This window comes from Bradyrhizobium sp. SZCCHNRI20481 (assembly GCF_032485055.1).
Lineage (GTDB): Bacteria > Pseudomonadota > Alphaproteobacteria > Rhizobiales > Xanthobacteraceae > Bradyrhizobium.
This window is the reverse complement of sequence record NZ_JAUEUE010000002.1, coordinates 1-56,164: the sequence shown is the minus strand read 5'-3', so window position 1 is coordinate 56,164 and position 56,164 is coordinate 1. Positions and strand designations below refer to the sequence as shown.

At 65.0% G+C, this 56,164-nt stretch carries 51 protein-coding genes and 2 tRNA genes (1 of these 53 cut by a window edge); 24 read left to right on the top strand and 29 right to left on the bottom strand.

Annotated features, from left to right (window positions below):
• Positions 1–191, top strand: partial view of a metallophosphoesterase gene (locus QX132_RS02765; RefSeq protein WP_316160023.1) — the final stretch only. It extends 637 nt beyond the left edge of the window; the window shows 191 of its 828 coding nt (coding positions 638–828); its start codon lies beyond the left edge, outside the window; its stop codon occupies positions 189–191.
• On the opposite strand, the gene QX132_RS02760 is transcribed toward QX132_RS02765, so the two are convergent.
• The 7 genes from QX132_RS02760 to QX132_RS02730 form a co-directional block, all read right to left on the bottom strand.
• Entirely contained in the window at positions 130–615 is a 486-nt protein-coding gene (locus QX132_RS02760; RefSeq protein ID WP_315780256.1) for a cyclic nucleotide-binding domain-containing protein, read from the bottom strand. The genes QX132_RS02765 and QX132_RS02760 overlap by 62 nt on opposite strands.
• 337 nt (positions 616–952) lie before the next feature.
• Positions 953–1,029 (bottom strand) — tRNA-Val (locus tag QX132_RS02755).
• A 185-nt stretch (positions 1,030–1,214) separates the two neighbouring features.
• The gene (gene lon, locus QX132_RS02750; protein ID WP_315738279.1) at positions 1,215–3,638 is read right to left on the bottom strand and encodes an endopeptidase La; all 2,424 of its coding nucleotides are present in this window, start codon (positions 3,636–3,638) and stop codon (positions 1,215–1,217) included.
• 328 nt (positions 3,639–3,966) lie between these two features.
• Entirely contained in the window at positions 3,967–5,241 is a 1,275-nt protein-coding gene (clpX, locus tag QX132_RS02745; RefSeq protein ID WP_012044595.1) for an ATP-dependent Clp protease ATP-binding subunit ClpX, read from the bottom strand.
• A gap of 443 nt (positions 5,242–5,684) precedes the next feature.
• Entirely contained in the window at positions 5,685–6,317 is a 633-nt protein-coding gene (locus tag QX132_RS02740; protein WP_315738280.1) for an ATP-dependent Clp protease proteolytic subunit, read from the bottom strand.
• A gap of 298 nt (positions 6,318–6,615) precedes the next feature.
• Positions 6,616–7,974 (bottom strand): trigger factor, encoded by a 1,359-nt coding sequence (tig, locus tag QX132_RS02735; RefSeq protein WP_315759189.1) that lies wholly within the window; start codon positions 7,972–7,974, stop codon positions 6,616–6,618.
• A gap of 171 nt (positions 7,975–8,145) precedes the next feature.
• Positions 8,146–8,230: transfer RNA gene (locus tag QX132_RS02730), tRNA-Leu, on the bottom strand.
• Between the two features lie 174 nt (positions 8,231–8,404).
• On the opposite strand from QX132_RS02730, the gene QX132_RS02725 reads away from it, so the two are divergent.
• Both QX132_RS02725 and QX132_RS02720 read left to right on the top strand, forming a co-directional pair.
• Positions 8,405–9,709 (top strand): multicopper oxidase domain-containing protein, encoded by a 1,305-nt coding sequence (locus QX132_RS02725; RefSeq protein ID WP_316160235.1) that lies wholly within the window; start codon positions 8,405–8,407, stop codon positions 9,707–9,709.
• Positions 9,710–9,736: 27 nt separating this feature from the next.
• Complete coding sequence (locus QX132_RS02720) at positions 9,737–10,819, top strand: enolase C-terminal domain-like protein (RefSeq protein WP_316160022.1); 1,083 nt, start codon at positions 9,737–9,739, stop codon at positions 10,817–10,819.
• Between the two features lie 144 nt (positions 10,820–10,963).
• Here QX132_RS02720 and QX132_RS02715 read toward each other — a convergent pair whose 3' ends face one another.
• Positions 10,964–12,463 (bottom strand): NAD(P)H-hydrate dehydratase, encoded by a 1,500-nt coding sequence (locus QX132_RS02715; RefSeq protein ID WP_316160021.1) that lies wholly within the window; start codon positions 12,461–12,463, stop codon positions 10,964–10,966.
• A gap of 539 nt (positions 12,464–13,002) precedes the next feature.
• Between QX132_RS02715 and QX132_RS02710 the strand changes: the two genes are divergently transcribed.
• From QX132_RS02710 to QX132_RS02695, 4 genes are all read left to right on the top strand, one after another.
• The gene (locus QX132_RS02710; protein ID WP_009027873.1) at positions 13,003–13,341 is read left to right on the top strand and encodes a P-II family nitrogen regulator; all 339 of its coding nucleotides are present in this window, start codon (positions 13,003–13,005) and stop codon (positions 13,339–13,341) included.
• A 222-nt stretch (positions 13,342–13,563) separates the two neighbouring features.
• The gene (gene glnA / locus QX132_RS02705; protein WP_015666498.1) at positions 13,564–14,973 is read left to right on the top strand and encodes a type I glutamate--ammonia ligase; all 1,410 of its coding nucleotides are present in this window, start codon (positions 13,564–13,566) and stop codon (positions 14,971–14,973) included.
• Positions 14,974–15,192: 219 nt separating this feature from the next.
• A complete protein-coding gene (locus QX132_RS02700; protein ID WP_315738287.1) occupies positions 15,193–15,585 on the top strand; it encodes a hypothetical protein in 393 nt (130 codons plus the stop codon).
• A gap of 596 nt (positions 15,586–16,181) precedes the next feature.
• A complete protein-coding gene (locus tag QX132_RS02695) occupies positions 16,182–16,682 on the top strand; it encodes a hypothetical protein (RefSeq protein WP_316160019.1) in 501 nt (166 codons plus the stop codon).
• Positions 16,683–16,799: 117 nt separating this feature from the next.
• On the opposite strand, the gene QX132_RS02690 is transcribed toward QX132_RS02695, so the two are convergent.
• From QX132_RS02690 to QX132_RS02680, 3 genes are all read right to left on the bottom strand, one after another.
• Positions 16,800–17,399 (bottom strand): hypothetical protein, encoded by a 600-nt coding sequence (locus QX132_RS02690; RefSeq protein WP_316160233.1) that lies wholly within the window; start codon positions 17,397–17,399, stop codon positions 16,800–16,802.
• Positions 17,400–17,433: 34 nt separating this feature from the next.
• A complete protein-coding gene (locus QX132_RS02685) occupies positions 17,434–18,042 on the bottom strand; it encodes a hypothetical protein (protein ID WP_315770865.1) in 609 nt (202 codons plus the stop codon).
• A gap of 83 nt (positions 18,043–18,125) precedes the next feature.
• Entirely contained in the window at positions 18,126–18,896 is a 771-nt protein-coding gene (locus QX132_RS02680) for a gamma-glutamyl-gamma-aminobutyrate hydrolase family protein (RefSeq protein WP_315770866.1), read from the bottom strand.
• Positions 18,897–19,140: 244 nt separating this feature from the next.
• Here QX132_RS02680 and QX132_RS02675 point away from each other — a divergent pair, with 244 nt between their 5' ends.
• A complete protein-coding gene (locus QX132_RS02675; RefSeq protein WP_316160018.1) occupies positions 19,141–20,289 on the top strand; it encodes an AI-2E family transporter in 1,149 nt (382 codons plus the stop codon).
• 18 nt (positions 20,290–20,307) lie between these two features.
• Here the strand turns inward: QX132_RS02675 and QX132_RS02670 are convergent, their stop codons facing one another.
• The 4 genes from QX132_RS02670 to QX132_RS02655 all read right to left on the bottom strand — a co-directional run bounded on the left by QX132_RS02670 (position 20,308) and on the right by QX132_RS02655 (position 23,811).
• Positions 20,308–21,477 (bottom strand): M20 aminoacylase family protein, encoded by a 1,170-nt coding sequence (locus QX132_RS02670; RefSeq protein ID WP_316160017.1) that lies wholly within the window; start codon positions 21,475–21,477, stop codon positions 20,308–20,310.
• 161 nt (positions 21,478–21,638) lie between these two features.
• Complete coding sequence (locus QX132_RS02665) at positions 21,639–22,187, bottom strand: phosphohydrolase (protein ID WP_315775084.1); 549 nt, start codon at positions 22,185–22,187, stop codon at positions 21,639–21,641.
• Between the two features lie 35 nt (positions 22,188–22,222).
• Complete coding sequence (locus QX132_RS02660; RefSeq protein WP_315711517.1) at positions 22,223–22,525, bottom strand: antibiotic biosynthesis monooxygenase family protein; 303 nt, start codon at positions 22,523–22,525, stop codon at positions 22,223–22,225.
• A 68-nt stretch (positions 22,526–22,593) separates the two neighbouring features.
• The gene (locus QX132_RS02655) at positions 22,594–23,811 is read right to left on the bottom strand and encodes a GGDEF domain-containing protein (RefSeq protein ID WP_315738293.1); all 1,218 of its coding nucleotides are present in this window, start codon (positions 23,809–23,811) and stop codon (positions 22,594–22,596) included.
• Between the two features lie 390 nt (positions 23,812–24,201).
• Here QX132_RS02655 and QX132_RS02650 point away from each other — a divergent pair, with 390 nt between their 5' ends.
• On the top strand, positions 24,202–26,301 hold the full coding sequence (locus QX132_RS02650; protein WP_315798465.1) for a LamG-like jellyroll fold domain-containing protein: 2,100 nt from the start codon (positions 24,202–24,204) through the stop codon (positions 26,299–26,301).
• Between the two features lie 95 nt (positions 26,302–26,396).
• On the opposite strand, the gene rpsI is transcribed toward QX132_RS02650, so the two are convergent.
• From rpsI to QX132_RS02635, 3 genes are all read right to left on the bottom strand, one after another.
• Positions 26,397–26,879, bottom strand: coding sequence for a 30S ribosomal protein S9 (gene rpsI / locus QX132_RS02645; protein ID WP_172109671.1), 483 nt, complete (start codon positions 26,877–26,879; stop codon positions 26,397–26,399).
• A 1-nt stretch (position 26,880) separates the two neighbouring features.
• Positions 26,881–27,345, bottom strand: a complete 465-nt coding sequence (gene rplM / locus QX132_RS02640) for a 50S ribosomal protein L13 (protein WP_315711511.1) — start codon at positions 27,343–27,345, stop codon at positions 26,881–26,883.
• Between the two features lie 158 nt (positions 27,346–27,503).
• A complete protein-coding gene (locus tag QX132_RS02635) occupies positions 27,504–27,932 on the bottom strand; it encodes a PaaI family thioesterase (RefSeq protein WP_316160016.1) in 429 nt (142 codons plus the stop codon).
• An 84-nt stretch (positions 27,933–28,016) separates the two neighbouring features.
• On the opposite strand from QX132_RS02635, the gene QX132_RS02630 reads away from it, so the two are divergent.
• From QX132_RS02630 to QX132_RS02620, 3 genes are all read left to right on the top strand, one after another.
• A complete protein-coding gene (locus QX132_RS02630; RefSeq protein WP_316160014.1) occupies positions 28,017–28,838 on the top strand; it encodes an enoyl-CoA hydratase in 822 nt (273 codons plus the stop codon).
• Between the two features lie 315 nt (positions 28,839–29,153).
• Positions 29,154–29,738, top strand: a complete 585-nt coding sequence (locus QX132_RS02625; RefSeq protein ID WP_315780275.1) for a CoA-binding protein — start codon at positions 29,154–29,156, stop codon at positions 29,736–29,738.
• A 226-nt stretch (positions 29,739–29,964) separates the two neighbouring features.
• Entirely contained in the window at positions 29,965–31,248 is a 1,284-nt protein-coding gene (locus QX132_RS02620; protein WP_315780277.1) for an O-acetylhomoserine aminocarboxypropyltransferase, read from the top strand.
• 329 nt (positions 31,249–31,577) lie between these two features.
• Here the strand turns inward: QX132_RS02620 and QX132_RS02615 are convergent, their stop codons facing one another.
• Entirely contained in the window at positions 31,578–31,772 is a 195-nt protein-coding gene (locus QX132_RS02615; RefSeq protein WP_315798468.1) for a hypothetical protein, read from the bottom strand.
• A gap of 318 nt (positions 31,773–32,090) precedes the next feature.
• Between QX132_RS02615 and QX132_RS02610 the strand changes: the two genes are divergently transcribed.
• Positions 32,091–32,429 carry a hypothetical protein gene (locus QX132_RS02610; protein WP_315738300.1) on the top strand — a complete coding sequence of 113 codons (339 nt, stop codon included), beginning with the start codon at positions 32,091–32,093 and terminating at the stop codon, positions 32,427–32,429.
• Positions 32,430–32,539: 110 nt separating this feature from the next.
• Here QX132_RS02610 and QX132_RS02605 read toward each other — a convergent pair whose 3' ends face one another.
• On the bottom strand, positions 32,540–33,172 hold the full coding sequence (locus tag QX132_RS02605) for an RraA family protein (protein ID WP_315759208.1): 633 nt from the start codon (positions 33,170–33,172) through the stop codon (positions 32,540–32,542).
• Between the two features lie 130 nt (positions 33,173–33,302).
• On the opposite strand from QX132_RS02605, the gene QX132_RS02600 reads away from it, so the two are divergent.
• Together QX132_RS02600 and QX132_RS02595 are read left to right on the top strand one after the other, a co-directional pair.
• On the top strand, positions 33,303–34,202 hold the full coding sequence (locus tag QX132_RS02600; protein WP_315759209.1) for a LysR family transcriptional regulator: 900 nt from the start codon (positions 33,303–33,305) through the stop codon (positions 34,200–34,202).
• A gap of 172 nt (positions 34,203–34,374) precedes the next feature.
• A complete protein-coding gene (locus QX132_RS02595) occupies positions 34,375–35,283 on the top strand; it encodes an amino acid ABC transporter substrate-binding protein (protein WP_316160011.1) in 909 nt (302 codons plus the stop codon).
• Positions 35,284–35,903: 620 nt separating this feature from the next.
• Here QX132_RS02595 and QX132_RS02590 read toward each other — a convergent pair.
• The 3 genes from QX132_RS02590 to QX132_RS02580 all read right to left on the bottom strand — a co-directional run bounded on the left by QX132_RS02590 (position 35,904) and on the right by QX132_RS02580 (position 38,126).
• Positions 35,904–36,104: a hypothetical protein gene (locus QX132_RS02590; RefSeq protein WP_315738305.1), complete on the bottom strand. Its 201-nt coding sequence runs from the start codon at positions 36,102–36,104 to the stop codon at positions 35,904–35,906.
• Between the two features lie 4 nt (positions 36,105–36,108).
• Positions 36,109–36,402: a BrnT family toxin gene (locus QX132_RS02585; protein WP_315738306.1), complete on the bottom strand. Its 294-nt coding sequence runs from the start codon at positions 36,400–36,402 to the stop codon at positions 36,109–36,111.
• Positions 36,403–37,037: 635 nt separating this feature from the next.
• Positions 37,038–38,126: a COX15/CtaA family protein gene (locus QX132_RS02580; RefSeq protein WP_316160010.1), complete on the bottom strand. Its 1,089-nt coding sequence runs from the start codon at positions 38,124–38,126 to the stop codon at positions 37,038–37,040.
• A gap of 102 nt (positions 38,127–38,228) precedes the next feature.
• Here QX132_RS02580 and QX132_RS02575 point away from each other — a divergent pair, with 102 nt between their 5' ends.
• The gene (locus QX132_RS02575) at positions 38,229–38,450 is read left to right on the top strand and encodes a DUF2842 domain-containing protein (RefSeq protein ID WP_315711497.1); all 222 of its coding nucleotides are present in this window, start codon (positions 38,229–38,231) and stop codon (positions 38,448–38,450) included.
• On the opposite strand, the gene QX132_RS02570 is transcribed toward QX132_RS02575, so the two are convergent.
• Complete coding sequence (locus tag QX132_RS02570; protein ID WP_316160009.1) at positions 38,451–39,512, bottom strand: polysaccharide deacetylase family protein; 1,062 nt, start codon at positions 39,510–39,512, stop codon at positions 38,451–38,453. It abuts the gene before it with no gap.
• Positions 39,513–39,787: 275 nt separating this feature from the next.
• Between QX132_RS02570 and QX132_RS02565 the strand changes: the two genes are divergently transcribed.
• A complete protein-coding gene (locus QX132_RS02565) occupies positions 39,788–41,032 on the top strand; it encodes a GNAT family N-acetyltransferase (protein WP_316160008.1) in 1,245 nt (414 codons plus the stop codon).
• On the opposite strand, the gene QX132_RS02560 is transcribed toward QX132_RS02565, so the two are convergent.
• Positions 41,029–43,299, bottom strand: a complete 2,271-nt coding sequence (locus QX132_RS02560) for an exopolysaccharide transport family protein (protein WP_316160007.1) — start codon at positions 43,297–43,299, stop codon at positions 41,029–41,031. The genes QX132_RS02565 and QX132_RS02560 overlap by 4 nt on opposite strands.
• A 364-nt stretch (positions 43,300–43,663) precedes the next feature.
• Between QX132_RS02560 and QX132_RS02555 the strand changes: the two genes are divergently transcribed.
• From QX132_RS02555 to QX132_RS02545, 3 genes are all read left to right on the top strand, one after another.
• Complete coding sequence (locus QX132_RS02555; protein WP_316160232.1) at positions 43,664–44,797, top strand: glycosyltransferase family 4 protein; 1,134 nt, start codon at positions 43,664–43,666, stop codon at positions 44,795–44,797.
• 153 nt (positions 44,798–44,950) lie between these two features.
• Positions 44,951–46,480 (top strand): undecaprenyl-phosphate glucose phosphotransferase, encoded by a 1,530-nt coding sequence (locus QX132_RS02550; protein ID WP_316160006.1) that lies wholly within the window; start codon positions 44,951–44,953, stop codon positions 46,478–46,480.
• A gap of 87 nt (positions 46,481–46,567) precedes the next feature.
• Positions 46,568–47,839, top strand: a complete 1,272-nt coding sequence (locus QX132_RS02545) for an O-antigen ligase family protein (RefSeq protein WP_315740190.1) — start codon at positions 46,568–46,570, stop codon at positions 47,837–47,839.
• Here QX132_RS02545 and QX132_RS02540 read toward each other — a convergent pair.
• Together QX132_RS02540 and QX132_RS02535 are read right to left on the bottom strand one after the other, a co-directional pair.
• Positions 47,836–49,014: a saccharopine dehydrogenase family protein gene (locus tag QX132_RS02540; protein WP_315740191.1), complete on the bottom strand. Its 1,179-nt coding sequence runs from the start codon at positions 49,012–49,014 to the stop codon at positions 47,836–47,838. The two genes, QX132_RS02545 and QX132_RS02540, sit on opposite strands and share 4 nt — an antisense overlap.
• A 127-nt stretch (positions 49,015–49,141) precedes the next feature.
• Positions 49,142–49,927 (bottom strand): DUF169 domain-containing protein, encoded by a 786-nt coding sequence (locus tag QX132_RS02535; protein ID WP_315740192.1) that lies wholly within the window; start codon positions 49,925–49,927, stop codon positions 49,142–49,144.
• Between the two features lie 186 nt (positions 49,928–50,113).
• Here QX132_RS02535 and QX132_RS02530 point away from each other — a divergent pair, with 186 nt between their 5' ends.
• Positions 50,114–51,961 carry a tetratricopeptide repeat protein gene (locus tag QX132_RS02530; RefSeq protein ID WP_316160005.1) on the top strand — a complete coding sequence of 616 codons (1,848 nt, stop codon included), beginning with the start codon at positions 50,114–50,116 and terminating at the stop codon, positions 51,959–51,961.
• Here QX132_RS02530 and QX132_RS02525 read toward each other — a convergent pair.
• The gene (locus QX132_RS02525) at positions 51,958–52,746 is read right to left on the bottom strand and encodes a YdcF family protein (RefSeq protein ID WP_316160004.1); all 789 of its coding nucleotides are present in this window, start codon (positions 52,744–52,746) and stop codon (positions 51,958–51,960) included. The genes QX132_RS02530 and QX132_RS02525 overlap by 4 nt on opposite strands.
• Positions 52,747–52,876: 130 nt before the next feature.
• Between QX132_RS02525 and QX132_RS02520 the strand changes: the two genes are divergently transcribed.
• The 3 genes from QX132_RS02520 to QX132_RS02510 all read left to right on the top strand — a co-directional run bounded on the left by QX132_RS02520 (position 52,877) and on the right by QX132_RS02510 (position 55,595).
• On the top strand, positions 52,877–53,818 hold the full coding sequence (locus QX132_RS02520; RefSeq protein ID WP_316160003.1) for an acetamidase/formamidase family protein: 942 nt from the start codon (positions 52,877–52,879) through the stop codon (positions 53,816–53,818).
• 1,015 nt (positions 53,819–54,833) lie between these two features.
• Positions 54,834–55,031: a hypothetical protein gene (locus tag QX132_RS02515; RefSeq protein WP_006614936.1), complete on the top strand. Its 198-nt coding sequence runs from the start codon at positions 54,834–54,836 to the stop codon at positions 55,029–55,031.
• Positions 55,032–55,118: 87 nt separating this feature from the next.
• Complete coding sequence (locus QX132_RS02510; protein ID WP_315740196.1) at positions 55,119–55,595, top strand: GcrA family cell cycle regulator; 477 nt, start codon at positions 55,119–55,121, stop codon at positions 55,593–55,595.
• 40 nt (positions 55,596–55,635) lie between these two features.
• Here QX132_RS02510 and QX132_RS02505 read toward each other — a convergent pair whose 3' ends face one another.
• A complete protein-coding gene (locus QX132_RS02505) occupies positions 55,636–55,962 on the bottom strand; it encodes an endonuclease domain-containing protein (RefSeq protein ID WP_316160230.1) in 327 nt (108 codons plus the stop codon).
• Positions 55,963–56,164 lie beyond the last annotated feature (202 nt).

Sequence of the window (56,164 nt, the reverse complement as noted above, 5' to 3'; positions counted from 1 at the left end):
CGACCTACATGGTGCTCGACACCGATGAAGGGCGCGCCTTCTGGCTGGCGGCGGGGCAAGCCGAATGGGTCGCTCTCGCCGGTCCGCTGCAACGCCCGGCCCAGCCCGTCACGGTAGCGCCGGACTGGCTCAGAGCCGTGGATCGGATTCCAGATCCGTTCCTGGCGAAACCTGCTGCGGCGGCAGGTTGATCATGCTCTGCAGCACCTCGCCGACCATCGAAAGATGGGTGCCATGGCCGGCATATTGCCGCTTCAGGTCGGCGAGATAGCTGTTGGCGACGTTGAGGCGCTGCGCCAGCATGCGCGCGATCGCGAGCGTCGCCTCGGGATTTTCAGCCAGGAAGCGCCGAGCGTCGGGAATTTCGTAGATCAGGCAATCCGCCGCGGCGCGCACGGTCGCCGTGTGAGGCTGCTCAAGCAGCAGCGACATTTCACCGAACAGCGCGCCCGGCTCCGACACGACCGCCACCGTGGCGCCGGCCTTGATCACCTCCAGCCGCCCCTCGAGCAGGATGTAGAGATGCCCGGTGCTATGCCCCTCCTCGAGCAGCATGGTGCCCGCCGGAATGGCACGCTCATGTCCGCCGGTGCAGTGGCGCAGGAAGTCGGTCATCGGTTCGCCCGCGATGTTTCACTCCGCGCGCCAAGCTAGCCGAAGAACGGTTCATCGCCACGCGAAATCGTCCGGGCGCTTCGCACCAGCTGTCGCAAAGGATTTTAAACCCCTGTCCGAATTGAGCACTCGGCGGCGCCATCATCGTGATCGGGACGTGGGTTTGGCTCAGCCGCCGAGGCTCGATGGCAAGGTGGCTCAGCTTTACGAGAGCAGCAAATCGATGAAACCCGACGCACAAACGCGCGTCTGGAGAGCATCGCCATCAGCTTGGAAAATCGACGCGCACGACAATAGCAGCGTCACCATTGCGAGGGTGCGTCCCAGCGGATGCTAATGGTAGGCGGCGAGAGATTCGAACTCCCGACCCTCTCGGTGTAAACGAGATGCTCTAACCAGCTGAGCTAGCCGCCCTCACGTCGCGCTTCTTTACCCCCTGCCCGATCCTCAATCAACGCCGGAACCACGCGGCGGCAGCGAGAAACCGCCGCAGCGGGAACAGTGGGGGCAGACCACGCACGCTCGAAGGGTCAGTGGTTCGATCTCCCAAACGAAAACGGCGCCCTTACGGGCGCCGTTTCCTTGGAACAGTTCGGACCTCAGTGGGCGGTCAGGCCGCCGGCGGCTTCGTCGCCATCGGCCTTCACCGGCACCTTGGTGTCCTCTTCCCAGACGATCGGCACCGGCTTGCGGACCAGGGCCCGGGCGACGACGTCGTCGAGACGGGACACCGGGATGATGTCCATGCCGCCCTTGATCGCATCGGAGATCTCCGTGAGATCCTTGGCGTTGTCCTCGGGGATCAGCACCGTCTTGATGCCGCCGCGGGCAGCGGCCAAGAGCTTCTCCTTCAGACCGCCGATCGGCAGCACGCGACCACGCAAGGTGATCTCGCCGGTCATCGCGACGTCGTGACGGATCGGAATGCCCGTCATGACCGAGATGATTGCGGTTGCCATCGCGACGCCCGCCGACGGACCGTCCTTCGGGGTCGCCCCCTCCGGAACGTGGACGTGGATATCGCGGCGGTCGAACATCGGCGGCTCGATGCCGTAGACGATCGCCCGCGAGCGGACGTAGGACGCCGCCGCCGAGATCGACTCCTTCATGACGTCGCGCAGATTGCCCGTCACCGTCATCTTACCCTTGCCGGGCATCATGACGCCTTCAATGGTGAGCAGCTCGCCACCGACATCGGTCCAGGCCAGGCCCGTCACGATACCGACCTGATCGTCGCTCTCGATCTCACCGAAGCGATACTTCGGCACACCCAAGAATTCCTCGACGGCCTTCTCGGTGACCTTCACCGACTTCTTCTTGGACATCATGAGCTCCTTCACGGCCTTGCGGGCCAGTGTGGAAATCTCACGCTCCAGGTTACGCACGCCCGCCTCGCGGGTGTAGCGCCGGATCACGAGCAGCAGCGCGTCATCGTCGATCGACCACTCCTTCGAATCCAGGCCGTGCTTCGACAGCGCGGACGGGATCAGATGCTTGCGGGCGATCTCGAGCTTTTCGGTCTCGGTGTAGCCCGCGATGCGGATGATCTCCATGCGGTCCATCAGCGGGCCGGGAATATTCAGCGTATTCGCGGTCGTGATGAACATCACGTTCGACAGGTCGTAGTCGACCTCCAGATAGTGGTCGTTGAACGTCGTGTTCTGCTCGGGGTCCAGAACCTCCAGCAGCGCCGACGACGGGTCACCCCGGAAGTCCGAGCCCATCTTGTCGATCTCGTCCAACAGGAAGAGCGGGTTCGAGGTCTTGGCCTTGCGCATCGACTGGATGATCTTGCCGGGCATCGAACCGATATAGGTCCGGCGATGACCGCGGATCTCCGCCTCGTCGCGCACGCCGCCCAGCGACACGCGAACGAACTCGCGGCCGGTGGCCTTCGCGATCGACTTGCCGAGCGAGGTCTTGCCGACGCCGGGAGGTCCGACCAAGCACAGGATCGGGCCGGTCAGCTTGTTGGCGCGCGACTGCACCGCCAGGTACTCGACGATGCGATCCTTGACCTTCTCCAGCCCATAGTGATCCGCATCCAGAACCGCCTGCGCGGCCTCCAGATCCTTCTTCACCTTGGACTTCTTGTTCCACGGGATCGACAGCAGCCAATCCAGATAGTTGCGCACGACGGTCGCTTCCGCAGACATCGGCGACATCTGGCGCAGCTTCTTCAGCTCGTGCTGCGCCTTCTCTCGCGCTTCCTTGGAGAGCTTGGTCTTGTTGATGCGCTCTTCCAGATCGGCGAGCTCGTCGCGGCCGTCCTCGTCACCCAGCTCCTTCTGAATGGCCTTCATCTGCTCATTCAGGTAGTACTCGCGCTGGGTCTTCTCCATCTGGCGCTTGACGCGCGAGCGGATGCGCTTCTCGACCTGCAGCACCGAGATCTCGCTCTCCATCAGGCCCAGCACCTTCTCCAGGCGCGTGGTGACGGACAGCGTCTCCAGGATGCCCTGGCGATCGGCGATCTTGACGGCGAGATGCGAGGCGACGGTGTCGGCCAGCTTGCCGAAATCGGTGATCGACTGAACGACGCCGACGACTTCGGCGGAGATCTTCTTGTTCAGCTTCACGTAGCTTTCGAAGTCCGACACGACGGACCGCCCGAGCGCTTCGGCCTCGACCGACTTCGCATCGGTATCCTCGAGCGCAACGGCAGTGGCTTCGTAGTAGTCGGCACGATCGGTGTACTTCTCGACGCGCGCGCGCTCCAGACCCTCGACCAGCACCTTCACGGTGCCGTCGGGCAGCTTGAGGAGTTGCAGCACGCTGGCGAGCGTCCCGGTCTCGTAGATAGCATCCGCAGCTGGATCATCGTCGGACGCGTTCTTCTGCGTCGCCAGCATCACCAGCGCGTCGTTCTTCATCACCTCTTCGAGCGCGCGGATCGATTTCTCGCGGCCGACGAACAGCGGAACGATGTTGTGCGGGAAGACGACGATGTCGCGGAGCGGCAGAACCGGATAGGCGTGGCTCTCGCCGTAGACGATGGTCGGCCGGGGTTTGGGGGTCGTCATGGCCTGTTCCTTTTGTTTAGCCCCCTTGCACGCAGTCCGCCATCGTGCGCAACCGCCACAAGGTGCGATCTGATCCGGACATCACTGACGCGTCGATATCGCCCGCTTGTTTCGGATCGTTTGTTGAGGCGAATCCCGGGATTGAGATTTGTATCGCCACGCGACATTAGGTGGCTATCGACCCGGGGGGTGTCAAGTATCGGTAAACACCCGCCAAAAATGGCTTTACGCGGCGGGACGCTGAAACGCTGCGATGCCGCGGACATGATGTCCGCAGCGATCGCCGATCTAACAAATCGAGGTCTTCTGTCTCTCGTGCCAGCGCGCCTCACGCGCTGGCGCTGCTTTCCACCGCACGATCGGACCGATCGGCGTAGATGTAGAGCGGACGGGCCGTGCCCTCGACCACTTCGCGCGAGATGACCACTTCCTCGACGCCCTCGAGACCCGGCAGGTCGAACATCGTCTCGAGCAGGATGCTCTCGAGGATCGACCGCAGGCCACGCGCGCCGGTCTTGCGTTCGATGGCCTTGCGCGCCACTGCGCCCAGCGCCTCGTCGGCGAAGGTGAGCTCGATGTTCTCCATCTCGAACAGCCGCTGATACTGCTTCACCAGCGCGTTCTTGGGCTCGGTCAGGATCTTCTTCAGCGAGTTCTCGTCGAGATCCTCGAGCGTCGCCACGACCGGCAGACGGCCGACGAACTCGGGGATCAGGCCGTACTTCAGGAGATCCTCAGGCTCGACGTGACGGAAGATCTCGCCGGTACGGCGGTCTTCCGGCGCCAGAACCTGGGCGGCGAAGCCGATCGAGGTCGACCGGCCGCGCGCCGAGATGATCTTCTCCAGTCCGGAGAACGCACCACCGCAGATGAAGAGGATGTTGGTGGTGTCGACCTGCAGGAACTCCTGCTGCGGGTGCTTGCGGCCGCCCTGCGGCGGAACCGACGCAACCGTGCCCTCCATGATCTTGAGCAGCGCCTGCTGGACGCCCTCGCCCGACACATCGCGCGTGATCGAGGGATTGTCAGACTTGCGACTGATCTTGTCGATCTCGTCGATGTAGACAATGCCACGCTGCGCGCGCTCGACATTGTAGTCGGCCGCCTGCAAGAGCTTCAGGATGATGTTCTCGACGTCCTCACCGACATAGCCGGCCTCGGTCAGGGTCGTCGCATCCGCCATCGTGAACGGCACGTCCAGGATGCGGGCAAGCGTCTGGGCGAGCAACGTCTTGCCCGAGCCGGTCGGACCGATCAGCAGGATGTTCGACTTCGCGAGCTCGACGTCCGAGTGCTTGGTCTGATGGTTCAGCCGCTTGTAGTGGTTGTGGACGGCGACCGAGAGCACCTTCTTCGCATGGTTCTGGCCGATGACGTAATCGTCCAGGACCTTGCAGATCTCCTTCGGGGTCGGAATCCCGTCGCGCGACTTCACCAGCGAGGACTTGTTCTCCTCGCGGATGATGTCCATGCAGAGTTCGACGCACTCGTCGCAGATGAAGACGGTTGGACCTGCGATCAGTTTGCGGACTTCGTGCTGGCTCTTGCCGCAGAACGAGCAATATAGCGTGTTCTTCGAGTCGCTCGTGCCGACCTTACTCATTCCTGTCTCCGTCCGCGGTTCGCTCTTGTCCGCTCGTTCGTTCCGATCCGGCACGGGCCGGACCAGACTGGTGAAAGAGCAAATTTCGTACCAAAATTAACACCTTGTTCTTCACCCGTCGTGCACCGACGACCTACGCGAATCCCCCACGATCCATAACTGGACACTCTAGCCAATCATGCTGTCATCCGACTATCAAGAATTCGCTAATCGGAGCACAGACCCTAGACCGTGACATTACCGTGATTTTGGGGCTTGACACGGTAAGAACACGCGAAATCAGCGAAGCGTTGCGTGTTTGCCACGCCTATTTGCCGGCCGCACGGCAGGGTTGCGGCCCTTTTGGGACCCCACCTTGGTACCTTTGCCGACCCGAGCCGGCAAAGGCGATGCTGTTGCGTTCCGAGGCCCGTCAATCGGACCCCGCCTCGATCACGGACGGCTCACTTGCCCATCGCCGCCGGATCTTCCGGCCGCTTGTCGAGAACCTTGTCGATCAGGCCGAACTCCTGGGCCGCTTCCGCCGTGAGGAATTTGTCGCGCTCCAGGGCGTCCTCTATCGCCTTGTAAGACTGGCCGGTGTGCTTGACGTAGATCTCGTTCAGCCGCTTCTTCAGGTTCAGGATCTCCTGGGCGTGCAGCATGATGTCGGTCGCCTGGCCCTGGAACCCGCCGGACGGCTGATGCACCATGATGCGCGAGTTCGGCAGCGAGAAGCGCATGTCCTTGTGGCCGGCACAGAGCAGCAGCGAGCCCATCGAAGCCGCCTGGCCGGTGCACAGCGTCGACACCGCCGGACGGATGAACTGCATCGTGTCGTAGATCGCGAGGCCCGACGTCACCACGCCACCGGGCGAGTTGATGTACATCGCGATTTCCTTCTTCGGGTTCTCGGCCTCGAGGAACAGGAGCTGCGCGACGATCAGGGTCGCCATGCCGTCCTCCACCGGACCGGTCACGAAGATGATGCGCTCCTTCAGGAGGCGCGAGAAGATGTCGTAGGCGCGCTCACCGCGGTTGGTCTGTTCGACCACCATGGGCACAAGGTTCATATAGGTTTCGACGGGATCGCGCATGAATCACCCAAGGGTTGGACCAGCAGTTGAGACGACCGGCCGCCGCAGGTGAGGCTCATTTCAACGAGCAGCGACGGACAGGTGTCCCGTGATGCAGAACTTCAAGACCGAGCTCACAGATATGGACCAATTCGCCGGTGACAAGACCGGGTCCCCTGGCCAGCCGCGAGCGAGGTCATTGCGCTGTTCAAGCTGATTCCCGCGGCGGCGGCCAGCGCCGGAACCGGGCCGACCGGCGCTTTCGCCGGTCAACCTTAATCACGCGCTTATGTCGCGAACCCTACGATGGGCGACCTGTTCAGGCCGCCTTGTCGCTGTCGTCGTCCTTGAACAGCTCGTCCTTGGAGACCTTCTTCTCGGTCACGTTGGCGAGCTCGAGGATGAAGTCGACGACCTTGTCCTCGTAGATCGGCGCGCGCAGCTGCGCGAGCGCCTGCGGGTTGTTGCGGTAGAAGTCCCAGACCTCCTTCTCGCGGCCCGGCATCGAGCGCGCGCGCTCCATCACGGCGCGGCCGACCTCGTCGTCGGTCACGGTGATCTTGTTCTTCTCGCCGATCTCCGACAGCACGAGGCCGAGACGGACGCGGCGGTCGGCGATGGTGCGGTACTCCTCCTTCGCCTTGTCCTCGGTGGTGTTCTCGTCGGCGAAGGTCTTGCCGCTGGAGTCCATCTCGGCCTTGACCGAGTTCCACATCAGGTTGAACTCCTCGTCGATCAGCGACGGCGGCGCATCGAACTTGTGGGTCTCGTCGAGACGGTCGAGCAGCGCGCGCTTGACACGCTGACGGGTCGCCTGGCTGAACTCGCCGGCGAGGCGGTCGCGCATCAGCTGCTTCAGCTTGTCGAGCGACTCGAGGCCGAGCGTCTTGGCGAACTCATCGTCCACCACCTTGTCCTCCGGAGCCTCGACCGCGGTCGCCGTGGTCTCGAACTCCGCGGCCTTCCCCGCGAGCTCGTTGTTGAGATAGTTGGTCGGGAACGTCACCTTGAGCGTGCGGGTCTCACCGACGCCGATACCGATCAGTTGGTCCTCGAAGCCGGGAATGAAGGTGTTCGAGCCGATCACGACATCGATGCCCTCGCCGGTGCCGCCCTCGAAGGCGACGCCATCGATCGTGCCCTTGAAGTTGATCTTCACCCGGTCGCCGCTCTCGGCCTTCGCGCCCTCGGCCTTCGCGGCGTAGCTGCGGTTGGCATCGGCCAGGCGCTTGATCGCCTCGTCGACATCGGCGTCGGTGATGTCGGCCACGGGCTTCTCGACCGAGAAGGTCTTGAAGTCGGCGAGCGCAATCGCCGGCACGACCTCGACGGCCACGGTGTAGGTCAGGTCGGACTGGCCAGCGAGGATCTTCTCGACCTCGGCCTCCTCCGTCGGCATCGTCACCTTCGGCTCGGTGGCGAGGCGGAACCCGCGCTCGGTGAAGATCTGCGTGTTGGTGTCGCGGATGGTCTGGTCGATGGTCTCGGCCATGACCGACTTGCCATAGATCTTCTTCAGATGCGCCACCGGCACCTTGCCGGGGCGGAAGCCGTTGATGCGAACCTTGTCCTTGAGATCGACCAGCTTGGCATCCGCCTTGGCGTCGAGATCCGCCGCCGGAACGCTGATCTGGAACTCGTGCTTCAAGCCTTCCGACAAGGTTTCTGTGACCTGCATGGCGTCAATCTTCTTCCGCTTCGGTCCGAACCCTTGCGATCCGGACACATCTGACTCAATTGTGGACGACGCGCGGCAAAGGCTTTGCGCCGGTGGGATCGGCGGCCCCGCTTCTCTGTCCGAGAGGGCGGGTCTGCCGGTAAAACTTGGGGCAAACGCCGGAGAAGCGCTTGGTGCGGGCGGAGGGACTCGAACCCCCACAACTTTCGTCACTGGAACCTAAATCCAGCGCGTCTACCAGTTCCGCCACGCCCGCGTGAACTGCATCGATAGCCCGGCCGCGGTGCCGCGGGCGGCGCGGCTTATACCACGCACGAAACCGTCCGCAGCAAAAAAATGGGCTGTCGAAAGCACCACCGGCAGGCCGATCGACCGTGTCGCACGCACAGATAAGGGAAAACAACATGATCCGCATCCCCCTCATCGCACGATGTTTTGTCGCATGACGGAACCGTCCGAGGGGCTCAGCCGCCGTGCCCTGCTCGGCGGCCTCGCCGCAGCCGGCGCGGCCTCGTTTGCCCGCCCGGCCCCGGCCGCTGGCCGAATCTCGGTTTCCTTGGACGCCCGCGGCGAATCTCTCGCGCTGAGCCCGGGACGTTCACCGAGCCCGCTATGGCGGTTGGCTGCACGGGCTCCGGTGATCCGGCTCGCACGCGGCACGGCGCTCGATCTGGACCTTTCGAATGGCCTTTCGATCCCGGCCGCGCTGTCCAGCCGCGGCCTCACTTTGCCCGCCCCGCTGCTGGCGCAGCCGGAGATCGGCCCCGGCGGCCGGGCCACCATTCCAGCCTTGGCGTCGCGCGCCGGGACCGGCCTGCTCGACCTGCGGCTGCTCGCCGACGCCGTGCCGATCCGGCCGCTCCCTGTCATCGTCGACGAAGCCGCGACGGTAACTGTCGACCGCGACGAAATTTTCCTGGTCGAGGATTTCAGGCTCAAGGCGGACGGCACCGCGGTTGCGCCAGGAGCCGAAGCGCAAGACACCGAGCTCATCTACACCGTCAACGGGCACATCCAGCCGGAGATCGCGCTGCGAACCCATGCGCGGGTCAGGTTGAGGTTCATCAACGGCTGTCAACGCGCTCTGATCGCGATCAAAATCGCCGACCTCGACGCCGTCCGCGTGATGGCCATCGACGGCCAGCCGGCCGAGCCTTTCCTGGCTCGAAACGGCGCGGTGGTGCTGCCGCCCGGCGGCCGCACCGACGTCTTCCTCGACATGCCCGCCGCCAAGACAACGCTGGCCGTGCTGCTGCACGACGGCAGCAATGCGCGTCCCCTCGTCCGGCTGGTGGCGTCGAGCGAGCCGCCGCTCCGTGCCGCCCCGTTGCCGCCGGCGCCGCCTTTGCCTTCGAACGGTTTGCCGGACAAGCTGGACCTGAGGACCGCCGCTCGGGCCGAGCTCACGCTCGACGGCGCCGGCTGGCAACCGCCCGCCGCGTTCAACGCCGCCGGCGCCCCCACCTTCCAGGCCAAGGCCGGCCAAGCGGTCGTGCTGGCATTGGCAAACAAGAGCGCCGGCACCCATGTGGTCCACCTTCATGGCCAGCCGTTCCGGTTGCTCGACCGGCTCGACGATGGCTGGAAGCCCTATTGGCTCGACACGCTGGCGCTGGAGGCCGGCCAGACCCAGCGCATTGCATTCCTTGCCGAGCAATCGGGCCGATTCCTGGTCGAGAGCACGGCGACCAACTGGGCGGCGCCGCGCCTGCTGCGGTGGTATGAGATCCGGTGAGGAAACGAACCTGAGGGAACAGTCCCCATGACCACTGCCGCCATCACCGGGATCACGGCACGCGCCGTGATCACGCCCATGAAGCGCCCCTTGCGCAACGCGTTCGGCATCATCGACTCCGGACCGCTGGTGCTGATCGACGTCGCAACCGATCAGGGGGTTACCGGCCATTCCTACCTGTTCGCTTACACCAAGCTCGCGTTGAAACCGCTGCTGCATCTGGTCGAGGAGATCGGCCGCGAGCTCAAAGGCCAAGCCCTGGTCCCGTTCGATCTGATGAAAATCATGGACGCCAAATTCCGCCTGCTCGGCTGGCAGGGCCTCGTCGGCATGGCCGTCTCAGGTCTCGACATGGCGTTCTGGGATGCGCTCGGTCAGCTCGCGGGCAAGCCCGTGGTCGAGCTGCTCGGCGGCACCGCGCGACCGATTGCGGCCTATGACAGCTATGGCGTGCTCGATGCCAAGGACGACGAGCGCACCTTGCGCGCCGCGCGCGACGAGCACGGTTTCCGCGCCATCAAGACCAAGGGCGGTCATGGCGATCTCGCGACCGACGAAGCGATGATCAAGGGCCTGCGCGCCCTGCTCGGCCCGGACATGGCGCTGATGCTCGACTTCAACCAGTCGCTCGATCCCACTGAAGCCACGCGCAGAATCACGCGCCTTGCTGCCTACGACCTGACCTGGATCGAGGAGCCGGTGCCGCAGGAAAACCTCTCCGGCCATGCCCGGGTGCGCGAGCGCTCGGAGATCCCGATCCAGGCCGGCGAGAACTGGTGGTTTCCGCGCGGCTTTGCCGAGGCGATCGCCACCGGCGCCTCCGACTTCATCATGCCCGATTTGATGAAGGTCGGCGGCATCACCGGCTGGCTCAACGTCGCCGGGCAAGCCGATGCGGCCTCGATCCCGATGTCGAGCCACATCCTGCCAGAAGCGAGCGCGCATGTGCTGGCGGTGACGCCGACGGCGCACTGGCTGGAGGTGCTGGACTTCGCCGGCGCCATTCTGGCCGAGCCGCTGCAGGTGGTGGACGGCAAGGTCACGGCACGCGGGCCGGGTCTTGGGCTCGCGTGGAACGAGAGCGCGGTGGCGAAGTATCAGGTGCAGTGAACCCGAAACACGCGCTGCCGCCCTGCCCTGAGCCGTCATCGCCCGGCTCGACCGGGCGATCCAGTACGCCGAGACGCTGATTGTCACGTCGATGGGCCGCGGAGTACTGGATGCCCGCCTCCGCGGGCATGACAATCTTTGCTGTCAATACTCGACGCCGAACCGGTCAAACAGCCGCCGGAACACCGCAGGCAAGGTCTCCGTCAGATCCTCCGCGATCAGCCCCGGCCCCGCCTCGTTGCCCGCCTCGCCATGCATCCAGACGCCGATGCAGGCGGCCTCGAACGCCGGCACACCCTGCGCCAGCAAGCCGGCGATGATGCCGGCGAGCACGTCGCCGGCACCGGCGGTGGCGAGCCAGGGCGGCGCATTGGCGGCGATGGCGGCGCGGCCGTCGGGCGCGGCCACCGTCGTGTCGGCGCCCTTCAGCAGCACCACGGCGCCACAGCGCGCGGCAGCCGCGCGGACGCGCTCCAGCTTGGAGCGGCCGGGATGCTTGTTGCTGAGATCCGAGAACAGGCGCGGGAATTCGCCCTCGTGCGGCGTCAGCACGATCTGCGCCTCGGCCATCGCCCTGATCTGCTCGAACAGCCGCTCTGGCGCATCGGCGAAGCTCGTCAATGCGTCGGCATCGAGCACGAGATGACGCTGCGCCGACAGCGCGGTGAAGACGAGGTCGCGCGTGCGCTCATTGACGCCCGTTCCGGGCCCGATGATGCAGGTGCTGTAACGCTTGTCGCCGAGCAGCTCGCCGAACTCGATCGCGGTGTCGGCGGCGCGCACCATCACCGCCGTCAGCGCTGCCGCATTGACCGCGAGCGCATCGCGCGGCGAGGCCAGCGTGACCAGACCGGCGCCGGCCCGCAACGCGGCGCGCGCGGCCATCCGCGCCGCGCCTGTCGCGGCGACGTCGCCGGACATCGCGAGCACATGGCCACGCGCGTATTTGTGGCCGTCGATAACAGGCACGGGAAAGCGGCCCTGCCAGAGCTCGGGTTCGTTCTCGAAGGCCTGCGGCCTGATCTCGGCGAGCACCTGTGGATCGATGCCGATGTCGGCGAGCCGGACGCGCCCGCAATGCTGGCGGCCCGGCAGCAGCAGGTGCGCTGGCTTCTTGCGGAAGAAGGTCACCGTCTCGGTGGCGCGGACCGCAATGCCCATCACCGCAGCCGTGGTGCCGTTGATGCCGCTCGGCAGGTCGACAGCGAGCACCGGCGCGCCGTTGCCGTTGATCGCTGCGATGACGTCATGGGGCTCGCCGGTGACGGGCCGGCTGAGACCGGCGCCGAATAGCGCGTCGATGATCAGCGCCGGCTTGCCGATCGCCTGCGGCGTGAACGGCAGCACCGGAAACTTCCAGCCCTTGGCGGCGGAGGCCGCATCGCCATGCAGCGCGTCGCGCTCGCACATCAGGATGACCGACACGTCCCTGCCCTGCGCGGCGAGCTCGGCCGCGGCAACGAAGCCGTCGCCGCCATTGTTGCCCGGCCCGCACACGACCACGATCGGCCCGGTCTCGACTAGGCCCATGGCCGCCTCGGCCACCGCCTGTCCGGCACTCAGCATCAGCGAAAAGCCCGGCGTGCCGGCCGCGATCGTCAGCCGGTCGGCGCGCTCCATTTCGCTCGTGGTCAAGATTTCCATAAACCGCTCTCGTCTCCAGCCGCCGTCTTGCGCCGGCGGCCTGATGTCGTCCCCATGGCCTCGCAGGGGACGTCGGCGCCCCGTTCCTCGGAGCCGGTGCGCGCGAATCCCGCGCTTCCTATTGCCGCGCCGGCCCGCAACTTCCAAGGGCGCTGCGCATCTGGCAAGGCGCGACGAAACCCGGCACGTCGCCTTTTCCCTGGGCATTTCGGACAGCGCCCGGCTCCGCCGTCAAGACCTGCACAACGTTTGATCTGTTTGCCTAATCTCAAGGCTCCGGTATTCTAGACGTTCCTTGAGGGAATCGTCGGGTGCTCGTGAAATGCCTGATTATCGGCTCGATTTGGGCCCGTTAACGACTTGGCATAGACCCTGCTTTTGTGGAGCCACTTCGGCACGGGGCAAGTCGGGCAGTCAATCACCGGGCCTCCGCCGGAGAGTGTCGGGCCCGGTAACGAAATGATCGAACGACCTGCGCGTGCGCGCAGCCTGACGATGACCCACCTGTTGTTTATAGCGGAATGCCCGGGAGGCGCTCAGTGAAGAAGATCGAAGCCATCATCAAGCCGTTCAAGCTCGACGAGGTGAAGGAGGCGCTTCAGGAAGTGGGACTTCAGGGCATCACCGTCACCGAAGCGAAGGGTTTCGGCCGGCAAAAAGGCCATGCCGAGCTCTACCGGGGCGCCGAATACATCGTCGATTTCCTGCCTAAGGTGAAGATCGAGATCGTGATCGGCGACGACCTGGTCGAGCGCGCGATCGAGGCAATCCGTCGCGCCGCCCAGACCGGCCGCATCGGCGACGGCAAGATCTTCGTGTCCAACATCGAGGAAGCCATCCGCATCCGAACCGGAGAATCCGGGCTGGACGCGATCTAGCCCGACCGCAGGCCTGGAACGGACCGTCCGCTCCAGGCCCCGCACGGAACGTTTGCTGCGCCAGCAGCCCCTACGGCAGCTCAAGTGTCCTCTGCGAGGCGCTTGCACGCGGCCGTTTTGCCGTTTCCGATGTTGTCTTGGCCCCCGCACGAGGCTATGGAGCATGACCCGCGGACGCCGTCCCGCGCCGGGCCGTGACGTTATAAGCCAAGAGGGGTATTCATGAAGACCGCCAAGGACGTCTTGAAAGCAATCAAAGACAACGACGTCAAATACGTCGACCTCCGCTTCACCGACCCGCGGGGCAAGTGGCAGCACGTCACCTTCGACGTCAGCATGATCGACGAAGACATTTTTGCCGAAGGCACGATGTTCGACGGCTCCTCGATCGCCGGCTGGAAGGCGATCAATGAATCCGACATGTGCCTGATGCCCGACCCGGTGACCGCGACGATCGATCCGTTCTTCGCCGAAACGACCATGATCATCACCTGCGACGTGCTCGAGCCGACCACCGGCGAGCCGTACAACCGTGATCCCCGCGGCATCGCCAAGAAGGCCGAGGCGATGGTGAAGTCGATGGGCGTGGGCGACAGCGTGTTCGTCGGCCCCGAAGCCGAGTTCTTCGTGTTCGACGACGTGCGCTACAGCTCCTCGCCCTACAACACCGGCTTCCGCCTCGACTCCTCGGAGCTGCCGACCAATTCCGACACCGAGTATGAGGGCGGCAATCTCGGCCACCGCATCCGCACCAAGGCCGGCTACTTCCCGGTGCCGCCGCAGGACTCGGTGCAGGACATGCGCTCGGAGATGCTCGGCGCGATGGCCCGCATGGGCGTCAAGGTCGAGAAGCACCATCACGAGGTCGCCTCCGCCCAGCACGAGCTCGGCATGAAGTTCGACACGCTGACCTTGATGGCCGACCAGATGCAGATCTACAAGTACTGCATCCACCAGGTCGCCCACATCTACGGCAAGACCGCCACCTTCATGCCGAAGCCGGTCTATGGCGACAACGGCTCGGGCATGCACGTCCACCAGTCGATCTGGAAGGACGGCAAGCCGGTGTTCGCGGGCAACAAGTATTCCGACCTGTCGGAGACCTGCCTGTCCTACATCGCCGGCATCATCAAGCACGCCAAGGCCATCAACGCCTTCACCAACCCGTCGACCAACTCCTACAAGCGTCTGGTCCCGGGCTATGAGGCGCCGGTGCTGCTCGCCTACTCCGCGCGCAACCGCTCGGCTTCGTGCCGCATCCCCTACACCTCGTCGCCGAAGGCCAAGCGCGTCGAGGTCCGCTTCCCCGATCCGCTCGCCAACCCCTATCTCGGCTTCGCCGCGATGCTGATGGCCGGCCTCGACGGCGTGAAGAACAAGCTCGATCCGGGCCCGGCGATGGACAAGGACCTCTACGACCTGCCGAAGGAAGAGCTGAAGCAGATCCCGACCGTCTGCGGCTCGCTCCGCGAGGCGCTCGAGAACCTCGACAAGGACCGCGCCTTCCTGAAGGCCGGCGGCGTGTTCGACGACGACTTCATCGACAGCTACATCGCGCTGAAGATGACCGAGGTCGAGCGCTTCGAAATGACCCCGCACCCGGTCGAGTTCGACATGTACTACTCGGGCTAAGGCCCGATAAGATCGGCGGATGACGACACCAGGGCGCCCCTTGCGGGGCGCCCTTTTCGTTGGTGTCGCAGTGCCGTGCTGGCGAATGCCAAGGCCGGCATGAGCGCCAGAACGGCGGTACGACATTCCGCCCAATGACGAATAGGGACAGGCGCAAGGAATAGATCGGGCCGGAATGAGTTTCTATCCCTGTGATCCACATGCATTGGGAGATTTCGAATGACCAAGCTTTCGATCTCGCGCCTCTTCCTGACCGCCGCAATCTCACTCGCGGCGATCTCGTCCGCCAGCGCGGCGCCTCCAACCAAGAGCGGCAGCAGCACGAAGGGCGACATCCTCACCGACAACAAGGGCATGACGCTCTACACGTTCGACAAGGACGTCGACGGCAAATCAGCCTGCAACGGTCCCTGCGCGACCAACTGGCCGGTCCTGAAAGCCGAAGCCAGCGACAAGGCCGACGCCAACTACACCATCATCACCCGGGACGACGGCTCCAGGCAGTGGGCTTACAAGGGCAAGCCGCTCTACACCTTCGCCAAGGATCAGAAGCCCGGCGACATCACAGGCGACGGCTTCCTGAACAACGCCTGGCATCTCGCAAAGCCCTGATCGCAGCCGCGCTCTCGCCACGCGCGGGACGAGCTGTACGGATTGGGCTTGGCCGTAGGAGACGGCCACTCTCGGAGAATCCGCCGGACGCGCCTGCGACCGGCGCCCATTGACGAGCGCTGCGTTGTCGTGGCTATCGAGAAATGCGGCAAGCTTTCCTGATGGAGATCTTGCCGCACCACCTCTGCCCCCAGCGCCCTTCGCCGGGCGCCTTTTGTTGGTGGCTGCTCATCTGCGATGATCCAACGGGACTCGTCCTTCGAGACGCTCGGCTATCGCCAAGCTCCTCAGGATGAGGGGATGGATCTCGTGGTGTTCATGACCCGCTGTGCAGCGACGGCCTCTGCGTTTAATCCTCTCCATGAACACGGTCAGGCGCGTGTTCATGGTCGATGTGCAGCACCGCCTTCGGTGCCAAAACCTCATGGTGAGGAGGCGCGCGCCCATCAGCACATGGGAGCAACGAATAAAGAACCGCGCGCCGTCTCGAAGCATGAGGCCCGTCTGCCGAGACGGTCACGATCGCTATTTCTCAGGGACGTGTGTAGTTTGGGTGACGCTGCATCAAAAATCGGAATCGGAGGAGCTTGCGCGCTATGGGCCATATGAGGCTTGCTATCCTGTTCGTTTTGGCTGGTCTCCATGCGGAGGCCACCCACGCGGACGAACAAAAATGTCGTGCGCCTCAACTTTATGCAAATCTAATGAAATCGGAAAGCAAGTGGGAGGTTGAGGAAGATCCACTTCCACCAAAAGAAAGAATCGAGGTGGGGTCGGTTGCATTTCAACCAATCAAACAGCTTAGTGTTGATCAAGGTGGCGCGATCTGGGTGGCTCCATTCGGGGCAGACTTCAACAAGGCCAGGATTCGAGTGGTGGGTAAAGATGTCCTCCTTGATCGAATCAGATTTCTGCGCGCACTCGGCCCCGAAATGTGGGAGGCCTTGATGGGGCAGAGGTACGCGCAGCCACGTGTGCGGTTCACACTTTCCGCGCCAGATGGTGAGTGTGGGGCGCGAGCGCTCGTTCTGACAATTGACGGTACGGCGGCTTCTGCACCATTCCCGATCCAGCAGTGGCAGTTCAAACGAAAATAATGCAAGTCCTGCGGCGTCCATCGGAGTTGCGGTGACAGTGATGGACTGCATCAAACTTCACATACGAGTTTTGTTCAGCGTCACCATGATTCCAAGAGGCCGAGGCTGTCGTCCGCGCTATTTCTCTGGAAAGTGCACGACGATCTGCTCGACGACAGGCGCCCATTTGCGCGCCCTCGCATCGCCGGACGAAATCCGGTCGCCTTCAGGCGCGCCCATCTCCCGGCCCTTGCCAAATCGAACTGCGATCCAGCATCCGCCTGGCAAAAGACGGCCAAGCGCGCCGCCTCTCCAGTCGACGACGAAGCCGCCACCATCGGTGAAGAACTCGCGGATCAGAAACGGCCTGCCATTGATCTTCTGCACCTCGGCCAAGGTCGAGCCGAGCGTCACGCCGGCAACATTCCAGTGACTCGTCTTGGAGTCGATCAAGGTGAGACGTGACACCCGCTGCATCGTCTCGTCAGCAAAGCCGATCTCGATACACCGGTCCGGCGCTTTTGGCGACAGCACGACGCCTTGATAAGTGATGTCCTCCACCCCGGTGAACAACTGGTCGTCTGTCACCGCCTCCTGGCCGTAGCGCTGCATCAGGCTCTTGGCGGAGTCCGTGACCGACACCGGCGAGGTGCAGGTGATCGGCCCATCGGCAGGCGGCGCGGTCTGTGCCCATGCCGGCGCAGCCAGAAGCATCAACAACAAGCTCGTTCGGCGCATGCTCATCCCGGTCAGTCCTGCGACTATGAAGCCATCACTTCGCGGCGAAATTGATGCCGATCTCCGTGACGACGGGCGCGAATTTGACGAGCGCCGGATTGTCGGACGACACCTTCACGCCATCGCCCGAGAGCGCTCGCGGTGGGTCCTTGTCCCTGCCGAAGCGCACGGTGACCGAGCAGCCGCCCGGCAGGATGCGTCCCAGCGCGCCGTTCTTGAAGTCGGTGACGAAGCCGCCATAGTCCCAGCCGAAGCCTGAGACGACGAACGGCTTGCCGTTGGCCTTCTGGACCGCGGCGAGGCTCGCGCCGATGGTGATGCCCACAACGCTCCAGCGGCTGGTCTTGGCCGTGTCGCGCAAGGTCAGCCCGGACACCGTCGCGATCTTGTCGTCGATGAAGGCGACCTCGATGCGCCGGTCCAGCGCCCGCGGAAACAGCACGAGGCCCTTATAGGTCTCGCCTTCGGCGCCGGGGAGATCCTGAACCACGGCCTCATCGCCGTAGCGCTGCTTGAGACTCTTCACGGTGTCGGTCGCCGCCACGGGCAGCGTGCAGGTGATCGGTCCTTCAATGGGCAGCGCGGTCTGGGCGAAGGCCGGAGCGGCGAGGAGCAGAGCTGCAGCAGTCAGGACGTGGCGCATCCGGGCTTCCTTGTGACGAGCTCACGATGAGGCGTCTCTGCAGCTTCGTCTGCCGCGCCGGAAATCCGGTTCAGTCCCGGCCTTCAGGATGACAGATGGCGCTTCTTGACCGCCGCCCCGAACGCCTCGAACAGCTTGCGATTGATCGGGTTCTTCTGCGGGTCATATTCGGCGTGCCATTGCACGCCCAGCGCAAAACTCGGCGCGTCGGCGATGCGGATGGCCTCGATGGTGCCGTCCTCGGCGATGCCCTCGATCACGACGCGGTCGCCCGGCTCCAGGATGCCCTGACCATGCAGCGAATTGACCTTGATGCTGTCGCAGCCGAGGATGCCGGCGAAGGCGCCGCCCGGTGTCAGCCGCACCTCATGGCGATCGGCGAACACGACGTTGGGGTCGGGATGGATCTCGCCATTCTCCAGCCGGGGCATGCGATGATTCATGCGGCCGGGCAGCTCGCGGATCTCCGGATGCAGCGAGCCGCCGAAGGCGACGTTCATCTCCTGGAGGCCGCGGCAGATGCCGAACAGCGGGATCCCTCTGGAGACGCAGGCCTCCGACAACTGCAACGCGACCTCGTCGCGATGGATGTCGTAGGGCTCGTGCTTGAGGCTCGGCTCGGTGTTGAAGCGGGTCGGATGCACATTGGCGCGGGCGCCGGTCAGCACCACGCCATCGACGACATCGAGCAGTGCGGCGATGTCGGTGATCTCGGGAACGCCGGCAAACATCAGCGGCAGCGCGCCCGCGACCTCGGCCACGGCGCTCAGGTTGCGTTCGCCCACCATCTGCACGGTGAACCTGTTCTCGACGCGATGGCTGTTGCCGATCACGCCGACGACCGGACGCTTCATGGCCCTCGTTTCTCTCCCTGGGAGCCCAGGCTCGATCTTCAATGAGCCCGGAGGCACAAATCATGCCTCGACAAATCATGCCTGTGTCGCAAAGCCGGATCAACATATGGCGGCGCGGGTCGCCAATGCCAATTCCGGACACCCCCGCAAGCGCACCGCCGTGCGCCCCGATTTTCAAGCCTGCGCTTGATCCGGCAGCCGTTTTCGCCAATGTGTGGGGGCCGATCAGCACAGAGGACGCCTCATGACCGCCCCCGCCGACCCACGCCTCCAGGCCCGCAGCGACCTGGCCTGGGCCATTGCCGTGGGCGGCATCGGGGTAACCCTGTTCATGGCCGGCATGGCCTTCACCTGGTATTACGCGGCTGCGATCTTCCTGCTGTTCGCGGGCATGCTGCTCGGCGTTGCGCTCAACGCGATGACCAGCCTGCTCGGCCGCGTGCTGCCCTGGCCGCATCCGGCGCGGCTCGTCATCGTCTGCGTTGCCCTCGCGGCCGTGCTCGTCGGCATCGTCTTCCTCGGCGGCACCACCATCGCGGACCAGGCCAAGGTGCTGAGCGATACGATCAAGTCGCAGCTCGGCAACATCAAGGGCTTCCTCGACCGCAACGGCATCGACACCAGCTTCTTCGACTTCAACGCCGCGAGCACGGCCACATCAGCTCCTGACGGCGGCTCGACCACACCGACCCAGACGGCGTCCCATGGCCTGCCGGGCGGCCTGCCCTCGCCGAGCGCGCTGGCCTCCTCCGGCGGCGCCATCGTCAGCCAGACCTTCAAGCTGCTGCTGGGCACCGTCAGCGCCGTCGGCAACTTCTTCATCGTGCTGTTCTTAGGCCTCGCCTTCGCCGCCCAGCCGGCGGTCTACCGCAGCGGATTGCTTTTCCTGGCGCCGGCGAAGTACCGGGACCAGGCCACCGTGATCGTGGACCGCATCAGCTACACGCTGGAGCGCTGGCTGATCGCCCAGATCACGACGATGTTCGCAGTCTTCCTCGTCACCTGGATCGGCCTCGCCATCATCGGCGTGCAGAGCTCGTTCATCCTCGGCATTCAGGCCGGACTGCTGGCGTTCATTCCGACCGTCGGCGCCATCATCGCCGGCGTCATCGTGGTGCTGGCGAGCCTTGCCTCCGGCTGGGTCGCGGCGGTCTCCGCCTTCGTGCTGTTCCTCGGCGTGCACGCGATGGAGAGCTACGTGCTGACGCCGCTGATCCAGCGCCAGGCGCTGGACATCCCGCCGGCCACGCTGTTTGCGTTCCAGATCCTGCTCGGCATCGTGTTCGGCGTCTGGGGCCTGACCCTGGCGCTGCCGCTGATGGCGATCGCCAAGGTCATGATCGACTATTTCAAGAGCGACCGCCGCACCGAGGACGCCGCGGCCGCGATCTGAGAGATCGGTTGTGGCGGTTCAGCCGGCCGGCATCGCGGTCTCGACGAGCTTGGCCCAATAGCTGATCCCGTGCGGGATCACGTCGTCGTTGAAATCATACTCGGGGTGATGCACGCCGGCCCCCTCGCCGATGCCCATGAAGACGAACGCGCCGGGCCGCGCCTGCAGCATGTAGGCGAAATCCTCGCCGCCGAGCCGGGGCGGCATATCGGTGATGACCTTTTCCGGCCCGACGACGCTGCGCGCCACGTCGGCTGCGAACGCGGTCTGCTCCGCGTGATTGATGACGACCGGATAGCCCCATTCATAGTCGATCTCCGCCTCGACGCCCATCCCGCTCGCGAGCGCCGTCACGAGGCCCTTGAAGCGCTCGTCCATCAAGCGGCGGATGTCCTCGTCGAGCGTGCGCACGGTGCCGCCGATGATTGCGGTCTGCGGAATGATGTTGTCGGCGGTCGTCCCCGCGTGAAAGCGCGTGATCGACAGCACCGCGCTTTCGACCGGATCGACGTTGCGCGCCACGATCGTCTGCAGCGCGGTCACGATCTGCGCGCCGGCGATGATCGGATCGACGCATTTGTTCGGCCGCGCGGCATGGCCGCCGAGGCCCTTCAGGCGCACCTCGAAGGTGTCGGCGGCGGCCATCACGGCGCCGGTGCGCGTCGCGACCGTCCCGAGCGGCAGACCCGGCGCGTTGTGCAGGCCGTAGACCTCCTCGATGCCGAAGCGCTCCATCAGGCCGTCCTCGACCATGGCACGGCCACCGGCCCCGCCCTCCTCGGCCGGCTGAAAGATGACGATGGCCGTGCCGGCGAAGTTGCGCGTCTCGGCGAGATAGCGCGCCGCGCCCAGCAGCATCGCGGTGTGGCCGTCATGGCCGCAGGCGTGCATCCGGCCCGGAATGGTGGACTTGTGCGGGACGTCGCTGATCTCCTGCAGCGGCAGCGCGTCCATGTCGGCACGCAGGCCGATCACACGCTGCGACGGCTCGCGCCCGCGGATGACGCCGACGACGCCGGTCCTGCCGATACCGCTGACGACCTCGTCGACACCGAACGAGGCCAGCAGCTCGGCGACACGCGCGGCGGTCCGATGCACCTCGTAGAGCAGCTCGGGATGCTGGTGGAAATCGCGGCGCCAGACCTTGGCGTCTTCCGCCAGCTCGGCGGCGCGGTTGATGATCGGCATGACGGAGTTCCAGAAAATGAGGAGCACGCCATGGCGACGCGCATGTCATCTCATTGCATGTCGAGCCGCAGCAAAAGACAAGCCACATTCGCTCATGCGATGCTGCGCAGGCTGCATTGCCGCAGCGATGCGGCCGCTCGAAATGCCTGAGCTGATCCTGCTTATGATCGAAGACCGCTCAGCTCGCGCGCGAGGTTGGCCCGCGCCTTCTGGTCGAGGGCAGCGGCAAAGCCCGCATCCGGATAGATCACGGGGCGCCCCGCGAACCGCTCCAGCACGGCCGCGCGCCCGGCGCGGTAGGCGTCGTCCGGCACGTGCGCATATTCGCGCCGGATCGCATCCGCATAGGCGTCGTAGCCGGCCTCATCGGTGCCGAGAATGGCGAGATCGATCGAGACGAGCAGCGCGCCCAGCCGATCGCCGGGCGCGACATCGTGCGTCCGGGTCAGCCGGATCAGGCGTCCGACCTCGTCGCGCAGCTCGGGCGCGACGTGACGCTCGGCAAGGATGGCGCTCTGCTCCTCATTGTCGGAGCGCGTGGGATCATACACGACGTCGTGCCACCAGATCGCGAGGGTCAGGATCTCGCGGTCGCGGACGCTGAGGTCCGCGACGCGATCGAGCTGGGCCAGGCAGTCCCGGACGTGGCGAAGATCATGGTAGTGCCGTCCGGCGGCAGCGTAGGCTTCGACCAGATCGTCATGCGTCATGATGGTGTTCCGCGGCGAGCAGCGCTGGCGCGGCCTCAGCCGGCCGAAGTCAGCACCGTCTCGGTGTGCTCGACATCCGGAGGATTGGCAAAATACTGCCCGACCAGGCCGCGCCATTCGGTGAAGTTCTCCGAGCCGCGGAAATCGACCGTGTGGTTTTCGAGCGTCTCCCACTTCACCATCAGGCGGTAGCGCTGCGGCTTCTCGATCGATTTGTGCAGCTCGAAGCCGTGAAAGCCCTTGGAGCGGCCGAAAGCAGCGCGTGCTTTCGCGACCGCGGCCTCGAAATCCTTCTCCGTGCCCGGCTTGACGTCGATCTGGGCGATTTCCGTGATCATGTTTTGTCGGCCTCCCCTGGTGTGGGCCGCTTGTCTAGCCCAGACCTCGGGAGAGCGAAAGCCGCGCCTCAGCTGGACAACACCGCCTGTCCCGACTGCGGCAGGCTGGCAGCGGCGCGCTGGCGGCGGTAGCGGTCGAGCGACAGTGGCAGCTCCGCCGACGCTTCGACCCGGTTGCGCCCGGAACGCTTGGCCTTGTAGAGCGCGGTATCGGCGGCCGCGAGCAGCACGTCGAGATCGGTCCCGCCCGGCCCGCCGGCGACGCCGATGCTGACGGTGGTGTCGACCGGCTTGTCCTCGCACACCACGCCGGAGGCCGCGAACGCCTCGCGGACACGCTCGGCGGCGACCATGGCCTCTTCGATCGAACAGGGCAAAAGTGCTGCGAACTCCTCGCCACCGATCCGCCCCGAGAGATCGGTGAGGCGCAGATTGTTGACCACGACGTTTGCGAACAGCTTCAGGACCTCGTCGCCCTCGGCGTGGCCGAAGCGGTCGTTGATCGACTTGAAATGATCGATGTCGAAGATCAGCACGCTGACCGGGCGCTGCTCGCGCGCCTCGCGCTCGATGAGCTGCGCGGAGGACTCGGCAAAGCCGCGGCGGTTGAGCAGGCCCGTCAGCGGGTCGGTGGTCGCCGCGCGCTTGTGGGCGCTGACGATGCGCTCGGACACCAGCATGAAGATCACGAACACGGTGCCGACCGCATAGAGCACGAGCTCGATCGAAAAGATCGTGACCCAGGCCGCGGCGAAGGCGCCGTCGGAATCGCGCAGCATGTTGCCGAGCAGGATCGGCAGCATCAGCACGAAGCCGTGCATCACCGGCACGATCAGCGCCGGCCAGCGCTTGTGCAAGGTCCGCCGCCGCTCCTGCCACAGCTCGGCCGCAGTCAGCATGGCGTAGATCACGACGATCGCGGCGCCGATCGTCAGTCGCAGCGCCTGCGCCGACGCATCGAGCAGCATGCCGCTGGCGATCCAGACCGTCGCGCCGAGCACGAGCCCAAGCACGCTCGGCGGCTTGCCGTGGAACACGCGCGCGGCATTCCACACCATGGCGGTGGCGATCAGACCGATGGAGCTCAGGAACAGCGACACCACCTCACCATAGAGCTCGCCGATCAGCGTCCACAGCGCGATCGCGACGGCGCCGAGAATATAGGCCGCCCCCCACCAGCGCAGCGCCGGCGTGTTCTCCTGTCGACCGAAATGGAGCAACATGGCGCCAAGCAGCGCCGCGACCATGGTCGCTACGATGTCGAGCGTCATGCTATCAAGCGCCATCGATCACCTCGGTTGCTGCGGCGGCGCGGGAAGTCAGGGTTAGCGCGGCCTTATCGCGATCAACCTAGCGGGCGGTTTGTTGGAAAGAGGTTTGCCTGGGATGCCAAGTTTTCTCGAAAAGCCCGGCGCAACTCGTCAACAAATTGCTGCGCAAGAAATCTGCAAACAGGATTCAAAAATGCCGAGGCAATCCGCGCGACCGCCCGCCCAGATTGCACACGGCACACACCCCTTCATTGATAGTTGTGCGCCCCCGCGTGCGGAATCAATGGTTTCCCGTCCTGCGGCGAACACTCATCGAAACGATAAGAAACCTTCTCAAATTTGAGATCATCTCTCCCTAACACGTCCCGACCGCGGCGCGATCCGCCGCTCGAGGTGGGGACGAGGATGTCTTTCGACGACGATTCATCGAACAACAAGCCGGCCGCAGGCCATCATCCGTCGCGCGGTCCGGAGCCGATGCAGGGCGTGGACCGCCGCACGCTGCTGCGCAACGCGATGGGCGTTTCGGCGCTCGGCCTCGGCGCCAGCCTGCTGCCCGGCCAGGCGGCGCACGCGCATTGGCGCATGCATCATCACCACCATCACGTCACGACCAGTTTCGCGCTCGCCGTCCTTCCCGATACGCAGTTCTACTCGCGCTATGCAACGTCGGAAGAAGGCCAGGCCTATCAGCGCCAGTATGGCAGCACGCCCTATCCGGCGCAGACGCAGTTCATCGTCGACAACGCCGCGAAGTATCACATCCCGTTCACGATCCATCTCGGCGACGTCGTCGACCAGTCCAAGCATCCGCAGCAATGGGCGGTCGCCGACGCCGCGATGAAGCTGCTCGAGAACGCCGGCCGGCCCTATTCGGTGCTCGCCGGCAATCACGACGTGCTGTCGGCGCTGGAGTTCGAAAGCGCGACAAGCCAGAGCGCGGGCACAGATGCGCAGCGCGGCTCATCCGAGCCCTATCTCTCATGGTTTCCGACCAGCCGCGCGGCGAAGCAGCGGACCTTCCTGGAGCGCCATCCGACCGGCTGGCACGAGGCGCATGTGTTCCACGCCTGCGGCGTCAGCTTCATGGTGCTGTCGCTGTCCTGGCGCGCCTCGGATGATGCCATCGCCTGGGCGCGCAGCATGATCGCGCGCCATCCGATGCTGCCGGTCATCCTCGCCAATCACCAGTTGCTCAACATCGCCAATGACGGCACGAGCCCGCTCGAGGTCGCCTACGGCCAGTATCTCTGGGACAAGCTGATCCGCAGCAACGACCAGATCTTCATGACCCTCAACGGCCACTATCATGGCGGCGCGCTGCTGACGAAGATCAACGACTTCCACAATCCGGTCCACCAGATGGTGGTCGACTATCAGATGGCCTATCAGGGCGGCAACGGCCTGATGCGGCTCTACGAGTTCGACTTCACCCGCAACAAGATCGACGTCGCCTCGTTTTCACCGTGGGTGGTCGCGAAGCCGAAGGACAGCCTCAAGCAGTTCGACCGCGCCTGGCTGACCGAGGACAATCACGAGTTCACCATTCCCATCGACTTCCGCCGCCGCTTCGCCCGCTTCACCAATTTCTGCCATCTGCCGGCCTTCGCCGGCACGCCGATCCTGCCGCGCGTCAAGCAGGATCTCTACGCCAACTACACCGAGGCGCCCGAGCCGGTGGTGGTGCCGCCGGCGAACGAGCAGGACTATCCGCTGATCGCCGAGACGGTTGCGCATTGGCGGATCGCCTCGTCGGCGATCGGCAAGGCGGTGGCCGCCGGCACTGCACTGCCGGACCTCACCGCCGCCAACCCGATGCAGCGCGCCTCGCTCACGGGCGCAGCTCAAGTGGCTGACGTCGCCTTCACCGCCGACAAGCATCGCCTGTCCTCGGCGCCGGGCAGCATGCAGTTCCTCAACACGACCAAGCAGGGCGCCGGCCGCTTCAGCTGGTTCACGACCGCGGCCAACGCGCCGATCAACGCGGCAACGTTCGCATCCGGCTATACCGTCGAAGCCTTCATCAAGATCGATCCGAACTGGAAAGCCAGCGACCACGCCTGGTGCAACATCCTCACCCGCTTCGGTAACCGCGGCTGGCTGCCCGGCTATGCCGGCGGCGACCCGGAATCGCCGCCGATCCTGTTTGCGATCTCGAACCTGCGCGAGGTGCAGTGGGAGATCGTGCCGTCGAGTTCGACCCAGCAGCCGCAGACCGATTGGTCCGGCGAGATCATGCTGAACACCTGGTACCACCTCGCGATCGTCAACGATCCCAAGGACAATTCGACCGTGCTCTACATCGAGGGCGCGCCGGTCGTGCGCAGCGTCATCGGCGGCAACGGCCTCGCGAGCGTTGCGGCGAGCCAGCCGTGGGCTCTCGGCTGCGGCTGGTGGGATCGCGCACCGTCGGACGGCTTCATCGGCAGCATCGGCGAGGTCCGCGTGGTGTCGAAGCCGCTGGCACCGAACCAATGGCTGACGGCGCGCCGCGCCAGCGCCTGATCCGCACAGGCTTCACGCAAAGCAAAACGGGCGCCCGCGAGGGCGCCCGTTCGTATTTGAAGCTGATGGATCCGGACGGAGCCGGAGCCAGGAGATCAGCGCTTCGAGAACTGGAAGGAGCGGCGGGCCTTGGCCTTGCCGTACTTCTTACGCTCGACGACGCGCGAGTCGCGGGTCAGGAAGCCGCCTTTCTTGAGGACGCCGCGCAGCTCCGGCTCGAAATTCGTCAGCGCCTTGGACAGGCCATGACGGACCGCACCGGCCTGGCCGGACAGGCCGCCGCCGGCGACCGTGCAGATCACGTCGTACTGGCCCTTGCGGGCGGCGACGACCATCGGCTGCTCGATCATCATGCGCAGCACCGGACGAGCGAAGTAGACCTCGATGTCGCGGGTGTTGACGGTGACCTTGCCGGAGCCCGGCTTGATCCAGACGCGGGCGACCGCGTCCTTGCGCTTGCCGGTGGCATAGGCGCGGCCGAACTTGTCGACCTTCTTCTCATACTTCGGAGCGTCCGGAGCCGTGACGGCGCCCTTGAGCTGCGACAGCTGATCGAGAGACTGGATGCTTTCGGCCATCTTATGCGGCCCTCGTGTTCTTGCGGTTCAACTTGGCGATGTCGATCTTCTCGGGGTTCTGCGCCTCGTGCGGATGATCGGGTCCGCCATAGACACGCAGATTGCCCATCTGCACGCGGCCGAGCGGCCCGCGCGGGATCATGCGCTCGATGGCCTTCTCGATCACGCGCTCGGGGAAGCGACCCTCGAGGATCTGGCGCGCGGTGCGCTCCTTGACGTGACCGACATAGCCGGTGTGCTTGTAGTACACCTTCTGCTCGCGCTTGCGGCCGGTCAGGACGGCGTGCGCGGCATTGACGATGATGACGTTGTCGCCGCAGTCGACGTGCGGCGTGTAGATCGGGAGGTGCTTGCCGCGCAGCCGCATGGCGACCAGCGTAGCGAGACGGCCGACGACCAGACCCTTGGCGTCGATCACGACCCACTTCTTCTGGACCTCGGCCGGCTTTGCCGAAAAGGTTTTCATGAGAGATATCCGTGACAGGGAGAATGCGGCGCGGATGACGCGCCGAACTGGTCGCAGCTTCTAGAGAAGCGCCCCGCATTCGTCAACGCCATCGGCGCAAAATTACGCCAACGAAAACATGGGGTTATAAATATGGTGCAATAATACCCTCGAAAACCTCACGCATTCGGAATGGAATAGGTAGCCGTGACGTGGGCGATCGGATCAGGCGATTCCCCTGACAATAGCGCGACTTCGCCGACCGCGAGCCGCTTGCCGAGCTTGAGCAGCCGCGCCTCGGCCAGCACGTCGGCGCCGGCCGCGCCCTTGCGCAGGAAGTTGATGTTGAGATTCGTGGTCACGGCAAGACCGACCGGGCCGATCGCCGACAGCAGCACCACGTACATCGCGAAGTCGGCCAGCGCCATCAGGGTGGGCCCGGAGACCGTGCCGCCGGGACGCAGCATGCGCTCGTTGAAGCGCTGGCGCATCCGGCAGCTCCGGCCGTCGGCGCTCTCGATGCTGATGTCGCCGCCGGTGCGGAAGGCCTGGGGAAATTCCGCGTGCAGGAACGCTTCGAGTTCCGCGATGCTCATCTTCGCCGTCATGTCTCCCCCTGCTCTGTCGCGTTGCCTTCTGTTACATTAGCCGCGATCCAGCGCCCAAACGGAAATCGCCAACCGGAAATCGCAATGTCCGCCCCTGCCCTCGCCAATGCTGCCGACGCGCCGATCCTTATGCGCGAGATGGTCGGCCCCGTCGCCGTGCTGACGCTGAACCGCCCGGCGCAGCGTAACAGCCTGTCGGAGCCGCTGATCGCGGAGCTGCATCAGGCCCTGGCCGAGATCGGTGCCGACAAGGCCGTGCGCGCCGTGGTGATCGCGGCCAACGGCCCGGCGTTCTGCGCCGGCCATGACCTTAAGGAGCTCACCGCCCGTCGCAGCGATGCCGATCGCGGCCGCGCCTTCTTCGCCAAGCTGATGAACGCCTGCAGCGCGATGATGCAGGGAATCGTGCATCTGCCGAAACCCGTCGTCGCCTCCGTGCAGGGCATCGCCACCGCAGCCGGCTGCCAGCTGGTCGCGAGCTGCGATCTCGCCGTCGCCTCCGAGCGCGCGTCGTTCGCGACGCCCGGCGTCGACATCGGCCTGTTCTGCTCGACGCCGATGGTGGCGCTGTCGCGCAACGTGCCGCGCAAGCAGGCGATGGAGATGCTGCTGACCGGCGAGCCGGTTCCAGCTGTGCGTGCCCGCGACATCGGCCTGATCAATCGCGTGGTCACGGCCGGAACGGAACGCGACACGGCGATTGCGCTGGCACAACAAGTCGCGCGCAAATCCGCCTATACAATCAAGCTCGGCAAGGAAGCATTCTACCGCCAGGCTGAGATGAGCCTTGCCGACGCCTATCGTTATGCGGCAGAGGTGATGACGCAGAACATGCTCGCCCGCGACGCGGAAGAAGGCATCGGCGCCTTCATCGAGAAGCGGACTCCGACCTGGCGGGATGAGTGACGCCCGCCGCTCTCTCCTCCGTCATTGCGAGCGCAGCGGCGTGTCGGCCGAAGCCTGCAAGGCGAAGGCGGACGCAATCCAGAGTTCCACCCGAGCCCCTGGATTGCTTCGTCGCGGAGCCTGTCATCGGGCCGCGCGTTCGCGCGGACCCGTTGGCTCCTCGCAATGACGGCATCAATAACTTCGTCATTCCGGGGCGATGCGAAGCATCGAACCCGGAATCTCGAGATTGCTGAACTCAGCTCGGGATTCCGGGTTCGCCCTTCGGGCGCCCCGGAATGACGATGCCCGATATAACTAATAGAAACGTGCCCCATGAATCACGACACCTATCCCGACGACTACATCCGCGGCATCCTCAACGGCGTGAAGGTGATCGCGATGGTCGGCGCCTCGCCGTCCGAGATCAGGCCGAGCTTCTTCGCCTTCAAATATCTGGTGCAGCGCGGCTACGACATGATCCCGGTCAATCCCGGCCATGTCGGCAAGAGCCTGATGGGCCGGCCGTTCGTCGCCTCGCTCGCCGACATCGGCCGTCCCATCGACATGGTCGACATCTTCCGCAGCTCGCAGCACATCATGCCAGTGGTCGACGAGGCCTTGAGGCTGTCGCCTTTGCCGAAAGTGATCTGGATGCAGCTCGGCGCGCGTGACGATGCGGCGGCCGAAAAGGCCGAGGCCGCTGGGCTGAAGGTCGTCATGAACCGCTGCCCCAAGATCGAATATGGCCGGCTGTCGTCGGAGATCTCCTGGATGGGTGTCAACTCGCGCACCATCAGCGCCAAGCGCGCGCCGATCCCGACCCAGGGCATGCGGCTGTCGCTGAACCGCACCAGCGTCGGCGGCGGCACGACGGCAGCGGCCGACCGCGCCGCGAAGGACAGAAGCGATCCCTCCTGACGCATCTGCGAAAGGATCGTGTCGCGACGACGGCGCGACACAGCAACGCATTTCAAATCCGACTGATTATCGCCGCCAGCCTTGACGGCATCTTGCCCGGTGGCAAATGTCCTCCGCCGGGATGACGCGGAGGCGCACGACGGCGCGCTATTGACACCGTCTCCCATCATCGATCCCTGCATCAGCCGGCGCCGCTGCGCGAGGGATCAAGCCAAGAGGAAACATCATGACCGACCGTGCCCCGGGATTTGCCACCCTCGCCATTCACGCCGGCGCCCAGCCTGACCCCACCACCGGCGCGCGGGCGACGCCGATCTATCAGACCACGTCGTTCGTGTTCAACGATGCCGACCACGCCGCCTCGCTGTTCGGGCTGCAGGCGTTCGGCAACATCTATACCCGCATCGGCAACCCCACCAACGCCGTGCTCGAGGAGCGCGTCGCAGCTCTCGAGGGCGGCACCGCCGCGCTGGCCGTGGCCTCTGGCCATGCCGCGCAGGTCGTGGCGCTGCAGCAGTTGCTGTCCCCCGGCGACGAGTTCATCGCCGCGCGAAAACTCTATGGCGGCTCGATCAACCAGTTCACGCATGCGTTCAAGAGCTTTGGCTGGAACGTGGTGTGGGCCGACACCGATGACGTCGCGAGCTTCGAGGCGGCGGTGAGCCCACGCACCAAGGCTGTATTCATCGAGTCGATCGCTAATCCCGGCGGCACCATCACCGACATCGAGGCGGTCGCGCAGGTGGCGCGCAAGGCGGGCGTGCCGCTGATCGTCGACAACACGCTGGCCTCGCCCTATCTGATCCGCCCGATCGATCACGGCGCCGACATCGTGCTGCACTCGCTGACCAAGTTCTTAGGCGGCCACGGCAACTCGATCGGCGGCGTCATCGTCGATGCCGGCACCTTCGACTGGGCCGGCAGCGGCGACAAATATCCGATGCTGACGCAGCCGCGTCCCGAATATCACGGCATCCGGCTCCACGAGACGTTCGGCAATTTCGCCTTCGCCATCGCCTGCCGCGTGCTGGGCTTGCGTGATCTCGGACCGGCGCTGTCGCCGTTCAACGCCTTCATGATCCTGACCGGCATCGAGACCCTGCCGCTGCGCATGCAGAAGCATTGCGACAACGCCAAGGCCGTCGCCGAATATCTCAGCAAGCATCCCGGCGTGGCCTCGGTGAACTACGCCGGCCTGCCCGAGGACAAGTATTACACGCTGGCGCGCAAATACTGCCCGAAGGGCGCCGGCGCCGTGTTCACCTTCTCGCTCAAGGGCGGCTACGACGCCGGCGTCAAGCTGGTGTCGAACCTGAAGCTGTTCTCGCATCTCGCCAATGTCGGCGACACCCGCTCGCTGGTCATCCACCCGGCCTCGACCACGCACAGCCAGCTCGACGACGCCGCCAAGATCAAGGCCGGCGCCGGCCCCGACATCGTCCGCATCTCCGTCGGCATCGAGGACAAGGAAGACCTGATCGCCGACCTCGAGCAGGCGCTGAGCGCGTAAGGCGCGTTTCGCTCTACGGATCGCGCCGCGCATCGGCGTGCGGCGTGACGAGCGCATCTCTCACCACGTCATGGCCGGGCTTGTCCCGGCCATCCACGTCTTCGCCCCGGCAATGACGACGTGGCTGCGCGGGCCGTCGCCGCGCCGAAGGGGCTTCGGCCCCGCAGGCGGGACAAGCCCGCGCATGACGAGTAACTGACGGCTGAGACAGCAAGCGGCCCCGAAAACAAAGAGAGCGCGGGCGGCCCCCTGGGCTTCCGCGCTCTCCTTCGTCCCACGGCCGGGCCGTTGCCGGCTTCTCGGACCGCGCCCTCGTTAACTCCAGGTGATCATCTCATCAGCTGCAACAGGCGCGCGTGCATCTGGCCGGCCAGTGGCAGCGCGGAGGCCGCGATCAGCCGGCTTGCCGACAGCGCCTGCAGTCCTGCGGCGCCCTCGTCGATGGCAGCGAGTTCAGCGTTGACTGAGCCGGTCCGTGATTGGAGATTTTGGCGCGCCGACGCCGAAAACATGATCACCGACATGCTCGAAACCTTCTGGTCTGAGACTCTGATGAAATGCAGCAGAGATTTTCGCGCCCGGACGCAGCGGCCGGGCTGCATTCGGCCGACCTTCAAAATCGCCGGCAGCAGTAAGCTTGCACCCGCAGAACTTAACAAAAGCTGAAAATGCCCGTCCTTCTACGGATGATTGCAGCCAACTGTCGGATGCCGGAAGGATTTCGTTAACCATACCCGGCTCATCCTGCCGCCCGTGGAATCGCCTTCCGGACCCGCGTGAAAGCAGCGGTGGATGTATCGCGAAGCGCCGACGCCACCCGAACAGAAGTCGAGGAGAGCAGGATGCGAACGTTGGTGATCATGATGCTGCTGGCGGCCATCGCGGCGAACGGCGTCGTGCTCGCAGCCGACCTGCCGGCCGTCCACGACAAGATCGTGCACATCAAGGCCCGCCGCGCCGTGAGAGCGCCGCCGCCGACGGTCGTCGTCGTCAGGGACCAGGACTCGCTGATCTCCCCGATGTGGCCCTCGACGCCGCTGCTGTTCGGCCGCCAGGAGCTGCCCGGCTATTACGGCCGCGCCTTCTCCTACGACTACCAGGGCCCCTATTACGGCGGCGAAGGCTACACCAACTACATGTTCCGCCTGCCTTATGCCTGCGGCGTGTATGGGTATTGCTGAGCGGGGTGCCGTTGGCATGCAAGTAGCCCGGATGAGCGAAGCGACATCCGGGACGACAAGAACGAGGTCCGCATACCGCCAAGGCTCGTACGGATGACCGCAATAGACGCCTATTTTGCGTAGGCACCGCCATAGCGCCCCGCGCGGATGCTCGCCAGGATTTCGGCTTCACGCTGCTCCTGCGCGCGGGCGGACTCGAGCAGTTCGGATGCGATCGCCGGCGCGAAAGCGACCACTCCGTCGGCGTCGGCAACCACGATATCGCCTGGCGTGACGATCATGCCGCCAATCGACACCGGCACGTTGATCGCACCCGGACCGTTCTTGTAGGGGCCACGGTGATTGACCGCACGCGCGAACACGGGGAAGTCGGAATTCATCAGCACGCCGGAATCCCTGATCGCACCGTCGACGACGATCCCGGCCGCGCCGCGTTCCCTCGCGATGGCGGCGATGATCTCGCCGACCAATGCCCGCGTCTCGTTGCCGCCGCCATTGACGACGAGGACGTCGCCAGGCGTAATGAGATCGAGCGCGCGATGAATGAAGAGATTATCCCCCGGCGCCGTATTCACGGTCAGCGCGATCCCGGCCATCGGCGAGCCCGTATAGAATGGCCGTAGACTGGCTGCACCAGGCAACCGCTGAAGGTTGTCGCTGATCACGGCCGTGGAAACGCTCTTGAACGCGGCGACGACCGCCGCATCGATCGGCGCACCAGGCTGCGCTTGTCCCTCACCCATTTCTCGCTCCCCGTCTTGCACAGTCCAGAGCGTCGCTCGATGGCGCCCCGACTCGGCAGTGTAGGACTCGTCCTGAATTCAGAAAACCGATAAATGGAGATATCGATCCATCTCTTTTTTGAATGCGAACATGGTCACCCTGAAGCAGCTAGAAGCTTTGAACTGGATCGCGGAGCTCGGCACGTTCGAACGCGCCGCAGCCAAGCTGAACACGACGCAATCGGCGATCTCGAAGCGCATCCAGGAGCTCGAGGCCTCAGCGCGCGTTCCGCTGTTCGATCGCAGCCAGCGCGGGGCTCGTCTGACCGAACGTGGCGAGCAGATCCTTGCTCTTGGCCGACAGATGTTGGCGTTGCAGGACCAGATCCTGGAGTTGAAGGACGGCCGGCAGTCACCGGCGCGCCGTCTGCGGCTTGGGGCGACGGAGCTGTCAGCGCTGACATGGCTGCCGCGTCTGGTTTCGGCCATTCGCGAAGCCCATCCGGCGGTGATGATCGAGCCTGAAGTCGAAACCTCGCGAAGCCTCTACGATCGGCTGATCGAGGGCAGCCTCGATCTCGTCGTCATCCCGGACGTCTTCTCTGACCCGGAGGTGACGTCGCTGCGGCTTGCCGAAGTGCAGAACGTGTGGACGGCGCGCCCCGGCCTGGTCAGATCGCGCCGGAGCCTCGATTTCGACGAGCTTGGTCATCATACGATTCTGATGCAGGGCCGTCGCTCGGGCTCCGGCCTCTTCGTCAACAAATGGCTCGCGGCCAACGGCGTCTCCTTCAAGCGCGCCATCTCAGTCGACAATCTGACTGCGCTGGTCGGGCTCGCCGTGGCCGGCCTCGGCATCAGCTATCTTCCGCAACGCTGTTTTCGTCCTCTCTTCGAGCAGAAGAAGCTGGTCATCCTGCCCGTCAAGCCGACGCTGCCGGCCGTGCCCTATGCGGCCATGTATCGCAACGACAGACCCTCGGCCTTCGCGGCCGCCGTAGCGGATCTGGCGCGCCAGACCTGCGATTTCGGCCGTCAACTCGAAGGTTAGACCGGACAGGTGAACCCGGCGACGACGCCCGGCGCGGCGATCCATCACCTCCAGGAATGAGAAAGAAGGCGGTTTTATCCCTTTTCATCCAGGCCGGAGGCAGCGAGGCTGCATCGCCGCTGCGCGTGCAACGCTGCACGCGCAAAGAGGATTGCTGCGAGGAGAGGTTTTGATGCGCATTTGGGGACTTCTGCTGACGGCAGCGCTCGCTGCAAACGCCGCCGGCGCCGAGGAACTGACGGGCACGCTCCAGAAGGTCAAGGAGACAAACAGGATATCGATCGGCTTCCAGGAATCGTCGGTGCCGTTCAGCTATCTCGACGGCAACCAGAAGCCGGTGGGCTACGCGCTCGACATCTGCGCCCGGATCGCGGAAGCGGTCAAAAAGGAGCTTGGGCTTCCTAACCTCACGATCGAAACCGTCCCGGTGACGTCATCCAATCGCATACCGCTGATGACGAACGGCACGATCGACCTCTTGTGCGCCTCCACTACCAACAACGCCGAACGCCAGAAACTCGTGACCTTTGCCAATACGCACTTTCTCAGCGCCACACGCTTTGCGGCCAAGAAGTCGCTCTCGCTCCAGACGATCGACGACCTCAGGGGAAAGACGGCCGTCGCGATCGCTGGATCGACCAACATCGCACAGCTGAACAAGGTCAATGTCGAACGCAAGCTCGGCATCAACATCGTGCCGGCCAAGGACCAGGCCGAAGCGTTCCTGATGCTGGAGACCGACCGGGCTCAGGCCTATGTGCTCGATGACGTCCAGCTCGCGGTCGCCATCGCGCGGTCGAAGGACCCGGCGGCGTACATGATCAGCAGCGACGCATTCTCCAAGCCCGAACCTTTCGGCATCATGCTGCGCAAGGACGATGCGCCGTTCAAGGCCATCGCCGATCGCGTCACGGCCGAGCTCTATCAGAGCCCCGCCATCGAGGCGCTCTACAAGAAGTGGTTCGAGTCACCCGTGCCGCCGACCGGGATCAACTTCAACTACCCGATGCCGGCCCCCTTACGCGCCGCGTTCAAGTCGCCCAGCAGCAGTCCCGACCCGGACGCGTATGCGCCCGATTGAAGCTCGCGATATCCGTGCCAACAGCAACGGCGGAGATAGCCTCATCCGCCGCAGTCGCCTGCGACGGACGGCCCTCGGCTATTGCCAAGATCAGCGGCGGCGGCGCTCCTGATATCTATTTCGCCGCCTTGATCCGCGCGATCTCCTCCTTGAGGAGCGTCGCGACCAGTTCGTCCAACGACGAGCCGCACTCGGCGTTCGAGAAGTCGTATTCGTTCTTCATTGGTTGAGAGCAGCTGTGATCTTGTTGATCCGCGCGCCAGTAACTCACTCCGCGGCCACGACGCGCACGTCGAGCTGCACGCCTGTCTCTGCCTGCAACACGCCGATCACGCCAAGCAGGTTCTCGGCCGTGGGATTGCCGGATGGCCCTAACATGCGCATCAGGCTCTTCGACGGCCGCCCGAGCGCGTTGCTCAACGCCTCGAAGCCGATCGTTGCGTCGATTTACGCACGCAGGCCGGCGCGGCCGTCATCGGCCTCTCCGCGCAGCAGCGCACTCACGGCTTCCTGGAACAACGCCTCGCGAACGCCGGATCGCGGTCCGCGCGCGCCCGAACCGTGTCGCGGAAGTCTGGTCGCGAAGGCATCACGAGGTGCTCGCAGAAGCTCCCAAAGAGCTATTTCGCAGCCTCGATCCGCTCAATATCCTCCTTGAGAAGCGTGTTGACCAATTCGGTCAACGATACGCCCCGCGCGCTGGCCAGCCCGGTCAGGTGATCGAGCACATCAGGCTCGAGATGCACCGGAGGCAGCATTCGCGCGCCCTTGCGAAAGAACTTGCCGCGTTCGGCGTTCGAGAAATCGTATTCATCCTTCATCGGATCACCCATTCTCGTAGGAGCGGATTTCGCGCCGGGTCGGGCGACGGACAGAAATGATGCGGATCGCTGCGCGGTCTGCCGATAGCTCCGTGTACGTATGCACGACCAGCAGTAGCTCGTGCGCAATATTGCGTCCCATCGTAACCCATCGTTCCTCGCCTGCGCCAGATCCGTCATCGAGACGCGAGAGCGCCAACGGATCGCTGAAGATGCTCATCGCCCGCTCAAAGGCAACGCCATGCTTGCGCAGATTGCTCTCTGCCTTGGCCGGATCCCAATCGAACTCGAATTGCATGGTCCGCCCCACCCGGCGATGTCCGCGACACGCCACGCTTGCCAAACGACGCAAATCAGCTTATGTTCTCTTTTTGTTCCTGTCCAGCCGAGGGGCGCTTCCGGATCGTCCAGTTGCGTAGGGCAGGAATGCGGTGGACGTGGCGGGCCGTGCGTGGACGAAAGTCTGCGCGGACGAGCGGCGTGTCACGGACGGCGAAATCGCGTGGTCCTGGCGCCCCGACGCTGGCGCTAAGTCTCGTGTCGGTGCTCACGCATCGCATGAGGTGACGGGGGCAAGACAGCCCGGTCCCCGGGGAGATCGCGTATAAGCGTTAAAACCATCGCGCGGGGAAGGCCGGGTGCTTTCGGCCGTACCTGTGGTGACCGCCGCGTGCTTTTTTCTTTGCACGCGGGCCATGGGTGCCGGCCAGGCATCCGGCCTTCCCTGCGCCCTCGCGTGTTTTCGAGGGTGAAACGATCGGCAAAGCTCGGCGCGATAGCGCGCGAGGATGAAAACTGATGTCTCCACGTCATTGCGAGCGAAGCGACTTGTCCGCCGAAGCTCGAAGAGCGAAGGCGGAAGCAATCCAGAGTCGCGCGGGACTCTGGATTGCTTCGTCGCCTTCGGCTCCTCGCAATGACGGAAGAGAAACTCTACCCCACCTGCCCCGCAGCCACCGCCGCCTGCGGCACGGCGACAACAGCCGTACGCCGCGGCGACAGGCGTTCGGCCTGCAGCACGGCGAACGTCAGCACGATGATGGCCGTGCCCTGATGCAGCAGCGCCAGCGAGATCGGAACCAGCGCCAGCAAGGTGAGAATGCCGAGCACCGCCTGCACAAAAATCGCGGCGAGCAGCCGGTGGGCGCCGCGCACGACCGCGCGGCCGCTGCCCGTGCGCATCACGTCGAAGGCGTGCCACGCCGCCAGTGCCAGCAGCGTATACGCCGTCATGCGATGCATGAACTGCACCGTCAGATCGTTCTCGAACAGGTTGATCCACCACGGCGAATGGATCCACAGATTGGCCGCCTTCGGGATCAGGCCGCCGTCGATCTCAGGCCAGGTGTTGTAGACGAGGCCGGCGCGCAGGCCGGCGACCAGCGCGCCGAGATAGAGCTGCACGAAGGTGACGCCGACCAGCATCCACGCGGTGAGCCGCAGCCGCGCCGGTGCCGCGGTTTCCTCGCGCGACGCAAGCCGGCGCAGGGTCCAGACGATCGACGCATAGATCAACAGCGCCAGCGAGAGGTGCGTCGCGAGACGGACCGGCGCCACCTCAGTGCGCTCCGTGAGGCCGGAGGCCACCATCCACCAGCCGACCGCGCCCTGCAGCGCGCCGAGGCTGAAGATCAGCCACAGCCTGCGGCCGAGCGGCCCGGAGACGGCGCCGCGCCACAGGAACCACAGGAACGGCAGCAGGTAGACCATGCCGATGACGCGGCCGAGCAGCCGGTGGCTCCACTCCCACCAGAAGATGGTCTTGAATTGGTGCAGGGACATGCCGGCGTTCATCTGCCGGTACTGCGGAATGGTCTTGTAGGCCTCGAAGGCGTCGGTCCAGGCCTGCTCCGACAGCGGCGGCAGGGTGCCGGTGACCGGCTTCCATTCGACGATCGACAGCCCGGATTCGGTCAGCCGCGTGGCGCCGCCGACCAGCACCATCAGCGCGATCAGGCCGGCCACGACGAGCAGCCAGATGCGGATCGCGGCGAGATCTGTGGTGCGGGGAACCGTGGTCATGGACGTTGAACGCTCGATTGAACCGGGGCTGACAGGCCCTTATAATCCCGAGGAAATCGCGCGCAAGCCGTGCCGCCCCCAGCCGAGGCTGACAATCCCGTCATGACGATCCGCACCCGCAAACTGATCGGCGCCGTCGCGCTGCTCCTGCTCGCTTTCGCCTGGTCGATGATGGGCATGGTGATGGCGCAATTCCCTCTGATCGCCAATTCCGGCTGGCTGCAGGCGGTGTATTACGTCGTGGTCGGCATGGGCTGGGTGCTGCCGGCGATGCCGATCGTGAGCTGGATGCTGCGCCCGGATCCGGAGCGGCAGCAGGGCTGATCAGCCGAGATCGAGTTTCGGCTGCGGCGCGGATTTTTCCCGCGGCAGGGTGATGCCGGCCATCAGCACCTTCAAAGCGCGCAGCGAGCGCGAGCGGCCGTCCCAGGCGATCCGCGGCAGCATGTGCAGATGGGTGCGGCCCTCGCTCTGCACGACGCCTGGCATCGTCGAGGCCGCGCTGACGAAGCCCGCCTGCTCGGCGAGCACAACGTCGCTGCGGCGGAACGAATAGCGGTCGCCGAACGGATACGCCATGTGCCGGACCGGGCGGCGCAGCGCCGTCTCCAGCACCGCCTTGCCCATCGTGATCTCGCGCTGGGCGTCGGCATCCCGGAGATTGGCGAGCACGGAGTAATGCACGGTGGCACTGCCGATCGTGACGTTGGGGTCGGCGGCGAGACGGGCGATGTCGGTCCAATCCATCGCGGACTCGCGGCTCAGGGCGGCGAGATCGGCCGAATGGCGCGCGCAGAGGTCGCGGATCGCGATCGACAGCTCGGCCGGCGGCAGCTTGCGCAGCCAGCCTGCGAGATGGGCGAACAACTCGTATTTTTCAGCCGGCGTGACCACGTTGAATCGCTGTTCCCGATGGTCGATCACGAGGCTGATGCGCGCCTCGCGCGCGATCACGGCCTCCAGCGCCAGCCACCAGGCCTCGCCGAGGCCATCGGGGAAGGCCGGGGGCACGTAAGCGGTGAACGGCACGCCGTGGCGGGCGAGCACGGGATAGGCATGCGTGATCACGTCCTTGGAGGCGCCGTCGAAGCTCAGGCAGGCGAAGCGACCGCTTTCGGGCAGCCGGACCGACCGGTGGCAGGCCTCGTCGAGCGAGACGATCTCATAGCCCCAGCGCTTCAGCGCCCGGATCACCTTGTCGAGGAAAACGGGCGTGATCTCCGCGCACTTCAGCGGCTGAAACGCCCCCTTGCGCCGCGGCCGCACCCGCTCGAACCGCAGCACGGCGCCGGCGCCGCCCGTGGCCCGCGACGCGAGCAGCGTGCGTCCGCTGAAATAGGCCAGCTCGAGCCGGGCGCTGCGCAGCCACCTGTTGTCCGACGACAATTCCCGCGCCCCTTCCCCGAATCCCACTTGAAACCAGACCGTCCGCGCCCACCTGATGCTGTCAGACCATGGCGCCATCGCGTCATGATCACCGCCATCCGATGATAGCGATCGTCCGCCGTCAAGATCGCGTGGCCGCTGCCGATTTGAACAGGTCTTTGTTTGTGCCATTCCCGATTTGGGACGAAGTCATTGCCATTACCTTTTGTTGAGACTTCTTTGCGAGGGTCTCCCGACGTCAAGCAACAAAATTCCACGACAACGCGAGCTGCGCGATGACCATGGCCGCCGTGATCGAGAGCCGGACGGCGCAGGCGCCCGCGCGGCGACTGCCGTCGGGGCTCGCGCGGGTCGACATCGTGTCCGATCTGGCTGCCGCCGAGCCGGTCTGGCGCGCGCTCGAAGTCCCCGAACATGTCTCGACGCCCTACCAACGCTTCGACCTGCTCGGCGCATGGCAGCGCGACGTCGGCGCGCGCGAGCATGCGACGCCTTTCATCGTCATCGGGCGTGATGCCGAGCAACGCCCGCTGCTGCTGCTGCCGCTGACGTTGCGGCACGCCTGCGGCGTGCGCATCGCCACCTTCATGGGCGGCAAGCATACGACCTTCAACATGCCGCTGATGGATCGCGAATTCGCCACGCGCGCCAGCGCCGGCGATCTCGACGTCCTGCTCGCAGGGTTGCGCGATCGCGGCGGTGTCGACGTGCTCGCCTTGACACAGCAGCCGCTGCACTGGCGCGATCTCGCCAATCCACTGGCGCAATGGCCGCACCAGTCGTCGGTGAACGACTGTCCGGTGCTGTTGATGCCGCCGGGGGCTGCGCCGACTGCGCTGTTGTCGAATTCGTTCCGAAAGCGACTGAAGAGCAAGGAAAAGAAGCTGCAGGCGCTGCCCGGCTATCGCTACATGGTCGCGAGCAGCGACGCCGAGATCGCCGAGCTGCTCGACTGGTTCTTCCGCACCAAGCCGGTCCGCATGGCCGAGCAGAGGCTTCCGAACGTGTTCGCGGAGCCCGGCATCGAGGCCTTCGTGCGAAGCGCCTGCATGGCAAAGCTCGACTGCGGGCATCGCGCCATCGATATCCACGCGCTGCGCTGCGATGCCGAGATCATCGCATTGTTTGCCGGCGTAGCCGACGAGGCGCGCTTCTCGATGATGTTCAACACCTACACGCTGTCGGAGAATGCGCGCTGGAGCCCCGGGCTGATCCTGATGCGCTCGATCATCGATCATTACGCGCAACAGGATTTTCGCGCCCTCGATCTCGGCATCGGATCTGACGACTACAAGCGGATGTTCTGCAAGGATGACGAGCCGATCTTCGACAGCTTCATGCCGTTGACCGCGCGGGGCCGCGTCGCCGCGACGACGATGGCTGCGGTTGGACGGGCCAAGCATGCCGTCAAGCACAGCCCTGCCCTGTTCCGTCTGGCACAGCAGCTGCGCGGCGCGCTGCGAGCGCGTGGCGGCGCCGCCAAGGTGGACGAAAAGGCCGACGAGAAGGCCCGAGACTAGGCGGCGACGCCGCGCGGCCCCGGCTGGTTGCGGTTGGCGCCTCCGACCGGTGCCTTCAGCATGGTGACGGCGCCGAAGCCGACCTCGCGCAGCTGCTCGCTCATCTGGCTGCGCGCCTCGGCAGGCATGTTGGGATCGGGCACGACGATGGCGCGCGCGCCTGCGGTCAAAAGCTCGGCCGGCAGGTCGGAGGCGTTGCCGGCGTCGAGCAGCACGTGGTCGTAGACTCGCAGCAGCGCATCGATCGCGAGCGCGAGCCGCGGCGATTGCAGTTGGCTGCGGTCGGCGCCGGGGCGGCCGGCGTTGACCAGATGCAGCCGCGAGGCCTGGTCCTTGGTGATGATGGACGCGAACGATGCCTCACCCAGCATCAGCTCGATGAGGCCGGGCGCGGCCGGATCGACCGACACGCCTGCAAGCAGTTGCGGGCTGCCGGCGAGGTCGACCAGCACCGCGCGCGCCTGCGCTGCCATGGTGCGCGCGATCGCGAGCGCGGTGGACGTGACGGCCTCGCCGCCGGCCGTACCGAGCACGGTGACCTTGCGGGCGCCCTCGCCCGCGGCGAGCAGATCGGATGCGAGCTGCTCGAACTCGTTCATCGGCGGCGGCTTGACCGGTTCGGGCGGGACGGCGGCCACCGCTGGCGGCACGACCGCGGCGGGACGCGCCGCTGCAGTCGATGCCGACGCGGCAACGGCCGGCGCTGCGGCGACCATGGGCGCCGCGATCATCGGCTCGACCCGGGCCGCGAGCACCATGACATCCGGCATCGCGTTCGCCGCTGGGATCTGGCTCGCTGGGCGCGGCGCGGTCAGACGCAGCAGCTCGCCGGTGATGACCACGCCCGAGGTCAGCATCAAGGTCGCCAATGTGGCGATCAGCACGATCGGCAGCTTCTTCGGGTACGCCGGCGTGTTGGACAGCACCGCCCGCGAGATGATCCGCCCATCCGCGGGCGGGGTGTCGAGCGACTCACGGGTGTTCGCCTCGCGGTACTTGGCGAGATACGATTCCAGCAGGTCGCGCTGCGACTTCGCATCGCGCTCCAGCGCCCGCAGCTGGACATCGAGGCCATTGGTGGAGGTGGCCTGCTTCTTGGCCTGATCGAGGCTCTGGCTCAGCATCTGCACCCGCCCGTCGGCGATTCGCGCGTCGCTGTCGAGCGAACGCGAGATCTTGCCGGCCTCGTCGCGGATCTGGCGGTCGAGATCAGCCAGTTGCGCTTTCAGCTCCTTGATGCGCGGGTGATTGTCGAGCAGCGTCGACGACTGCTCCGCGAGCTGCGCGCGCAGATTCACGCGCTGCTCGGACAGCCGGCGCATCAGCTCGGAGTTGACCACCTCGGACGCCTCGATCGGCTGGCCGCTCTGCAGCATCTCCCGGATCAGCCGTGCCTTGGTCTCGGCATCCGATTTCAAGGCGCGCGCATTGTTGAGCTGGGTGTTGACCTCGCCCATCTGCTGGTTGGACAGCGACGTGTTGTTGGTCCCCATGAACGAATTCGACTTGGCGCGGAACTCCTCGACCCGCGACTCCGCCTCCTCGACCTTCTTGCGCAGCCCCTGGATCTCCCCAGAGAGCCATTGGCTGGCCGATTTCGCCTGCGCCTGGCGGGCATTCTGCTGAACTACGAGATAGCCATCCGCGATCGAATTCGCGACTTGCGCCGCAAGCGCCGGATCCTGCGACTGGAACTCGACGACGAGCACCCGCGATTTGTCCACGGCGTAAACGGTCAAGCGCTCGTAATAGGCGTCCATGACGCGCTCGTCCGGCGTCATGGCGAGCGGATCTTTCACGAGGCCGATCATCGCCGCGACCGACTTCAGCGGCGACACGCCCCGCAGCACGGGATCGAACTCTGACAGCTCGCCCAGCTTGTTCTTCCTGATGATGTCGCGGGCCAGATCGCGCGACAGGACCAGTTGCACCTGGCTCGTGACCGCCTCGGCATCGAGCGCCGTCCGCTCCTCGGTGCGCTCCCCGTTCGGCCGCACGAACACGTTCTCGCGGCCGTCGATCAGAATCCGCGCTTCGGACTTGTAGCGCGGTGTGATCATGTTGACTGCGGCAATCGACAGAACGAGAGCGAGCAGCGTGGGCAGAAGGATGAAGCCACGCTTTCGCGCCAGGGCACGACCGACCAGCCGGATGTCGAGATCGCCGGCCGGGCCGGGCTCCGCCGACGACGGCGAGCCTGTCACAGGTCGGGCGGAGGCTCCGTCAACCTGTGTCTTCTTGCCGGCACGCCAGAACGCCAACCGCATTATCCACTCCCGCGAGACCCGCGCCACGCCGCCACCATACGTGGTACAATTACACTCTATTAAGGTTGCTGACGGGTTAACCGGAGCGCCTGCAACCTCGCCCTATCGAACAATCGTCATCGTTCGCCATATGCTGCTCGTAACACGTGAGCTTGCGCCAGATCGTCACAATGCTGGTGCGAGCTTGCCTGGTAGTGACGACAAGTGAGACTTTGTTAACCATCAAGCCTCTATCGAGGTTGGAGCTATCGATATTCAGCGACGAGAGGCGCCCGTGCTTCCTCTATCCGCCAGTCGTCAGATCAGCTCGCGCAGCGGCGCCTGGCAAAACCAAGCGCAGGCCGAGGGCGCGGGCGAGTTCGACATGGCACCGTCGCAGAACAAACCTCTCAAAATCCTTCACGCGGTCAGAGCTCCCGTCGGCGGCATCTTTCGGCATATCCTCGACCTTGCCAACGGTCAGGTCGATCACGGGCACGACGTGGGCATCATCGCGGACAGCCTGACCGGCGGCGAACGCGCCGATGCCGCGCTGGCCCAGATCGCGCCTCGCCTGACACTCGGCGTGCACCGCATCCCCATTCATCGGGAGCCTTGGCCGAGCGACATTCTGGCACTGAGACGGTTTTATCGACTCGCCCGTACACTCGCCCCGGACGTTCTGCACGGCCACGGCGCCAAGGCCGGCGCATTCGTCCGCCTGCTGCCGCACCGGCCAGGAACGATCCGCATCTACACGCCTCACGGCGGTTCGCTGCACTACCCACGCGACACGTTCAAAGGCGCGCTGTATGGCCGGCTTGAACGTGCGCTGATGAACCGGACCGACCTCTTCCTGTTCGAGAGCGTATTCGCCCGCGATACCTATGAGCGCATGATCGGCCATCCTCAGGGACTGGTGAATTGCGTCTTCAACGGTGTCACTGCAGGCGAGTTCGACCCGATCGCACCAGCCCGGGACCAGACCGACCTGGCGTATGTCGGCGAGTTCAGGCACATCAAGGGCACGGATCTGCTGATCGATGCCGTCGCGGAGCTGCGCTCCCGTGGCCGCCCGCTGACGCTGACTTTGGGCGGCGACGGCGAAGAGATGACGAAACTCAAGGCTCAGGTCGAACGCCTCGGTCTTGCGGCCGCAGTACGCTTCATCGGCCACGTGAAGGCCCGCGACGGATTTTCGAAAGGGCGGCTGCTCGTCGTTCCCTCGCGTGGCGATTCCATGCCCTATGTTGTGATCGAGGCGGGAGCCGCCGGGGTTCCGATGATCGCAGCGAGAGTCGGCGGCATCCCTGAGATCTTCGGACCGCACGACGACGCGATGTTCATGCCGGGCAACGCGACCGCGCTTGCCGACGCAATCGCTGCCGCACTGGACGATCCGGCTACCACGCAACTGCGCGCCAAGGCGCTGCGCGAGCGGGTCTTCCAGCATTTCTCGCAGAAGGCGATGGTCGATGGCGTGCTCGACAGCTATCGCGAGGCGTTTACCAAGACCTGACGTCATTTACCATCGCTAACCGTTTCTTCCGATTTGGCCCTTAATCCCGCCGGTGGGGAATTTCCCCCGGCGCTATCAGCGCTTACATGACCACAAATACTAACAAACATAATCCGGGCTTGTACGACTGTGGAACCGATCAACGCTCGCTCGATGTTGGATGCTGCTGCGGCGACGGCCGCATCGACCGCCGCGGCCGGACGGCCGGCCGTTGAACGGCGTCGCCGCCTGTCGCCGGCGGCCCTCGCGGTCGCCAATCAGAAGGTCCACCGCGCCTACTCTCCAATCGTCCTCGCCGGCATCGTTCGCATCACCGATTTCGTGCTGCTGAGCGTCGTCGGCAGCGTCATCTATTTCGGCTACGTGGTTCCGCTCAGCGGCTTCCATTGGGAGTATCTCGTTGCCATTCTCGGCCTGGCCGTGACCACGGTGGTCTGCTTCCAGGCCGCCGATATCTACCAAATCCAGGTCTTCCGCGCCCAGGTGCGGCAGATGACCCGGATGATCTCGTCCTACTGCTTCGTCTTCCTGCTGTTCATCGGACTCTCCTTCTTCGCCAAGATCGGCAACGAAGTCTCCCGTCTCTGGCTCGCCGCGTTCTTCTTCGTGGGGCTCGGCGCGTTGATCGCCAGCCGCGTCGTGCTGCGCAACCTCATCCGCAGCTGGGCCAGACAAGGACGCCTCGATCGCCGGACCATCATCGTCGGCGCCGACCAGAGCGGCGAGGACTTGGTGCGTGCCCTGAAGGCGCAGGACGACTCCGAGATCGAGATCCTCGGCGTGTTCGATGACCGCAACGACTCCCGCGCGCTCGAGACCTGCGCCGGCGCGCCGAAGCTCGGCAAGGTCGATGATATCGTCGAGTTCGCGCGCAGAACCCGCGTCGACCTGGTGCTGTTCGCGCTGCCGATCTCGGCGGAAACCCGCATCCTGGACATGCTGAAAAAGCTGTGGGTGCTGCCGGTCGACATTCGCCTTTCGGCCCATACCAACAAGCTGCGCTTCCGGCCGCGCTCCTACTCCTATCTGGGCGCGGTCCCGACGCTCGATGTGTTCGAGGCCCCCATCACCGACTGGGACCTGGTGATGAAGATGCTGTTCGACCGGCTGGTCGGCGGCCTCATCCTGCTGCTTACGCTTCCGGTGATGGCGCTGGTCGCGCTCGCGATCAAGCTCGACAGCCCGGGGCCGGTGCTGTTCCGGCAGAAGCGGTTCGGCTTCAACAACGAGCGCATCGACGTCTTCAAGTTCCGTTCGCTCTATCACCACCAGGCCGACCCCACGGCGTCCAAGGTCGTCACCAAGAACGATCCGCGGGTGACCCGCGTCGGCCGCTTCATTCGCAAGACCAGCCTCGATGAGCTGCCGCAACTGTTCAACGTGGTGTTCAAGGGCAACCTCTCGCTGGTCGGTCCGCGGCCGCACGCCGTGCAGGGCAAATTGCAGAACCGGATGTTCGACGAGGCCGTCGACGGCTATTTCGCCCGCCACCGCGTCAAGCCCGGCATCACCGGCTGGGCGCAGATCAACGGCTGGCGCGGCGAGATCGACAACCAGGAGAAGATCCAGAAGCGCGTCGAGTTCGACCTCTACTACATCGAGAACTGGTCCGTGCTGTTCGACCTCTACATCCTGCTCAAGACGCCGCTGGCGCTGATGACCAAGAGCGAGAACGCCTATTGATATCGGGGATCCGGAGCGGGCAAACGGCCGCTTCGCGCGTGTGTCTGGCCGATCCCGCCATGCGTTGCGTATGAGTGTGAGTTCGCGATGGCCATGACGGCGGCAGCCGGAGAGTTCGCATCGAGGCCGATCGCCCCTCCGGGCGTCGTCGCCCTGCAGCGTGCGCTGGTCTGGCTGGTCGGGGTCTCCGGCGCCATCGTGTTCATCGAACCGAGCCCCTATGAACTCGTCACGCTCGCCTCCGCCGCGGTGTTCTTCGCGACCGGCATGAGGCTGCGCCTCGTCTTCCTGCCGCTCCTGCTGTTGCTGGTCCTGGTCAATCTCGGCTACACGATCAGCGCCATACCGCTGCTCGACGATTCCAAGATCGCGACCTGGATCGCTACCTCCTGGTACATGGCCTTCACGGCGATCTTCATCGCCATGCTGACGTCGGACGACACAGAAGCGCGGCTCGACATGCTCCGCCGCGGTCTCGTGATGGGCGGCGCGATCGCAGCCCTCGCGGGCGTCGCCGGCTATTTCCATCTGGTGCCGGGTGGATACGATCTCCTCACCCTGTATGGCCGTGCGCGCGGCACCTTCAAGGACCCGAACGTGCTCGGCGCGTTCCTGATCCTGCCGGCGCTGCTCGCGCTGCAGAACGTCGTGACCGCCCGCTTCGCCGCGACCTTGCGCGCCAGCTTTGCGCTCGGCGTGATGGCGCTCGCCATCCTGCTCGCCTTCTCGCGCGCGGCCTGGGGCGGCCTCGTCCTCACCGCCGCCTTCATGCTGGCGACGATGGTGCTCACCAGCCAGACGCGGGGCGAGCGCTCCCGCATCATCTTCATGACGTTGGCGGCCGCCGTGGCCGGCATCGTCCTGATCGGCGTTCTGCTCTCCATCGATTCCATCGCCGACATGTTCAAGCAGCGGGCAAGCTTCGACCAGAGCTATGACGAGGGCCGGTTCGGACGCTTCGGACGCCACATTCTCGGCGCCGACATGGCGCTCGACCTGCCGTTCGGGATCGGGCCGCTGCAGTTCCACAACTACTTCCCCGAGGACACCCACAACTCCTATCTGAACGCCTTCATGTCGGGCGGCTGGCTGTCCGGCATCTGCTATCCCGCGCTGGTGTTCACCACTGTCATTCTCGGCTTCCGCTATCTGTTCGTGCGCGTGCCCTGGCAGCGCACCTACATCGCAATCTTCGCAGCATTCCTCGGCACGGTCGGCGAAAGCTTCATCATCGACACCGACCACTGGCGGCACTTCTTCCTGATGCTCGGCACGATGTGGGGCATGATCGCCGCCACGCGCGCCCATCAGGCCGAAGCGAACCGATCCGCAGCGATCGGTGCGCACATCACCTCTTAATCCTCCACCGCAAACGTCAGCCCGGCATTATCCACCAGCCGCTTGATCAGGCTGTCGCGGAGCGCAGCGCCCGGGGTCCAGAATCCACCTTTCACGCCGGCGCCGTCGCGTAGCAGGCCGACGGCGCATTCACTGATCATCTTCGAGGTCGAACCGTAGCCGGGATCGCGGTTGCCCTTCACGGATGCGCGGACCTGGCGGCCGTCGGGGGCGATCGCGACGAAGAGAAGATTGTAGTAGCCGTTCTCGCGCTCCTCCTTCGAGGGACCCTCGCCCGGCTTCGGCGCGTTGGGCCCGGTTTTCTCGGCATTTGCCGCCATCACCTTCTTGGCGTTGGCCTCGCCCTTCTCGCCCGGGCCGGTCAGCACCATCTCGTCATAGACGAAGTCCTGCCCGTAGGGAAAACCCATCAGCATGTTGGAGCGGTGGACATTGCGGGTGTTGATCAGCGCCATCATGAACGGTGCCGTCCAGGACTGCAGATCTTCCTCATAGACGGGCTTGTTGCCCGACGGCTGCTTCGGGCCCTTGAAGCCGGGCGTCAGGGCGAACGAGTCCTTGAGGATCGCTACCAGGCTCAGATCCTTGGCGACCGCATCGAAGGTCGCCTTGGCGCTCGCCGCGGTGCCGCCCGAGAGCGTGCCGCTCATGCCGCGGACGCGGCCCTTCACGCGCGACGCTGCGGCGCCGAGCACCTTCTTGGCCTGCTGCTGCACGAAATAGACGCCGAGCTCGAACGGCACGGAATCAAAGCCGCAGGAGAACACGATGCGCGCGCCGCTCTTCTCGGCGGTGGCCTGATGCTTGTCGATCATCTGCCGCATCCACACCGGCTCGCCGCACAGATCGACATAGTCGGTGCCGGTTTCGGCGCAGGCCGCGACGAGCTCGTTGCCATAAAGCTGATAGGGACCGACGGTGGTCAGCACCAGCTTCGTCTGCGCCACCATGGCCTGCAGGGATGCAGGATCTGAGGCGTCCGCCGCGATCAGCGGCGTATCGGCAGGCGCACCGATCTGGTCCCTGACAGCCGCGAGCTTGTCGAGGCTCCGGCCCGCCATCGCCCAGCGCAGCGACGTATCGCCGCGATACTGCGCGGTGAGATATTCGGCGACGAGCTTGCCCGTGAAGCCGGTGGCGCCGTAGACGACGAGGTCGAATTTGGAAGACGTCATTCTTGTTCCCTAGATCTGCTGCAAATGAGTTGCTCCGTCATTGCGAGGAGCGCTTGCGACGAAGCAATCCAGACTGTCTCTGCTGAAGGACTCTGGATTGCTTCGCTGCGCTCGCAATGACGATCACCTATTTCTTCCCATACGACACGCTCATGCCGGCGCGGACATCGTTCTGGATGCCGTAGGGCGCGATCGGGTAGCGCAGGCCGTTCTTGGCGAGCTGTTTCATGCCGGTGATCGCCTTGGCGAGATCGGCCGGCTTGAGCGCCATCAGCATCTCTTCATCCGGCACGCCGCCATAGCGGCGCTCGGCGAAGCACGGCAGCGACAGGCTCGGCTCGCCGGTCTTCAGCGCGCGGCCCCAGGAGTCGGCGCAGGCGGTCTCGCCGACGACGCCCCATTCGAACTTCTTGTAGCCTGTATATTGCAGGCCGTTGATCAGGATGATCATCTGTCCCGGCGTCGCATAGACGAGGCAGATGTCCGGCGGATCGAGCCGGCCGCTCGACAGCGGGCTGACCGCCATGGCCTGGTAGCGGCCGAACGGCACGACGTCGAGCGCCTCCTGCCGCTTGCGCGCATCCTCGGCCGTGCCGTGCCAGACTCCGACATAGTTCTCGCCCTTGAGCCAGGTCTCGTCCTGCGGGCCGAGCCCGATCACGGCCCGGCATTGCGCGCCGACGAGATCGTCGCCGGTGATGCCGACGGTCCAGCCGAGCCGTGCGGCCATGCTGACGATCTGGTCGGTCGTGTGCACGGCGTTGGGACGGCGGATCTTCTCCACCGCCTCCATGTCGGCGACGCGGGCGAACATCTTGATGCCGATGACGGTCGTCTTCAGCCGCAGCAGGTTGTTGAGATCGGCGACCATGGCAACCAGATCCAGCCTGTCCGGCGCGCTCGGCTGTTGCATGTGGCGTTCCCCTCTGCCGCACCCATCGGATGGCGCGATCCGTGCGTTCGATGTCGGGCGCTTGTTAATGCCTTGCACCGGCCGAGGCCAGTATTTCTGCGCGACGCGCTCGCACGCCATACCATGATCCTTCTCGATGTCCCTAGAATCACTTATGAATTTTTGATCCTCGGACAGGGCCCCGCGATGAGCCAGCGCGACCGGAAAGATGGCGCGACAAGCGCGAAGGCCGGCCCCGGCGGAGCGCCGGTGCTGTCGCCGGCCGCGCTCTACGAGGCCGGGCTGCATCACCTCGGCGCCGGCCAGCTGCTCGATGCGCAGATGTGCTGCGAGCAGGCGCTGGCGGCCGACCCGAACCACGCCGACAGCCTCGCGCTGCTGGGCATCGTCGCGCTGCAGACCGGGCAGCACGACCACGCCGTGGCGTGGTTCTCGCGGGCCATCCGACAAACGCCGAAGATCGACTATCTCACCAGCCTCGGCTTCACCTTGAAGCAGATGGGCCGGCTCGACGATGCGCTCGCGGTGTTCGACAAGGCGATCCAGCTCAAGCCCGACGATGCCGAATTGTGGAAGCATATGGGCGGCGTACTGCTGGCGCTCGACCGCGGCGCCGAGGCGCTGCTGAGCTATCAGCACGCGCTGACGATCGATCCCGCCCACCGTGAGGCTGCGTTCCAGAGCGGCCTGCTGCTGCATCAGCAGCAGCGCTATGAGGAAGCCGCCCGAGCCTTCACGATATGCCTGACGCAGCAGCCCGACGACCTGCAGTCGCTGCAGATGCGCGCCCGGTGCGTTCGCGAGCTCAAGCTCTACGACGACTATCTGGCCGATTGCGAACGCGCGCATGTGTTGGCGCCGACCGAGCCGATGGTCTGCAACAATCTCGGTGATGCCTTCGTGTGCCTCGGCCGCAGCGCGGAGGCGCTGCCGTGGTTCGACCAGGCCCTGGCGTTGCGGCCGGACTTCGTTGAGGTGCTGCTCAACAAGGGTTTTGCGCTGCTGCAGCTCCTGCGTTTCGAGGATGCTGCTGCCGTCTACCGGCAGATTCTCGCGCTCGTCCCCGATCATCCCAAGGCGGCGTGGCAGCTCGCGCATATCGAGCTGCAGTGCGGCGACTTCGTCTCCGGCTGGGCCCGGCGCGAGGCGCGCTGGGCCATGCCGGATTTCTCGATCGACTATCCGCGCTTTGCCGAGTCCAAATGGCTGGGCCACGAGGACATCGCCGGCAAGACCCTCCTCATCGAGGAGGACGAGGGTTTCGGCGACACCATCCAGTTCGCCCGCTACGTGCCGATGGTCGCCGCGCGCGGCGCCAAGGTGATCCTGGTGGTGCGCGAGGCGCTGCGGCCGCTGATGGCCGGCATCGACGGCGTGACGCAATGCCTCGCCTACGCACCGGACCTGAAGCGGCCGGTCTTCGACATGCACTGCCCGGTGATGAGCCTGCCGCTGGCCTTCGGCACCACGCTCGATACCATTCCACCGCCAAGCTATCTCCCGCCACTGCCGGCCGAGCGCATCGCGGCCTGGGAGCGGCGGCTCCGAGCGCATGACCGGCTGCGGGTCGGTCTCGTCTGGTCCGGCAATCCGCATCAGGGCAACGATCGCAACCGCTCGATGCCGCTTGCGACCCTGCTGCCGCTGCTCGATCTCGGGGCGGATTTCATCAGCCTGCAAAAAGAGCTGCGGCCAGCCGACAAGGCCGTGCTGGCGCAGCAGAGCGGCATCCGCGACCTCACCGTCGAATTGACCGACTTCGTCGAGACCGCGGCGCTGATCTCCTGCCTCGACGTCGTCGTCACCGTGTGCACCAGCGTCGCGCATCTCGCCGCCACGCTGGGACGTCCGACCTGGATCATGCTGCCCCATCTCGCCGACTGGCGCTGGCTGCGCGATCGCGACGACAGCCCGTGGTATCCGAGCGCGCGGCTGTTCCGGCAGGACGCGAGCTGCCGCTACGAGCCGGTGGTCGAGCGCGTGCGCGGCGAGCTGGCGGCAAAGGCGGCGGGCTTCAGCAAGACGATTGCCTAGGCCGGTCCCGGAAACAGATCGTCGATGCGGCCGCGCAGGCGGTAGGCCACGAGCCCGACCCATTCGCGCACGGCGATGTCGGCGCGGCGCAGTCCGAGCAGCGAGATGCCGTCGAAGTCGAGCACGCGGCCGACGCGCCAGTCCACGGGATAGGGCTCGACCGGGAAGCCGGCCTTGCGGAACAGCCCCACCGAGCGCGGCATATGATAGGCCGAGGTCACCAGCAGCCAGCGCTCGCCCGGCTTCGGAGAGATCATCGCCTTGGAGAAGATCGCATTCTCGTAGGTGTTGCGCGACTGCCGCTCCAGCAACAGCCGCTCCTTCGGCACGCCGAGGCTGAGCAGGATCTCGGCGCCGACATCGGCCTCCTTGGCCTCTGTCGCGATCAGGTTGGCGCTGCCGCCGGTGAACAGGATGCGCGCATTCGGGTAGCGCCGCGCCAGCGCGGCTGCCTGGATCACCCGGTCGGCGCCCGCCACCGTCACCGGCATGCCGTACATGACCGACAGGTCGGAATCGACGGGACCGCCAAGCACGATGATGCCGTCCGGCGCGCCGCTCGCCGGGTCCCATTTCGGAAACCGGCTCTCCAGCGGATAGAGCATGAGGCTGCCGAGCGGCGTCAGGCCCACGATCGCCAGCAGCAGCATGGCAGACACCACGAGCCTGCGCCCCAGCACGGAAAACCGGGTCAGCATCAGGATCGCGCCGACGAGGCCCAGCGCGATCATGAAATTGGTCGGCAGTGCCAGCAGGCCGAGCGTCTTCGACAGCACAAAGAACATTGCGAGCTCCGGCGCGGAGTGAGGTGCCACGGCCGCCCTCATACACGACAGCGGCCATGCGTCGCCATCTCTCTGCGGCGGCCGGCGGATGCGCTATGCTCGGTCCCGAACCGGTACGAATGAGAGGACCATGGCCCATCACCATCTGCACGCGAGCCCCGAGACCTGCCATTGGGGCTTCTTCGAATCCCGGCTGAAGCCGGTGCTCACGATCGACAGCGGTGACGAGGTCACGATCGATTCGATCAGCGGCGGGCCCGACGTGGTGCCCGACACTAGCAAATTCCATGTGCCGCCGGAATTGTTCGACGTCCACGCCCGCAGCGAGCGCATGGTGCCCGGCCACATCCTGACCGGCCCGATCGCGGTCAAGGGCGCCGAGGTCGGCGACGTGCTCGAGGTCGACATCCTCGACGTCCAGCTGCGGCAGGACTGGGGCTACAATTTCATCCGGCCGCTGGCGGGCACCCTGCCCGACGATTTCCACGAGAGCCGGCTGATGAACATCCCGCTCGACAAGGACCGGATGGTCGGCAAGCTGCCGTGGGGCCTGGAGCTGCCGCTGGCGCCGTTCTTCGGCGTGATGGGCGTGGCGCCGCCGCCGGCCTGGGGCCGGATCACATCGCTGATCCCGCGGGCGATGGGCGGCAATCTCGACAACAAGGAGCTTAGGCAGGGCGCCAAGCTGTATCTGCCGGTGTTCGTGCCAGGCGCGCTGTTCTCCTGCGGCGACGGCCATGGCGTGCAGGGCGACGGCGAGGTCTGCGTCACCGCGATCGAGACCGCGCTGCAGGGCCGTTTCCGTCTCACCGTGCGCAAGGATCTCAAATTCGACTATCCGCGCGCCGAGACGGCGACGCACTACATGACGATGGCGATGGACCCCGACCTCGACCAATGCGTGGTGCGGGCGCTGCGCGACATGATCGTGCTGCTGGGCGAGAAGCGCAATTTGTCGCGCGAGGACGCCTACACGCTGTGCAGCCTCGCCGCCGATCTGCGGGTGACCCAGACCGTCAATGGCTCCAAGGGCATTCATTGCATGATCGCGAAGGCCGTCGTGCACGGGTGAGAAGACAGGGCTGAGCGTCGGGCCAAACACACTGCTGTCGTCCCTGCGAACGCAGGGACCCATAACCACCGAGCCAAGTCCTGACGAGAGGTGGCTGGACTTGCGCAAGCCAACTGCTCCCTGGGGTTATGGGTCCCCGCGTTCGCGGGGACGACGCCATTGATGCCGCGCGAGGGAGCGCATCGAACGACGCGTGACGTCGCGCTGCCGCGGCAGATCCTGCCCGGGTCATGCTGCAGCATCTCACCCTCTGAAAGGTCGGAGGGCGCAGGGAAGGCCAGGCGTCGGCTGACGCCCGCGGCCCGCCTGCGAGAAAAAATGCAGGCGGCAGGTACCACAGGTGCAGCCGAGAAACGCCCGGCCTTCCCTGCGCGATGGTCTTCACGCTTATACGCAGTCTGCCTGGTGCGCCGGGCTTGTTGGCCACCATGCGCGATGATGCGCTTTCGCGCACCACCGCGGGGACACCAGCATCGGGGTGTCAGCACGCTGCGACTTCACGTCCGCGCCGAGCCGTTCGTCCGCGCGTCCATAAGGACACGCTGCGGCTCCATCGCGGCCATCGCTCCCCGCCTCGCGTGTCGTGACGATCGCGCGCAACGCCCCTCCGGCTGAGACGGGATGGCGGCACTAAAGCACAATTTCCGGAAAAACGAAAGAACAATTTCTGGAATGACGAATTTTTTTTCGCAGTGACCGCGATGGCCGCCGCCTGCTCTGCGGAAATTTCAGCCAGGGTTCCCCAACCAGGCACCGTGGCACGACGGTGGTTGAAGAGACCATCGGACACCGCGGCTCACGCGAATCTTCTCGACCCGTGCTTCGCCGTCGGATTCCGGCCCCGGACTCGCCGAGCGGGCGGAGAGTCACCGTCGCGACCGGTCAGGTCCGTCATATTTCCATAAAATTCAATGCCTTAACCAGTTATCCCCAAGCCGCTGTACAACCTATTGGATTCCTAATAGAGTCTAAAAAGTTACTTTTCTGTACACCGGTTACGGACTAGCTTTTAGGCATGGCGACGGAAAAAGCCGAAACTGACCGCATCCCCGTAACCCTAGCCCTGGCAACCATCGGCTATCTCGAAAAGCTCGTGAAACAGGGAACCCATGGCACCAGCGTTCCGGGTGTCTGCAGAACGTTGATTGAAGAAGGCATCCGGCTCGCCATCAAGGATGGGCTGCTGTCGATTCGCGACAACGGACGGGCGTAAGCTAGGGACACGCAACGCGGACAACAGTTTTCGGTGCAGCCGTCGGCCAGGACGATCCAGGACGGATCAAACTTGGAAGCGACAACAATGCCCGCCGAACGACAGACACTCCCCACCTGGACCGAGGAACGGCTCCAGGCCCTGAAGCAGCACTTTGAGGCCGGGCTGACCTGCCGAGAGATTGCCGCCGAGCTCGGCGTCAGCCGCAACGCCGTGATCGGCAAGATCTCCCGCCTGGCACTGACGCGCGACAATGGCGGCGATTCCAGGCGCGTGGTCCGCGCCGAGACCACACGCGATGGCGCACGCCGTCCCGTGCCAAAGCTGCGCCGCCGCATCCTGCGCGCGGTGCAGAACGACCCGCCGCCTGTGATCGTCGAGGAGCCGGTCGGCACCGTCGTGAATGGCTGCTCGCTGTTCGAGCTCTCCAAGGAACGCTGCCGCTGGCCGATCTCGACGCCCGGCGCCGATGATTTCTGCTTCTGCGGGTCGAAGCCGATCGAGGGCTTGCCGTATTGCCCGAGCCATACGCGAATGGCGTATCGGGTGGCGTCGTCAAGGTAATGAGGGCGGCGTAGCAAAGATCCTACGGGCCTAATGGCTTTCACGCTTTGCCTAGTCTCCGCATTTTGCGGGGACGGTGCGGCGGCCTCGTCTCCCCTCCCCCTTGCGGGAAGGGGTCGGGGGTGGGGGTCCACGCGCGCTGAATTTCGTGAAGTACACCTTCGATGTTTCCCAGGACATCGCTGTTCCAGAAGCGCATCACCCGATATCCCAACGCCTCGATCTGCCGCGTGCGGGCCGCGTCTTCCTCCTGCTGCCAATCATGTTGGCCTCCATCAACCTCGATAACTAATTTGGCCTTGCGGCTGACGAAGTCGACGATGAAGGGCCCGATCTGAGCCTGACGGCGGAAGTGAGAACCGGCCAGATCGAGATCGTGGCGAAGACGTTGCCAGAGGATCCGCTCGGCCTCGGTGGGCTAGGCGCGCATCCGGCGGGCGAATGTTTGCTGGCGATCATCCATGGCGGAAAATCTCATCACACGCAGCGCGACTCTGACCGACCGGGTTGATCCCTGACATTTTGGACCGGGCTGATCCCTGACACTATTCGATCACTGCTGTGTTGTC

Excerpts from the sequence above, each read along its gene's own strand:
- QX132_RS02725 (WP_316160235.1), top strand. The coding sequence starts at position 8,405 with ATGTTTTGTCGCATGACGGAACCGTCCGAGGGGCTCAGCCGCCGTGCC.
- rplM (WP_315711511.1), bottom strand. The coding sequence starts at position 27,345 with ATGAAAACCTTTTCGGCAAAGCCGGCCGAGGTCCAGAAGAAGTGGGTC.
- QX132_RS02605 (WP_315759208.1), bottom strand. The coding sequence starts at position 33,172 with ATGGGTGAGGGACAAGCGCAGCCTGGTGCGCCGATCGATGCGGCGGTC.
- QX132_RS02515 (WP_006614936.1), top strand. The coding sequence starts at position 54,834 with ATGGCGACGGAAAAAGCCGAAACTGACCGCATCCCCGTAACCCTAGCC.
- QX132_RS02685 (WP_315770865.1), bottom strand. The coding sequence starts at position 18,042 with ATGCGCCACGTCCTGACTGCTGCAGCTCTGCTCCTCGCCGCTCCGGCC.
- glnA (WP_015666498.1), top strand. The coding sequence starts at position 13,564 with ATGAAGACCGCCAAGGACGTCTTGAAAGCAATCAAAGACAACGACGTC.
- QX132_RS02700 (WP_315738287.1), top strand. The coding sequence starts at position 15,193 with ATGACCAAGCTTTCGATCTCGCGCCTCTTCCTGACCGCCGCAATCTCA.
- QX132_RS02630 (WP_316160014.1), top strand. The coding sequence starts at position 28,017 with ATGTCCGCCCCTGCCCTCGCCAATGCTGCCGACGCGCCGATCCTTATG.
- QX132_RS02540 (WP_315740191.1), bottom strand. The coding sequence starts at position 49,014 with ATGACGTCTTCCAAATTCGACCTCGTCGTCTACGGCGCCACCGGCTTC.
- QX132_RS02585 (WP_315738306.1), bottom strand. The coding sequence starts at position 36,402 with ATGCAATTCGAGTTCGATTGGGATCCGGCCAAGGCAGAGAGCAATCTG.
- lon (WP_315738279.1), bottom strand. The coding sequence starts at position 3,638 with ATGACGACCCCCAAACCCCGGCCGACCATCGTCTACGGCGAGAGCCAC.
- QX132_RS02760 (WP_315780256.1), bottom strand. The coding sequence starts at position 615 with ATGACCGACTTCCTGCGCCACTGCACCGGCGGACATGAGCGTGCCATT.
- QX132_RS02580 (WP_316160010.1), bottom strand. The coding sequence starts at position 38,126 with ATGACCACGGTTCCCCGCACCACAGATCTCGCCGCGATCCGCATCTGG.
- QX132_RS02545 (WP_315740190.1), top strand. The coding sequence starts at position 46,568 with ATGGCCATGACGGCGGCAGCCGGAGAGTTCGCATCGAGGCCGATCGCC.
- QX132_RS02565 (WP_316160008.1), top strand. The coding sequence starts at position 39,788 with ATGACCATGGCCGCCGTGATCGAGAGCCGGACGGCGCAGGCGCCCGCG.
- QX132_RS02680 (WP_315770866.1), bottom strand. The coding sequence starts at position 18,896 with ATGAAGCGTCCGGTCGTCGGCGTGATCGGCAACAGCCATCGCGTCGAG.
- rpsI (WP_172109671.1), bottom strand. The coding sequence starts at position 26,879 with ATGGCCGAAAGCATCCAGTCTCTCGATCAGCTGTCGCAGCTCAAGGGC.
- QX132_RS02690 (WP_316160233.1), bottom strand. The coding sequence starts at position 17,399 with ATGCGCCGAACGAGCTTGTTGTTGATGCTTCTGGCTGCGCCGGCATGG.
- QX132_RS02625 (WP_315780275.1), top strand. The coding sequence starts at position 29,154 with ATGAATCACGACACCTATCCCGACGACTACATCCGCGGCATCCTCAAC.
- QX132_RS02655 (WP_315738293.1), bottom strand. The coding sequence starts at position 23,811 with ATGGCGCTTGATAGCATGACGCTCGACATCGTAGCGACCATGGTCGCG.
- QX132_RS02695 (WP_316160019.1), top strand. The coding sequence starts at position 16,182 with ATGGGCCATATGAGGCTTGCTATCCTGTTCGTTTTGGCTGGTCTCCAT.
- QX132_RS02650 (WP_315798465.1), top strand. The coding sequence starts at position 24,202 with ATGTCTTTCGACGACGATTCATCGAACAACAAGCCGGCCGCAGGCCAT.
- QX132_RS02595 (WP_316160011.1), top strand. The coding sequence starts at position 34,375 with ATGCGCATTTGGGGACTTCTGCTGACGGCAGCGCTCGCTGCAAACGCC.
- QX132_RS02670 (WP_316160017.1), bottom strand. The coding sequence starts at position 21,477 with ATGCCGATCATCAACCGCGCCGCCGAGCTGGCGGAAGACGCCAAGGTC.
- QX132_RS02520 (WP_316160003.1), top strand. The coding sequence starts at position 52,877 with ATGGCCCATCACCATCTGCACGCGAGCCCCGAGACCTGCCATTGGGGC.
- QX132_RS02600 (WP_315759209.1), top strand. The coding sequence starts at position 33,303 with ATGGTCACCCTGAAGCAGCTAGAAGCTTTGAACTGGATCGCGGAGCTC.
- QX132_RS02715 (WP_316160021.1), bottom strand. The coding sequence starts at position 12,463 with ATGGAAATCTTGACCACGAGCGAAATGGAGCGCGCCGACCGGCTGACG.
- QX132_RS02555 (WP_316160232.1), top strand. The coding sequence starts at position 43,664 with ATGGCACCGTCGCAGAACAAACCTCTCAAAATCCTTCACGCGGTCAGA.
- QX132_RS02660 (WP_315711517.1), bottom strand. The coding sequence starts at position 22,525 with ATGATCACGGAAATCGCCCAGATCGACGTCAAGCCGGGCACGGAGAAG.
- QX132_RS02610 (WP_315738300.1), top strand. The coding sequence starts at position 32,091 with ATGCGAACGTTGGTGATCATGATGCTGCTGGCGGCCATCGCGGCGAAC.
- QX132_RS02550 (WP_316160006.1), top strand. The coding sequence starts at position 44,951 with ATGTTGGATGCTGCTGCGGCGACGGCCGCATCGACCGCCGCGGCCGGA.
- QX132_RS02560 (WP_316160007.1), bottom strand. The coding sequence starts at position 43,299 with ATGCGGTTGGCGTTCTGGCGTGCCGGCAAGAAGACACAGGTTGACGGA.
- clpX (WP_012044595.1), bottom strand. The coding sequence starts at position 5,241 with ATGAGTAAGGTCGGCACGAGCGACTCGAAGAACACGCTATATTGCTCG.
- QX132_RS02535 (WP_315740192.1), bottom strand. The coding sequence starts at position 49,927 with ATGCAACAGCCGAGCGCGCCGGACAGGCTGGATCTGGTTGCCATGGTC.
- QX132_RS02675 (WP_316160018.1), top strand. The coding sequence starts at position 19,141 with ATGACCGCCCCCGCCGACCCACGCCTCCAGGCCCGCAGCGACCTGGCC.
- QX132_RS02665 (WP_315775084.1), bottom strand. The coding sequence starts at position 22,187 with ATGACGCATGACGATCTGGTCGAAGCCTACGCTGCCGCCGGACGGCAC.
- QX132_RS02575 (WP_315711497.1), top strand. The coding sequence starts at position 38,229 with ATGACGATCCGCACCCGCAAACTGATCGGCGCCGTCGCGCTGCTCCTG.
- QX132_RS02530 (WP_316160005.1), top strand. The coding sequence starts at position 50,114 with ATGAGCCAGCGCGACCGGAAAGATGGCGCGACAAGCGCGAAGGCCGGC.
- QX132_RS02590 (WP_315738305.1), bottom strand. The coding sequence starts at position 36,104 with ATGAAGGATGAATACGATTTCTCGAACGCCGAACGCGGCAAGTTCTTT.
- QX132_RS02615 (WP_315798468.1), bottom strand. The coding sequence starts at position 31,772 with ATGTCGGTGATCATGTTTTCGGCGTCGGCGCGCCAAAATCTCCAATCA.
- QX132_RS02525 (WP_316160004.1), bottom strand. The coding sequence starts at position 52,746 with ATGTTCTTTGTGCTGTCGAAGACGCTCGGCCTGCTGGCACTGCCGACC.
- QX132_RS02740 (WP_315738280.1), bottom strand. The coding sequence starts at position 6,317 with ATGCGCGATCCCGTCGAAACCTATATGAACCTTGTGCCCATGGTGGTC.
- tig (WP_315759189.1), bottom strand. The coding sequence starts at position 7,974 with ATGCAGGTCACAGAAACCTTGTCGGAAGGCTTGAAGCACGAGTTCCAG.
- QX132_RS02635 (WP_316160016.1), bottom strand. The coding sequence starts at position 27,932 with ATGACGGCGAAGATGAGCATCGCGGAACTCGAAGCGTTCCTGCACGCG.
- QX132_RS02720 (WP_316160022.1), top strand. The coding sequence starts at position 9,737 with ATGACCACTGCCGCCATCACCGGGATCACGGCACGCGCCGTGATCACG.
- QX132_RS02510 (WP_315740196.1), top strand. The coding sequence starts at position 55,119 with ATGCCCGCCGAACGACAGACACTCCCCACCTGGACCGAGGAACGGCTC.
- QX132_RS02620 (WP_315780277.1), top strand. The coding sequence starts at position 29,965 with ATGACCGACCGTGCCCCGGGATTTGCCACCCTCGCCATTCACGCCGGC.